This window comes from Candidatus Electrothrix sp., assembly GCF_052785085.1.
Window position 1 is genome coordinate 1 of the sequence record NZ_JALAAI010000004.1, and the last position, 57,671, is coordinate 57,671.

At 46.5% G+C, this 57,671-nt stretch carries 62 protein-coding genes, 5 tRNA genes and 1 pseudogene (1 of these 68 running past the window's edge); 7 read left to right on the plus strand and 61 right to left on the minus strand.

Going from position 1 to position 57,671, the window contains the following annotated elements:
- Positions 1–123 precede the first annotated feature (123 nt).
- The 3 genes from L2082_RS01090 to L2082_RS01100 all read right to left on the minus strand — a co-directional run bounded on the left by L2082_RS01090 (position 124) and on the right by L2082_RS01100 (position 3,717).
- Positions 124–285 (minus strand): hypothetical protein, encoded by a 162-nt coding sequence (locus tag L2082_RS01090; protein ID WP_446011363.1) that lies wholly within the window; start codon positions 283–285, stop codon positions 124–126.
- A 206-nt stretch (positions 286–491) separates the two neighbouring features.
- Positions 492–3,245 (minus strand): TrlF family AAA-like ATPase, encoded by a 2,754-nt coding sequence (locus L2082_RS01095; RefSeq protein WP_446011375.1) that lies wholly within the window; start codon positions 3,243–3,245, stop codon positions 492–494.
- 85 nt (positions 3,246–3,330) lie between these two features.
- A complete protein-coding gene (locus L2082_RS01100) occupies positions 3,331–3,717 on the minus strand; it encodes a MoaF-related domain-containing protein (protein ID WP_446008787.1) in 387 nt (128 codons plus the stop codon).
- 238 nt (positions 3,718–3,955) lie between these two features.
- Between L2082_RS01100 and L2082_RS01105 the strand changes: the two genes are divergently transcribed.
- The 3 genes from L2082_RS01105 to L2082_RS01115 all read left to right on the plus strand — a co-directional run bounded on the left by L2082_RS01105 (position 3,956) and on the right by L2082_RS01115 (position 7,319).
- A complete protein-coding gene (locus L2082_RS01105; protein WP_446011364.1) occupies positions 3,956–6,682 on the plus strand; it encodes an intermembrane phospholipid transport protein YdbH family protein in 2,727 nt (908 codons plus the stop codon).
- Positions 6,683–6,752: 70 nt separating this feature from the next.
- Entirely contained in the window at positions 6,753–6,947 is a 195-nt protein-coding gene (locus L2082_RS01110) for a YnbE family lipoprotein (RefSeq protein WP_446008785.1), read from the plus strand.
- A gap of 45 nt (positions 6,948–6,992) precedes the next feature.
- The gene (locus L2082_RS01115; RefSeq protein WP_446008784.1) at positions 6,993–7,319 is read left to right on the plus strand and encodes a YdbL family protein; all 327 of its coding nucleotides are present in this window, start codon (positions 6,993–6,995) and stop codon (positions 7,317–7,319) included.
- 73 nt (positions 7,320–7,392) lie between these two features.
- Here the strand turns inward: L2082_RS01115 and L2082_RS01120 are convergent, their stop codons facing one another.
- From L2082_RS01120 to aprB, 58 genes and pseudogenes are all read right to left on the minus strand, one after another.
- Positions 7,393–9,612: an NACHT domain-containing protein gene (locus tag L2082_RS01120; protein WP_446008783.1), complete on the minus strand. Its 2,220-nt coding sequence runs from the start codon at positions 9,610–9,612 to the stop codon at positions 7,393–7,395.
- Between the two features lie 89 nt (positions 9,613–9,701).
- Positions 9,702–10,203, minus strand: a pseudogene (locus tag L2082_RS01125) (REP-associated tyrosine transposase).
- Between the two features lie 117 nt (positions 10,204–10,320).
- On the minus strand, positions 10,321–10,986 hold the full coding sequence (locus L2082_RS01130; protein ID WP_446008782.1) for a hypothetical protein: 666 nt from the start codon (positions 10,984–10,986) through the stop codon (positions 10,321–10,323).
- Between the two features lie 458 nt (positions 10,987–11,444).
- Positions 11,445–12,206 (minus strand): YkgJ family cysteine cluster protein, encoded by a 762-nt coding sequence (locus tag L2082_RS01135; protein WP_446008781.1) that lies wholly within the window; start codon positions 12,204–12,206, stop codon positions 11,445–11,447.
- Positions 12,207–12,418: 212 nt separating this feature from the next.
- Positions 12,419–12,790: a 50S ribosomal protein L17 gene (gene rplQ, locus L2082_RS01140; protein ID WP_446008780.1), complete on the minus strand. Its 372-nt coding sequence runs from the start codon at positions 12,788–12,790 to the stop codon at positions 12,419–12,421.
- A 58-nt stretch (positions 12,791–12,848) separates the two neighbouring features.
- Positions 12,849–13,895 carry a DNA-directed RNA polymerase subunit alpha gene (locus L2082_RS01145; RefSeq protein WP_446008779.1) on the minus strand — a complete coding sequence of 349 codons (1,047 nt, stop codon included), beginning with the start codon at positions 13,893–13,895 and terminating at the stop codon, positions 12,849–12,851.
- Positions 13,896–13,913: 18 nt separating this feature from the next.
- Positions 13,914–14,543: a 30S ribosomal protein S4 gene (rpsD, locus tag L2082_RS01150; RefSeq protein ID WP_446008778.1), complete on the minus strand. Its 630-nt coding sequence runs from the start codon at positions 14,541–14,543 to the stop codon at positions 13,914–13,916.
- 106 nt (positions 14,544–14,649) lie between these two features.
- Positions 14,650–15,048 carry a 30S ribosomal protein S11 gene (gene rpsK / locus L2082_RS01155; RefSeq protein WP_446008777.1) on the minus strand — a complete coding sequence of 133 codons (399 nt, stop codon included), beginning with the start codon at positions 15,046–15,048 and terminating at the stop codon, positions 14,650–14,652.
- A 68-nt stretch (positions 15,049–15,116) separates the two neighbouring features.
- The gene (gene rpsM, locus L2082_RS01160; RefSeq protein WP_446008776.1) at positions 15,117–15,485 is read right to left on the minus strand and encodes a 30S ribosomal protein S13; all 369 of its coding nucleotides are present in this window, start codon (positions 15,483–15,485) and stop codon (positions 15,117–15,119) included.
- Between the two features lie 33 nt (positions 15,486–15,518).
- On the minus strand, positions 15,519–15,632 hold the full coding sequence (gene rpmJ, locus L2082_RS01165) for a 50S ribosomal protein L36 (RefSeq protein ID WP_446008775.1): 114 nt from the start codon (positions 15,630–15,632) through the stop codon (positions 15,519–15,521).
- A gap of 28 nt (positions 15,633–15,660) precedes the next feature.
- Positions 15,661–15,900 (minus strand): translation initiation factor IF-1, encoded by a 240-nt coding sequence (infA, locus tag L2082_RS01170; RefSeq protein ID WP_446008774.1) that lies wholly within the window; start codon positions 15,898–15,900, stop codon positions 15,661–15,663.
- A gap of 156 nt (positions 15,901–16,056) precedes the next feature.
- The gene (gene map, locus L2082_RS01175) at positions 16,057–16,839 is read right to left on the minus strand and encodes a type I methionyl aminopeptidase (RefSeq protein WP_446008773.1); all 783 of its coding nucleotides are present in this window, start codon (positions 16,837–16,839) and stop codon (positions 16,057–16,059) included.
- A gap of 7 nt (positions 16,840–16,846) precedes the next feature.
- Entirely contained in the window at positions 16,847–18,151 is a 1,305-nt protein-coding gene (gene secY, locus L2082_RS01180; RefSeq protein WP_446008772.1) for a preprotein translocase subunit SecY, read from the minus strand.
- Between the two features lie 3 nt (positions 18,152–18,154).
- The gene (gene rplO / locus L2082_RS01185) at positions 18,155–18,595 is read right to left on the minus strand and encodes a 50S ribosomal protein L15 (RefSeq protein ID WP_446008771.1); all 441 of its coding nucleotides are present in this window, start codon (positions 18,593–18,595) and stop codon (positions 18,155–18,157) included.
- 3 nt (positions 18,596–18,598) lie between these two features.
- A complete protein-coding gene (gene rpmD, locus L2082_RS01190; RefSeq protein WP_446008770.1) occupies positions 18,599–18,778 on the minus strand; it encodes a 50S ribosomal protein L30 in 180 nt (59 codons plus the stop codon).
- 79 nt (positions 18,779–18,857) lie between these two features.
- Complete coding sequence (gene rpsE / locus L2082_RS01195; RefSeq protein ID WP_446011365.1) at positions 18,858–19,370, minus strand: 30S ribosomal protein S5; 513 nt, start codon at positions 19,368–19,370, stop codon at positions 18,858–18,860.
- 67 nt (positions 19,371–19,437) lie between these two features.
- Positions 19,438–19,803: a 50S ribosomal protein L18 gene (gene rplR / locus L2082_RS01200; RefSeq protein ID WP_446009854.1), complete on the minus strand. Its 366-nt coding sequence runs from the start codon at positions 19,801–19,803 to the stop codon at positions 19,438–19,440.
- 25 nt (positions 19,804–19,828) lie between these two features.
- Entirely contained in the window at positions 19,829–20,368 is a 540-nt protein-coding gene (gene rplF / locus L2082_RS01205) for a 50S ribosomal protein L6 (protein ID WP_446009855.1), read from the minus strand.
- 26 nt (positions 20,369–20,394) lie between these two features.
- Positions 20,395–20,793, minus strand: coding sequence for a 30S ribosomal protein S8 (gene rpsH / locus L2082_RS01210; RefSeq protein ID WP_446009856.1), 399 nt, complete (start codon positions 20,791–20,793; stop codon positions 20,395–20,397).
- Positions 20,794–20,843: 50 nt separating this feature from the next.
- The gene (locus L2082_RS01215; protein ID WP_446009857.1) at positions 20,844–21,029 is read right to left on the minus strand and encodes a type Z 30S ribosomal protein S14; all 186 of its coding nucleotides are present in this window, start codon (positions 21,027–21,029) and stop codon (positions 20,844–20,846) included.
- A 26-nt stretch (positions 21,030–21,055) separates the two neighbouring features.
- Positions 21,056–21,616 (minus strand): 50S ribosomal protein L5, encoded by a 561-nt coding sequence (rplE, locus tag L2082_RS01220; RefSeq protein WP_446009858.1) that lies wholly within the window; start codon positions 21,614–21,616, stop codon positions 21,056–21,058.
- Between the two features lie 36 nt (positions 21,617–21,652).
- Positions 21,653–22,018, minus strand: a complete 366-nt coding sequence (gene rplX / locus L2082_RS01225) for a 50S ribosomal protein L24 (protein WP_446011366.1) — start codon at positions 22,016–22,018, stop codon at positions 21,653–21,655.
- Between the two features lie 14 nt (positions 22,019–22,032).
- Positions 22,033–22,401 carry a 50S ribosomal protein L14 gene (gene rplN, locus L2082_RS01230; protein WP_446009860.1) on the minus strand — a complete coding sequence of 123 codons (369 nt, stop codon included), beginning with the start codon at positions 22,399–22,401 and terminating at the stop codon, positions 22,033–22,035.
- Between the two features lie 58 nt (positions 22,402–22,459).
- The gene (gene rpsQ, locus L2082_RS01235) at positions 22,460–22,720 is read right to left on the minus strand and encodes a 30S ribosomal protein S17 (RefSeq protein WP_446009861.1); all 261 of its coding nucleotides are present in this window, start codon (positions 22,718–22,720) and stop codon (positions 22,460–22,462) included.
- A 36-nt stretch (positions 22,721–22,756) separates the two neighbouring features.
- Entirely contained in the window at positions 22,757–22,948 is a 192-nt protein-coding gene (gene rpmC, locus L2082_RS01240; RefSeq protein WP_446009862.1) for a 50S ribosomal protein L29, read from the minus strand.
- On the minus strand, positions 22,945–23,361 hold the full coding sequence (gene rplP, locus L2082_RS01245; RefSeq protein WP_446009863.1) for a 50S ribosomal protein L16: 417 nt from the start codon (positions 23,359–23,361) through the stop codon (positions 22,945–22,947). Before rplP ends, rpmC begins: the two co-directional genes overlap by 4 nt.
- Positions 23,362–23,397: 36 nt before the next feature.
- The gene (gene rpsC / locus L2082_RS01250) at positions 23,398–24,045 is read right to left on the minus strand and encodes a 30S ribosomal protein S3 (protein WP_446009864.1); all 648 of its coding nucleotides are present in this window, start codon (positions 24,043–24,045) and stop codon (positions 23,398–23,400) included.
- 56 nt (positions 24,046–24,101) lie between these two features.
- The gene (gene rplV, locus L2082_RS01255; protein ID WP_446009865.1) at positions 24,102–24,434 is read right to left on the minus strand and encodes a 50S ribosomal protein L22; all 333 of its coding nucleotides are present in this window, start codon (positions 24,432–24,434) and stop codon (positions 24,102–24,104) included.
- Between the two features lie 140 nt (positions 24,435–24,574).
- Positions 24,575–24,850 (minus strand): 30S ribosomal protein S19, encoded by a 276-nt coding sequence (gene rpsS / locus L2082_RS01260; RefSeq protein ID WP_446009866.1) that lies wholly within the window; start codon positions 24,848–24,850, stop codon positions 24,575–24,577.
- A gap of 17 nt (positions 24,851–24,867) precedes the next feature.
- Positions 24,868–25,704 (minus strand): 50S ribosomal protein L2, encoded by an 837-nt coding sequence (rplB, locus tag L2082_RS01265; protein WP_446009867.1) that lies wholly within the window; start codon positions 25,702–25,704, stop codon positions 24,868–24,870.
- A gap of 64 nt (positions 25,705–25,768) precedes the next feature.
- Positions 25,769–26,059, minus strand: a complete 291-nt coding sequence (rplW, locus tag L2082_RS01270; protein WP_446009868.1) for a 50S ribosomal protein L23 — start codon at positions 26,057–26,059, stop codon at positions 25,769–25,771.
- On the minus strand, positions 26,056–26,679 hold the full coding sequence (gene rplD / locus L2082_RS01275; RefSeq protein ID WP_446009869.1) for a 50S ribosomal protein L4: 624 nt from the start codon (positions 26,677–26,679) through the stop codon (positions 26,056–26,058). Before rplD ends, rplW begins: the two co-directional genes overlap by 4 nt.
- 29 nt (positions 26,680–26,708) lie before the next feature.
- Positions 26,709–27,341: a 50S ribosomal protein L3 gene (rplC, locus tag L2082_RS01280; protein WP_446009870.1), complete on the minus strand. Its 633-nt coding sequence runs from the start codon at positions 27,339–27,341 to the stop codon at positions 26,709–26,711.
- Between the two features lie 76 nt (positions 27,342–27,417).
- Positions 27,418–27,729, minus strand: coding sequence for a 30S ribosomal protein S10 (gene rpsJ / locus L2082_RS01285; RefSeq protein ID WP_331360101.1), 312 nt, complete (start codon positions 27,727–27,729; stop codon positions 27,418–27,420).
- 12 nt (positions 27,730–27,741) lie between these two features.
- On the minus strand, positions 27,742–28,932 hold the full coding sequence (gene tuf, locus L2082_RS01290; protein WP_446008856.1) for an elongation factor Tu: 1,191 nt from the start codon (positions 28,930–28,932) through the stop codon (positions 27,742–27,744).
- A gap of 23 nt (positions 28,933–28,955) precedes the next feature.
- Positions 28,956–31,034, minus strand: a complete 2,079-nt coding sequence (fusA, locus tag L2082_RS01295; protein ID WP_446008857.1) for an elongation factor G — start codon at positions 31,032–31,034, stop codon at positions 28,956–28,958.
- Between the two features lie 57 nt (positions 31,035–31,091).
- On the minus strand, positions 31,092–31,565 hold the full coding sequence (rpsG, locus tag L2082_RS01300) for a 30S ribosomal protein S7 (protein ID WP_446011367.1): 474 nt from the start codon (positions 31,563–31,565) through the stop codon (positions 31,092–31,094).
- Positions 31,566–31,598: 33 nt separating this feature from the next.
- Complete coding sequence (gene rpsL / locus L2082_RS01305; protein ID WP_446008859.1) at positions 31,599–31,970, minus strand: 30S ribosomal protein S12; 372 nt, start codon at positions 31,968–31,970, stop codon at positions 31,599–31,601.
- Positions 31,971–32,078: 108 nt separating this feature from the next.
- Entirely contained in the window at positions 32,079–36,134 is a 4,056-nt protein-coding gene (rpoC, locus tag L2082_RS01310) for a DNA-directed RNA polymerase subunit beta' (RefSeq protein WP_446011368.1), read from the minus strand.
- Between the two features lie 157 nt (positions 36,135–36,291).
- The gene (rpoB, locus tag L2082_RS01315) at positions 36,292–40,380 is read right to left on the minus strand and encodes a DNA-directed RNA polymerase subunit beta (protein ID WP_446008849.1); all 4,089 of its coding nucleotides are present in this window, start codon (positions 40,378–40,380) and stop codon (positions 36,292–36,294) included.
- Positions 40,381–40,590: 210 nt separating this feature from the next.
- A complete protein-coding gene (gene rplL / locus L2082_RS01320; protein WP_446008850.1) occupies positions 40,591–40,974 on the minus strand; it encodes a 50S ribosomal protein L7/L12 in 384 nt (127 codons plus the stop codon).
- A gap of 27 nt (positions 40,975–41,001) precedes the next feature.
- Entirely contained in the window at positions 41,002–41,520 is a 519-nt protein-coding gene (gene rplJ, locus L2082_RS01325; RefSeq protein ID WP_446008851.1) for a 50S ribosomal protein L10, read from the minus strand.
- A 306-nt stretch (positions 41,521–41,826) separates the two neighbouring features.
- On the minus strand, positions 41,827–42,534 hold the full coding sequence (rplA, locus tag L2082_RS01330; RefSeq protein ID WP_446008852.1) for a 50S ribosomal protein L1: 708 nt from the start codon (positions 42,532–42,534) through the stop codon (positions 41,827–41,829).
- Positions 42,535–42,723: 189 nt separating this feature from the next.
- Complete coding sequence (rplK, locus tag L2082_RS01335; RefSeq protein WP_446008853.1) at positions 42,724–43,149, minus strand: 50S ribosomal protein L11; 426 nt, start codon at positions 43,147–43,149, stop codon at positions 42,724–42,726.
- A 32-nt stretch (positions 43,150–43,181) separates the two neighbouring features.
- Positions 43,182–43,745: a transcription termination/antitermination protein NusG gene (nusG, locus tag L2082_RS01340; protein WP_446008854.1), complete on the minus strand. Its 564-nt coding sequence runs from the start codon at positions 43,743–43,745 to the stop codon at positions 43,182–43,184.
- Between the two features lie 7 nt (positions 43,746–43,752).
- Positions 43,753–44,022 carry a preprotein translocase subunit SecE gene (gene secE / locus L2082_RS01345; protein WP_446008855.1) on the minus strand — a complete coding sequence of 90 codons (270 nt, stop codon included), beginning with the start codon at positions 44,020–44,022 and terminating at the stop codon, positions 43,753–43,755.
- A gap of 29 nt (positions 44,023–44,051) precedes the next feature.
- Positions 44,052–44,128 (minus strand) — tRNA-Trp (locus L2082_RS01350).
- A 55-nt stretch (positions 44,129–44,183) separates the two neighbouring features.
- Positions 44,184–44,333: a 50S ribosomal protein L33 gene (gene rpmG, locus L2082_RS01355; protein WP_339136702.1), complete on the minus strand. Its 150-nt coding sequence runs from the start codon at positions 44,331–44,333 to the stop codon at positions 44,184–44,186.
- Positions 44,334–44,429: 96 nt separating this feature from the next.
- Positions 44,430–45,620: an elongation factor Tu gene (tuf, locus tag L2082_RS01360; protein ID WP_446008856.1), complete on the minus strand. Its 1,191-nt coding sequence runs from the start codon at positions 45,618–45,620 to the stop codon at positions 44,430–44,432.
- Positions 45,621–45,683: 63 nt separating this feature from the next.
- Positions 45,684–45,758, minus strand: a tRNA-Thr gene (locus L2082_RS01365).
- A 28-nt stretch (positions 45,759–45,786) separates the two neighbouring features.
- Positions 45,787–45,862, minus strand: a tRNA-Gly gene (locus tag L2082_RS01370).
- Positions 45,863–45,922: 60 nt separating this feature from the next.
- Positions 45,923–46,007, minus strand: a tRNA-Tyr gene (locus L2082_RS01375).
- Between the two features lie 69 nt (positions 46,008–46,076).
- Positions 46,077–46,152 (minus strand) — tRNA-Thr (locus tag L2082_RS01380).
- Positions 46,153–46,294: 142 nt separating this feature from the next.
- On the minus strand, positions 46,295–47,536 hold the full coding sequence (qmoC, locus tag L2082_RS01385; protein ID WP_446011369.1) for a quinone-interacting membrane-bound oxidoreductase complex subunit QmoC: 1,242 nt from the start codon (positions 47,534–47,536) through the stop codon (positions 46,295–46,297).
- Between the two features lie 131 nt (positions 47,537–47,667).
- Positions 47,668–49,923, minus strand: a complete 2,256-nt coding sequence (locus L2082_RS01390; RefSeq protein ID WP_446011370.1) for an FAD-dependent oxidoreductase — start codon at positions 49,921–49,923, stop codon at positions 47,668–47,670.
- Between the two features lie 10 nt (positions 49,924–49,933).
- On the minus strand, positions 49,934–51,187 hold the full coding sequence (locus L2082_RS01395; protein WP_446008818.1) for an FAD-dependent oxidoreductase: 1,254 nt from the start codon (positions 51,185–51,187) through the stop codon (positions 49,934–49,936).
- Positions 51,188–51,458: 271 nt separating this feature from the next.
- Positions 51,459–53,474, minus strand: a complete 2,016-nt coding sequence (gene aprA, locus L2082_RS01400) for an adenylyl-sulfate reductase subunit alpha (protein WP_446008819.1) — start codon at positions 53,472–53,474, stop codon at positions 51,459–51,461.
- Between the two features lie 72 nt (positions 53,475–53,546).
- On the minus strand, positions 53,547–53,972 hold the full coding sequence (aprB, locus tag L2082_RS01405) for an adenylyl-sulfate reductase subunit beta (RefSeq protein WP_446008820.1): 426 nt from the start codon (positions 53,970–53,972) through the stop codon (positions 53,547–53,549).
- A 682-nt stretch (positions 53,973–54,654) separates the two neighbouring features.
- On the opposite strand from aprB, the gene L2082_RS01410 reads away from it, so the two are divergent.
- From L2082_RS01410 to L2082_RS01425, 4 genes are all read left to right on the plus strand, one after another.
- Positions 54,655–55,686 carry an FAD:protein FMN transferase gene (locus L2082_RS01410; protein WP_446008821.1) on the plus strand — a complete coding sequence of 344 codons (1,032 nt, stop codon included), beginning with the start codon at positions 54,655–54,657 and terminating at the stop codon, positions 55,684–55,686.
- Between the two features lies 1 nt (position 55,687).
- A complete protein-coding gene (locus L2082_RS01415) occupies positions 55,688–57,052 on the plus strand; it encodes a Na(+)-translocating NADH-quinone reductase subunit A (RefSeq protein ID WP_446008822.1) in 1,365 nt (454 codons plus the stop codon).
- Positions 57,053–57,065: 13 nt separating this feature from the next.
- Positions 57,066–57,410 (plus strand): hypothetical protein, encoded by a 345-nt coding sequence (locus L2082_RS01420; protein ID WP_446011371.1) that lies wholly within the window; start codon positions 57,066–57,068, stop codon positions 57,408–57,410.
- A 157-nt stretch (positions 57,411–57,567) separates the two neighbouring features.
- Positions 57,568–57,671: the start of a nucleotidyltransferase domain-containing protein gene (locus tag L2082_RS01425; RefSeq protein WP_446008824.1), read on the plus strand. The gene runs 202 nt beyond the window's last position; 104 of the gene's 306 nt are visible here — the first part of the coding sequence; the start codon lies at positions 57,568–57,570; the stop codon falls past the right edge of the window.

Consider the following 57,671-nt stretch of genomic DNA (forward strand, 5'->3'; position numbering starts at 1 on the left):
TGTAGGAAGCGCAACGCCTGTCCGTGGAAATATCTCGCTGAGGTTATCACGGCTCGGCGCCAGGGGCTGGATGTGCCTCCTCTGCCTCTTGCTGCGTAAAAAAAATGAGAGGGGTCTGAACGGTTACGACGCAGCAGTTTTGACGGCTTGTCTGATTTTTTCAAAATGTTTGTTCAATACCTTTTTCTTCTTTCTACGAGCGGTTTCACCTGCCTGTTTTATTAACTCTGTGAGCCGGTCTTCACCTTGCTCGAAATCATTATTTTGCTCGAATTCATCATTCATGACATTGTTCCTTTATTATTTATTCTTCCGACACAAAACCTACGGGATACGGATAACCGAAGCTGCCAAGCATCAGCAGCGCGTGGTCTTATTGGCTCATCCAATTGATATTGTACCTTTTTCCGGTTTGAAATGGAGTGATTCAAATTGATATCGTGTTGATTCTGATTGACTTTGGGATGATGTAACCTGAATAAATTTGTTCGTTATACGATCCCAGCATTGATTCTTCTATATCTTTGATCAAATGCCTCTCTCCCGCCTTCCATCACTCGGCATATTTCATCTCTTATGGAAGGCTCCTGAAGTCCACCCTGTGTCACAATTCGAGTTTGCCCAGATCTCACATCAAGGGCGATGACATTATCCGCATCACCATTTACAACGATATTAGCGTTATGCGTGACAACCAAAACCTGTCTCTTCTGTTTGACTTCCTTCAGTTGCGTTACGATGAGATCGTATATCAAGTGATTGTCCAAATCATCTTCCGGTTGATCAAGCACGAGAGGCTCATCGCCATACGAGAGGATAAAGGCAAGAAGCGCAGCAGTCTTTTGCCCTGGTGATCCTTGCTCTACAGGTTTAAAGCCTGCACCTTCCTTAAGACTATACCTGATATCCAGGGAGTCATCGGGAAACCAGCACTGGATTCGATCTATTTGCTCGGGAGCCAATCCCTGAATGTGGGAAACAAATCGTCGATCTTTGGATGACTCCACCGCTTCCGTATCGTTCGCATGAATTGCAAGCAGCGAAGATTTCAGCGTAGCAATCTTCTCTTCCATGTTTTTGTCTGGGTTCTGCGTCAGAGTAGCCAGCAGACCTTCATCCCCATCGACCACGCCTATATCACGATCAAAGCCACCATTGCCTCTGTCGATTAGGTTACGGAACTCTTCCTCAACTGTAATCTTGTTTCCAAACGGAATGACATTGATCTGGACATACGAATTGCCGACAAGGGTATTTTCAAGAAAATCCTCGCGAAGTCTGGTTATCTTGGCCCTATGCTCACGGAGCTTTTTCAAACACTCTTCCGCATTCTTTTGATATTGAGCAAGGATTTCCCTCTTTTGGTCGAAACCCTTGAGCTTTTCCTCAAGCCCCTGAGTCTGCTTAACCAAAACACCATATGCCGAAGGATCACCAGCACCTGCGGCGTTAAGTTGTCCGAGGAGCTCGGTGTACTCTCGGTTTGCCATTTTGATATTTTTCGATATTTCCAGGCCGGGTCGTGCTTGAATCCACGCGCTCTTCGTGTCATCAATCCGCTGCGCGATTGAATTCATCTCATTCTGGAGCTTCTCAAATGTCGTAAGGATATCCGCAGTAGCATCAAGCAGCTCTTTCTCATCAGTATTCTCAGGATCGAAATGCTGTAAATCCAATTCAGATGGCAATAGAGATCCTGAAATATCAAGAACTTTTCTGGCAAAACCTTCCCACGTCTTTTCCCAGGAATCGATGGCCTTACTCTGGTTCTGCCTAAACTGATAAGTCTTAAGGACATCAGCATGCCCTGCCTTTTCAAAAACCTCAAGCTTACGTTTGACGTCCTCAAGTTGGCCCTTAATTACTGTTTCTTCCTGAAGACCAGATTGGACTTCTCGCTCTTGTGCGCGAATTGAAAGATACCTGGAAACCAATTCATCCCATTCAAGTTGCCAATCACGATGATTGACCGCATGGGCATCATCAACGACCTGCAATAGCGCCTGGGGATGCTTCGCTAACTCGAAAATTTGTTTCTGACTATAAATTCTAACCGGAAACCGTTGAGCAATGTCTCCCACGGCAACTCTCCATATTTCAGGCGCAGTCTCTTCCTCTATTTCATACTTGTCGTCAGCATTAGACCAGATGACTCGAAAGCGCACCCCGTCTTTTCTAAAACCTACCTTGATAACTGTGGGATCTTTTAATAAGCCTTCATCTTGACGGTTGTTCGAGGTTTGACTATATTTGGCGAATTCTTTTTCAAGGCTCTTGGGTATTTCTTCCTTTCGTTTAAGCGCAATTCGTAGGAACTCCAACGAAGTCGATTTTCCAGTACCTCTTCCACCAATGATTGTGTTTAGCCAAGGGTTGAGTTGACAGAAAAAGGATTGCCCTTTGCCCAAATACTTAGCGTCATCAACCACGATATTTTCTATAGCGAGTTGCCCATGTGTATTAGGGTCGCTTGTGCAACTATCCGAACGCTTTAGTGAAGGAGAGCCATCAAGAAGTGCCAATCGTAATCCATCATATGATGGTTCAGACATTTTCACCCAGGTAAAATGGCTTCCCGGATAGCATTCACCAATTACTCCCGACGGATGATGGGAATCAGTTCCAACGACCTCGGACCAATTTAATTTTTTGTCGGTGTAAAGCTGTGGCTTTGCCTGAGCAAGATCCGACACCTCCATAGCAAATACATTTTTGTTATTGAGAACCTGCTCAAGCGTATTGCCAGTAAAAGATGTGAATAGGCCGTTGTTCTGATCGACATGAGCAGGAATCGCCAGCCCGCCAAATTTTGCTATTTCATCAATCACCTCAACTGCCGAGCGTTCAGAACAGCTATCGCTTTTTCCCTTGGTGGAACGATAACTCACAGCTCCAAGCAGAGAATTAATGTCCGAGGTATCCTTGTTGGTGTCCAAAATGGCCAGAATGTGGATATTTCCCTGAACAGTAGTCTCTACTCCAGGGAATAGGTAGAGCGGTCGATAATCTGGATGGCCTTCAGATACTAAATCTTGGAGTGCTTGCTTAAGTGGATCAATCCAGGCACCTGAATTGTGATCCGTCACTGCGACGCAATCAATGCCTTGCCGCATGTAGTTAAGCAGCCAATCCTTATGGGATATCTGTTTATGCTGTGTCTCATCAGGTCCTTTCCCATAATCGTCAGATGCCGGTGTATGATTATGAAAGTCAAACTTCCACCATTTTGAACCAATCCAGGTCATTTCTTCCATTTTCGCTTCGTTGCATCATATTGTTAACAGGTATAACTTCGTTTTCCCTGCGCAAGATACCCAACTCATCCACACATCACTTCTTCAAAGAAACCTTCCCCATATTGACAGACATCCCGTCCGCATTGGCATGGGTCGTCAACTTCCCGGTATTCAAATCCATAACATTATAAAACTGATACCCGCTTTCTTCCTTCCAGGAGATAAAGAGAACATTATCAGCAATCTTACTGGACAGATACGGATTATCTCCAGTACTCGGCCCTTCAAAGCTTCCCTTAACCAGCTTCCAATGCAGTGACTTGTCCGATGTTATTGTTATATCATACGCATACTCACCATAATCAAAGAGATATGTTTTCCCGACAATATCCGGCGTAATATTTTCTCCTTTGCTCTCTTCCGCGATCAGATCAGTTGTCAGCAACAAAAGCGACATAACCATTACTGCTGCAATTTTCATAATACCTTTCATTGTATCCCTCATGTGTTTATAGTTACTCATGTACAAGCCAATCTATATTCCTTTCTTATCAAACAAATACAACAAATAGCATGAAACAGGAAACGAGTAAACAAAAAGTTCATCTTAACCCGCAGCTGCCCTACCCAGGCAGGCATCAAGCCTAGTGATTCTCATGCTTTTCTGTTGACTTTCTCTGCCGTGTTTTTACATTGGGGTAATACGGCATTTTTGTCCAATGCACCAGCAAACTGCTCTTTATTCTCATTATGGTCCGAAAACTATGCGCATTCTCAAAGGTTTCATCAAACTTACGCTCCTGACGCTCCTCCTTACCACCTGCGCTCTGCTGGTTATCCGCTACTTCTTTGCTGACCAGCTCATCACAGCAGCCCTCCAGCGGGCCGGAGCCACAAAGACCTCTGTTCATCTTGCGGCTCTCGGAACCGATCAAGTCCGCTTTGATTTTCTCAACGCAACCTTTCCCCTGAAAAAGGGCACCACGCTCCATATCCAGGCAAAGCAAATCAGCCTCCAATATGACCTGCAACGACTCTTACACAATAAAAAATGTGATCTGCTGACCATAGAGGAAGTAGCACTGAGCCAGCAAGGGGAAAGCAAGAGCACACCCTCCCCTTCCCTCCAGCTTCCCGAAAAAATTACCTTGCTAGAGGACAGCATACGAGCCCGTTTGCCCATAGAACGAATTCGCCTGGAAAAGGTTGTTCTCCAGGATAATTTCCCGGCTCAAGTCAAAGACCGAAACATCCGCCTGACCGCCTCTTTCAACAAAACGGCATTGCAGGCCCAGGCCATTCTTCAGGTCGATCAACAAACACAGCTCTTTCTGGAGTTCCATAGCCCGGATGCCCAGCATGCCACAGCCGAGCTGGTCGGGAAGCAAGGCGAAGAAGAAATACTGCGGATCAAACTCAATCTCCAGCCGGATAGATTAACTGGCGACGTTAACCTATTGCTCCAGCCTGTCAATGAACTCTTTCTTCGTCCCCTGACAGCAGAGAAGAATATCCCTGTACCAGAAGGAAGCTTGGACGGCACCTTCTCCCTGCCGCTCCCTCTTAAATCTGATGCAGCACTCCAGGCCGCCCTCACCCTAAGCGACAGTAATAAGCATCAGATCCACCTGGAAGCAAGCGGAACGCCGGATACCCGGCAAGCCACCCTGCTACTCTTCGGAAAAAAAGGCAAACAAGAATTCCTCAAGACCGACCTCACCATGCAGGAGCAACGCATCAAGGGCACCTACTCCTTGCACTGTGACCAGCTCCGCAGCTTCCTTGCCCCCTATCTTCCGCAACCTCTTCCTGCTATCAATGGCAAACTTTCCGGCACAGTAGACGTTCCTCTGCCAGGGAATCAGGAAAAAGGATTCAAAGCCATGATCGCTGCTTCCTCACTTGCCCTGCCCTCCCTCACTGCCTCTTCCGCTCAGATCTCCGTCGCAGGGAAACTCAACGGCAATGACCTGCACCTTGATCGGGATTCGACTTTTCACGGCAAAAAGCTGCGCTTCGGCAAAACCACCATTAAAGAATGCAGCCTTGATCTGGCCGGAGATTTCTCGCGCAAGGGCAACCAGTTCCTGCTTGACTTTGCAGAACAGCAGAAGATACATATCAAATCACTCAAGGCCGGTTCCACTAAGGTTCAGGAGATTCTCCTCCAATCACCAAAACGACTCCGATTTGATTATAATAAAACAACCTGGTCCTTTGCCAAAAACACCCTGCAGGCCGCACCGCTTGCAATCAGGGTTGGATCTGTCGATATCAATACTGGTCCGCTGCAATGTTCTTTCTCTGCCCTCCGCAGCACCAATTCCGGGCTTGAGATCATCACCACACTCAGTAGCCCGACCCTGATTATCACTACCCCAAAAGCCGAGGTTCCTCTAAAAAATATTACTGGGAATTTTCAGCTCCAACAGCATGTCATCAGCAGCAAGCTGCAAGGCGATCCTGAGCGTATCCCTGGCAAAATACAGGCAGAGGTAGAACATAACCTTGGCCGATCAGCTGGTTTCTTTACTCTGCGCACGGATAAAGCACTTGACCTGAATCAGGAAGAGATCACCTTGGCGGGCCTGCTCAATAAATGGCAGTTTCCCTTTGACCTGGACAAAGGCTCTATGCATCTGGAAACCAGAGGAGACTGGCAGAAGGGCAAAAAATTTCATCTCACCCTGCTCACAGAAATTGAGCGAGGCAGTGGGTATTTCCAGAAATTTCTTTTTGAGGGCCTGGATACTCAACAGAAACTTGTTCTCTTGCCTGTACTGCGTTCACAAAGCCAGGGGACAGTCTCTCTCCATAAACTCATTGGCGGTATTGATATTCATAATATCAGGGCAAAAACAAGCCTTGTTCCAGCAAAAACCGGTAAACAACCGATAGTTCAGCTCAACGATCTCCAGGCGGAACTCCTCCAGGGCACAATGAGTAGCCCGGAAATACGCTATGATCTCAATAAAAAGGAAAGTAATTTTACCGTAAATGTCAATAGCCTGGACCTAGCTAATCTAGTCGAGCTCATGAAGGCCAAAGATATGCAGGCCACCGGCAAAATCAGCGGCAAGATCCCTGTAAAAATTGAGGGCAAGAAAATTTCTGTGAATAAAGGAGAGTTGTATAACGACCCTCCGGGAGGAGAAATCAGCTATACCTCTGCACAGGCCGAAGCAACCGGTCTTTCTGAACATGCGCTCAAGGCGATCAGAGATTTTCGCTATACTGCATTAAAGAGCACTGCTGAATATTCGCCCTCTGGCAAGCTGCTTCTTGCCGTCAGTCTTCAGGGAATCAGCCCGGAATTGGACAAACGCCGTCCGGTCCATTTTAATATTACTATCGAACAAAACCTGAATACTTTGCTTCAGGGATTACGGTACAGCAAAGGACTGGGTGAAAAGATCGATAAACGGGTGCAGCAGCGATACAGGTGAGGTACAATAGAGATGCAAAATGCATTCTTATCGCAGACTCACTTAATCCCATGCCCCGGTGGAGGACATCATGACCAACCTGCTGGTTCCTTGTTTGCTCGGAATCCTTTCCTTGTTTCTTTTTGCCTGCACACCCAAGGTGGAGGTAGCTGCACCTTCCGAACCCATTACCATCAACCTTAACGTGAAGATACAGCACGAAATCCTGGTCAAGGTGGATAAAGAACTGGATAATCTCTTTGACGAGGAGAAGGGGCTGTTCTGAGCTGCCTCTGTCATTACTCATATATCTTTGCACAGGAGAAACATTATGAAGAACACAACCACACTTTTTCTTTGCTGCCTTTTCACCTTGCTGCTCTGTCAGCCGATCTTTGCTTTAGAGCTGTCAGATGCCAAATCACAAGGGCTTGTCGGCGAGACCCCTACTGGATATCTGGACGTTGTCAAAGCCAGCCCAGAAGCAACTGAGCTGATCAAGGAGATCAATGCAAAACGCAAAACCCATTATCAGGAGATAGCGAAAAAGAACAAGACGCCTCTCAGCACGGTAGAAAAATTAGCTGGTCAGAAGGCTATGGAAAAAACGCCAGCTGGACAGTATGTCAAGGTGGAGGGGAAGTGGGAGAAGAAGTGAGGGAGGTGGGCCGCTTGGGTGAAGCGAGGTAATTTCGCAAGGGCAGACAACACGTTGTCTGCTTTCGTTTTACTCAAGCGGAGCTACTTGGCTGAGGTCTCGTTCGGGCAAGATATTCCAAAAGTTGTTTATGAATGAAGTGGTAACTACCCCCGACCTGTTGGAGAATTTTGCGGTGGTGCAGAGCTTCCAGCCAGCGGCCAAGGCGCAAAGGAAGCTGCTTTTCCTGCCAAAGGCTGAGCCGCAATACACAATGCCGCAGTACAGTGTTTGTCCCAAGGGTTATATAATAAAACAATATGATAACGGTAAAAACACTGTAAAATGTCGTCATATTAATAAGTTTCCCGGAAACAACTCCTAATTGCTCCGCCTGCAAGAACAAATAGACAAAAACAGACATGACCGTAATACTGATAAACGGCAGGAGCACAACACCGCTCCAGGCTGCATAAGAAATGGCCTGCCCAGGGGGTAGTGTATCTATCCTGGATCTCTTCATACTTTTCAGCCCTCCAGCCAGCGTGAAAACCAGCCCGAAAATCAAACTGATAGCCAGCTCGAAAACCAATCCAATCACAACCTGTCCTTTCCAATTATAAATAGTTATTTCAGATGCATAATCCCCAGGCATATTCATCAGCCAAAATATCCCGAAAACCACCCCGAAAGCCAGTTGGACATAAAACCCGACATACACCCCTTCAACCAACCCTTCAACCAGTTCATAACTAAATTTTTTCCAGTCCTGCACGCTGGAGGGAAAAAATAGGGGGGATATATCGTCAATCCCTTCTGACTGGTCTACCATCAGCATGGTCGATAACAACAAGAGTAGTCCGATAGCCAGACCTTCCGCCAACCCGAATGCCAATCCAAAAGCCAACCCACCACCCAATCCGACAGCTAGGCCGAAAGTCAGCCCAGTGATAATCAAGCTTGTCCATTTATGACGAATTATTCCGGGTAGCCCGAAAAACAGCACAGCAGTCAGCCAGTAAGCCAGTCCACCTGCTAGTCCAAAAACCAGCCCGAAAAGCATACCTCCAGCCCACCCAACAGCTACCCCATAGCTTATGCAGAATCGCAAATATTCGTGCAACATAGTTGGCTGCAATTCCTCAATCCGCAACTCTATTTTCTTCGCTGCGTTCATGTGTCTTGCCAAACAACCCAGCCAGTGTAGCGTCTGCTCTTTCGTATATTTTTTCCCGTAACTATCAGCTGAGGCCACTCTATCAGGCAAACTCTCCTTTAAATAATAATTCAGGTAAAGCTGCCATAAACGGTCTTCCGCATCCCTCCCGCTCTGCAACTCAGCATCTTGGCTCAACTTCTTCTCCTGTTCCAGTGTCAATATAATCCCGAGAAAAAGAGGACGACGAGCGAGTTCAAACAAACAGCCCTCATCTCCTTCTTTTCGTAACTGCTGCAAGAGATCCCACAAACTATATAGTTGCAAACGCTTGAGATACCCCTCCAGCTTCTTTGCTGAGATATCCTGAAGAATGATAGCATGATTCAATGCTACCTTTTCTTGTAAGTGCCGATACTCTTTAACTCTGCAACAGAGTACCAAAGAACGCCCCGGCTGAAAGGCGTTGAAGACTCGAACAAACTCTTCCTGTCGAGTTTGCGACAGCTCATCCAATCCGTCAAAGAGTGGGAAGATAACCCTATCTTGCACAAGCTGATGGGCCAACTCCTTTGTTACATATTTATTTATCTGGCCAGCCATCCAAGGAACAAGCTCCTGACCGTCCCATTCGGAGCATTCAAAAATCACCGGCAACGGTTTATTTTTATCCTCTTCGGCCAGCTGCAACAGATGGTCAAACAGTTCTAAAAGGGAAAAGGTCTTGCCACTTCCCGGCTTCCCCAGAATGGCGAGCCGCTGACGGGTATCCGGCTGATTGAAAATTTCAATAACGCTTTGACCTGTCAACTGAGGAGCATCACCCTCCTGCTCATACAGAATATCCCGCAGGGAATGGGGATGCGAGACTTCCTGTGGCGATAGCATCTTGTCCAGATTCAGAGGATCGCGTTCATCCAGCAGGGAGGCAAGGCGAGTGGTCAGATCTTCACGGAAGCGCCTGAGTAAATCACGGCGGAGGTTGGGTGGGCAGGCGGAGATGTCTTCGTGCGGCGATGGGGAGTTTCTCTTCCTTAACAAACAAGCCACTGTTATCGAAATGATAGCTGAACTTGAAGTAATTCCAATGCCGCTGAAGATCCATTCCCATGCTTTATTGTCGATAAGCCATTGCAACGCATTAGCAAACCATTCCATAAGTTCCTCTCTGTTTCATGCAATAGTAGGTCTGATTGAGTGCAACGAAATCAGACAATTCCAACAATGTTGAATGCATTCAACTCCGCTTATTCACTTCCAAGCCTGTCATCCAACAACACCGGTTCCGACCTGCCCCAATTCGGGCCATACAATCCATCAAGGATGTAACGATGAATACTCGAAAAAGGCCAGTCAACAGGTGATTGAACCAAGCCATGCTTAACCGGGTTATAATGAATATACTCAACATGATTCATCAGATCCCTTTCATCTCGAATAAGATGCTCCCAAAACTTCTTTTGCCATGGTGAATATCCCGCATCAAAATTCCGGGTGAAGTAGCTCTTAATCAAGCGCCACCTCGTTGAAAAATCGCGATCTCCATCTGGTAATGTCCAAATAAAATGAAGATGGTCCGGCAGGATGACATGAGCATCTATGCCGAAGGGATGATTCTGCATCACATATTGAAATCCGGCCCGCAATATTTCGATATTTTCATCAGCAGTCAGTATCTTGTTGGCGCTCATGGGTAACGACTGTGAAAAAATAGGTTCCTCCTTGTACTCTTGCACGTCGGTATTGCATGGCTCACCGTCACAAGTAGAGTTTTCCTTTTTCCCGAGAAAGACATGTCCGCTTTCGCTGCACTCAAGCAGACCTACCTGGAACTATTATACCTCCCCTTCCCGTCCCCGAATCTCCTCAAGCTCCCCCAACCGACAACCCAGTAGCCTTAGCAATAACCTCAACAGCTACCCCCTGCTGCAACAGGGCAAAGGCAATAGTTCGCTTTCCCTCCTCAACCGCAACCTCCTGCAACTCCTCCTGGTGATACTCTTCAATCATCCGAGCCCGCTCTTCCGGGGAAATATGGTCACTCTGAATAGTCGCGAACAGCTTCTGAATTTCAGCACGATGATACATGGATTCATCAACCTCTTCATCCAATGTATCATTGATTGCCTCTAACCACTCCCGATACGGCTGCGGGGTGTCCTTGGACACATATTTAGGACAAAGATAAATAATTTTATGAGGAATTTCCCCCAAAGGCCGACCAACAAGGTCGTGAGGGTCAAAATCTGTTACAGATATAGGCGTACGGTGCCGATCACCTGATGTGAGCACCACTACGGTAAACACCTTCAAATCCGGGCGATAATTCGCAGAGCTGGAAATCTGTTCAAGAAGGGCCACGCAATGATAATAGAGAAACCGATCATAATGATCTGTGGTACGGGCATGTTGAATATCAACGATGACACGATGGCTTATATCTTCCGCAAAGAGATCAAAGCGGGGTTTGACATATCCTATGGGCGGATCAAATTCTTTCTCGGTTTCGACATGCTCAATCGTGATAGCCAAGCCCAGCATATCCTGCAGCTATTCCCGACCCAAAACACCTTAACATCTTGTAATGGTTAAAAACGGTAAAAAATAGATTGCGAAAGCTTTTTGCAAAATACTGATCTCGTAAGAAAAGATCGAAAACGGCTAATTTCTTAAAATCAGTATGACAGAAATGTCTTTCGTAAACTTTTTCCAGTCTTGTTTTCATTATTTCAGCTTGTTAAGTTCATTCAAACCGGGAATCGCTGCATATCCTGAACAAATGCCATAAAGATTTCCGGGTCACAGAAGGCCTTCTTAAACACCACGCCATACTTCAATGAGGCAACTTTTTTCATGTCTTTTCACCTTCAGTAAATTCTGTCCGCTTTCATTCTCCCCATATTCATTCAAGCCAAGTAAACAAGTAGCACGGAACCCAAGGTGGGTAAACAAAAAAAGGGGCGAACCCAGAGATTCGCCCACAGCACCTATCATGTTTTCAAAACTTGCCGCAACCAATCAAAACCAAACTTCAACAGCTCCGCATCATCCCGTTCGATCCGTCTTCGCAGCTCACGGTTGACCTTGAGGTGCTTGGTCAGCTGATTCTCATTACAATAGGCACGAAAGGCATCAATATTATAACAGACCATAAAGGCTAATTGCTGGCGTGGTCCTGCATGCCCCTCACCCATCCAAGGATCGCTGGCAAAAAAGGCATCTACCTCAGCCCAGAGATCATTTATCAGGTTAAAGGAGTCCAGACGCTGCTCACGTTTCCATTGGCGCACCGTGTAGCTGTTCTCCTCTTCATGCCCCTTGCAATAAGAATGATGGACAACCGAATAATGGCTTTTCAGTGGTGCGTTTGGCCCGGCTTTTTCAACCCCGCGCTCCAGCGGATAAGTGCGACAGGCTGAAGGACGATCAACATACACAGAGCAACCTGCATCGTTTAGAAAGGGACAAGGAGCATCATTGCTCTCCACCATATTCAGCATAACAGCCGGAAAGTAAGGATGAGACCCAAGCCCTAAGCGTGTGTACCGCTCAAGGAACTCCCCGGAGCTACAGCCGAGCTTCTCTTTCAAACACAGAATATCATAGGGGTAGAGACGCAGCTCCAGTTTATGGCAGCAATTGAGATAACAACTCACTCCTGGATGACAACGAAACTGGAAGGATGCCTTATCGCCTTGTAATGGAATGGTGTGGTTTTCAGGCTCTGTTTCTGTGCTTTTTTCACTGGTCATACGGTTCTCCATAAACACTCTCCCTCCCCCTTGAGAAAAGGAGAACAAAACATGAAAGTTAACCGGATAACTCCAAGGAGGCCTCGGTACTTTCATAAAAAAAAGCCGGTATGATGAAAATCATACCGGCTCTTAAACCTTCTCTGCTTCTGTTCGTTTCAGTACAGAACGGTACTCTCTACCGTCTTTAATGAGAATTATTCCGCAGCTTCTTAAACTGTTGATTCCTCATAGCCAACCAACTCAATGATTGCCATGGGAGCAGCATCACCAGGACGAACGCCTGTACGAATGATGCGTGTATACCCTCCCTGACGGTCTGCATACTCCTCACTGAGTTCATCAAAAAGTTTAGCAACAATATCCTTTGAGCGGATAAAAGCCATTGCCTGTCGCCGGGCATGCAAATCACCACGCTTACCCAAGGTAATCATCTTTTCAGCAACACGACGGGCCTCTTTGGCCTTAGGTAGAGTTGTGGAAATTCGCTCATGCTCAAGCAACGAGGTCACGATATTCCGCATCATTGCTGAACGATGTGACGCAGTCCTATTCAATTTTCTACCGGCTTTTTTATGTCTCATTATTCTATCCTCAAAATCGGCAAATCACGTTGTCTGATCACGGCGAAAGAGTTTATTTCTACCCTTCACTATCAGCGTCCTCTCGTTCACAGGGCGGAACCCAGCCCTCATGGGACATATTCAGGGTAAGCTCATGCTGTTGGAGGAGTGCTTTTATCTCATTGAGTGATTTTCGACCAAAGTTTTTCGTTTTCAGCATTTCAGCGTCAGTTTTTTGTACCAATTGACCGATATACTGTATATTGGCGTTCTTCAGACAGTTTGCAGAACGGACTGACAGCTCTAGATCTTCAACATTTTTATCAAGAAAATCGGGAAAATCCTGTCCATCACCATCGCCATCAATGTTCTCTGGAGCTACTGCTTCCTGCTCATTGAAGTTAACAAAGATGGTCATCTGCTCCTTGAGAATCTTGGCTGCATAGGCAAGCGCATTCTCTGGCAGAACAGATCCATCGGTTTCGATTTCCAATGTCAGACGATCATAATCTGTCCGTTGCCCAACACGGGCCTGACTGACTACATACTGGATACGGCGAACCGGTGAAAAAGCAGCATCAATAGGAATCACCCCAATGGGACGATTATCTTTTTTATTCCACTCAGCAGGCACATAGCCCTTGCCCCACTGGACCTCAAGTTCAGCCCGAAAGGTGGTATTCTCTCCAGTTACCGTACAAATCGGCTGTTCCGGATTCATCACCACAACCTTTTCACCGCCATCAATATCACCAGCTGTTACCACACCGGTTTCATTTTTTTCTATGATGACAGTTCGGGTTTCCGGCGAGTTGAGTTTCAGCTGAACCTGCTTCAGATTCAGTATAATATCAGCGACGTCTTCGTGTACTCCGTCAATTGTGGTAAACTCATGATCAGCTCCCTCAATCCGAACCGAGGTAATAGCAGCACCTCTGATAGAGGAGAGAAGTATCCTGCGCAGAGCATTTCCGATCGTTGCTGCAAAACCGCGTTCTAAAGGCTGGCAGATGAACTTGCCATACCTGTCTGTATGGCTGTCCCTGGTAACCTCCATACGTTCTGGAGTAACAAGGTCATGCCAGTTCCTGTAAAAGGGATTATCATCCCGAATTTCCTGTTCCATGAAATACCTGACCTTGTATTACTTGGAGTACAGCTCGACTATTAGCTGTTCATTAATCGGCATGGTTATTTCGTCCCGATTAGGCATAGCCTTCACTGTCCCCTGAAAATTGCCTTTGTCCAGTTCCAGCCAACTGGGTACACCACGGCGCGCAACGCCTTCAAGGTTCTCTACAACAAATGTGTTCTTACGACTTTTCTCCTTCAGTGTGATAACATCACCCGGTTTCACCTGATAGGATGGGATATTTACTTTTTTACCGTTAACCTGAAAGTGGTTATGACGAACAAACTGGCGCGCCTGATCCCTGGAACCAGCAAAGCCCAGACGATAGATCACATTATCCAGCCGACGCTCTAACATGGAGAGTAAATTCAGACCGGTAACACCTTTGGCCTTATCAGCCAGGTAAAAGTAGCGGCGGAATTGCTTTTCAAACATTCCATACATGTGCTTCACTTTCTGCTTCTCACGCAGCTGCAGGGCATAGTCAGAAACCTTACGAAAACGATTCTGTCCGTGCTGTCCCGGTGCATAGGCACGTCGCTCAAACGAGCATTTATCCGAGTAGCATCGTTCGCCCTTCAAAAACAATTTAAGATTTTCCCGTCTGCACGATCGGCAGGAAGCTCCTGTATATCTGGCCACTTATTCCTCCATCAATTATCGGTATCGGTTTTACGCTGCGGTCAGTCTCAATTCGATTTTCAAGACTGGCAACGACCGTACAAAAACAGCTCAACCAGCTGACGACTTAAACCCTTCTTCGTTTAGGGGGTTTACAGCCGTTATGCGGTATCGGTGTTACATCAACGATCTTTGAAACTTCCAGATCAGACCCTGTCAGAGCACGAAGGGCAGCCTCACGACCTGGCCCAGGTCCTTTCACACGGATTTCAACCCTGCGCAGGCCATTTTCTTTTGCCTTGGCCACCGCATCACTCAACGCATTCTGAGCAGCAAAAGGGGTGGATTTACGAGACCCCTTAAAACCAATAACACCAGCACTGGACCATGACACAACATTGCCCAACTTATCAGAAATTGTAATCACGGTGTTATTAAAGGTAGAATAAATAAAAATAATTCCTTCAGGAACATTTTTCTTTTCCCGACGCTTTGTTCGCACTGCGCCTTTTTTCGCTTTCGCCATATCTGCTCCGTATAGCTCCGTCTCTGAATAGCACTTTCACCGACAGTAAAAGCGTATTGACTTTCTTCTTATTTCTTACGCACTGCTGCGCCACGCTTCGGGCCTTTACGGGTCCGTGCATTATTCTTTGTCCGCTGCCCACGGCAAGGGAGGCTCATACGATGACGTCGTCCCCGGTAGGTACCGAGATCAATAAGACGTTTAATATCCATAGCCACTTCACGCCGGCGATCACCCTCAACGACATAATCTGTCTCAATGATCTTCCTGATACGCGTTACATCATCACCGCTCAGATCATCAGAATTCATCTGATACGGTAAATCAGCCTTATCCAAAATAGCGCGTGCGGTTGAAAGGCCTATACCATAAATATAGGTAAGTGCCCTGTCCATATGCTTATTGCGCGGTAAATCTACACCTGACAATCTTGCCAAAACTCTACTCCTTAAAAAAGTACATTATGCAGGTTATCCCTGACGCTGCTTATGCTTTGAATTCTTGCATTTTACCCGAACTAAACCCTTACGCTTAAGGACCTTGCAATCGCTGCACATTTTTTTAACAGATGATCGTACTTTCATTTCTCTGTTCCTTGCTGACTTGTTTGGTTCAACGCTTTCCTTTACCGCTGCCTTTAGAACGGAAAGTAACACGCCCTCTTGTCAGGTCATAGGGCGACAATTCAACAGTCACTTTATCACCCGGCAAAATTTTAATGTAATGCATGCGCATCTTCCCCGAAATATGCGCCAGAACCTTATGCCCGTTATCAAGTTCAACCCGAAACATCGCATTGGGTAAGGGCTCAATTATAGTTCCTTCAACTTCAATGGCTTCTTCTTTGGCCATGGTTCCCATCCAGTTTTATTTCAAAAAATAAAAAAAGGTTATTATATATAAAAAAGTTTTTTTTACAACCAATTTTCACTCGAATTGCATAAAAAAAGAACCCACATAGGGGTTCAATGAAATAACCGCATCTTCTCAGAAGCCTTGATAGAACCTCTACAATTCTTCTTTTCTTCTGCTCAAAACAAGCGGTCCTTCCAATGTCGCTGCAACTGAGTGTTCAAAATGAGCTGAAGGTTTTCGGTCAGCTGTAATCACTGTCCAGCCGTCTTTGAAAACCTTCACTTTAGCTGTCCCGATATTTATCATCGGTTCAATAGCCAAGACCATTCCTTCTATAATTCGAGGTGATGGTTGATCCTGGGTGTAGTTAGGAACTTCAGGGGCTTCATGTAAATTTGCCCCTATCCCATGACCAACAAATTGACGAACTACAGAATAGCCATTTTTTTCTGCATGCTTTTGAATTGCAGCAGAGATATCAGCTATTCTATTGCCAATACGTACCTGTTTAATGCCTCGTTCCAAAGCCTCACGGGTAACCCGCAGAAGCCGTTCTTTAGGAGCAGTGAGTTTACCCACAGGGATGGTGATTGCTGAATCACCATAAAAACCATTATAGATCACACCAAAATCAACTGAAACTATATCACCATCACGAACCTTCACTTTTTTGGAAGGGATGCCGTGAACAATCTGCTCGTTGATAGAAACGCATAAGCTGGCAGGAAAACCTCGATATCCGAGAAAGGCGGGTTTTCCGCCGTGGTCCCGACAATATTCATGCGCCCAACGATCCATCTGACGGGTTGTCAGTCCTGGGTGCATTTCTTTTTGCAACATTTCCAGGACGCCAGCAACTATACTATTTGCCTGACGCATGACCTCAATCTCTGCTGAGGTTTTTACAATAATACTTTTCTCGCTATCAGCTGCCACTCAAGTCTCAACGCCTGCCTTTAACATTACCGGCCTTCATGAACCCCTCGTAATTACGCATAACTAAGTGTGATTCAATTTTCGAGATAGTGTCAATGGCCACACCAACAACAATCAGGAGAGCAGTTCCACCAAAATAAAAGGGCACATTAAAATTACTCACCAAAATGGTTGGCAGCACACAGACAATGGCTAAATAAAGAGCACCAACAACTGTTATCCGGGTGAGAACCTTATCAATAAACTCAGCTGATTTCTTACCTGGCCTGATACCGGGAACAAAGCCACCGTTCTTTTTCAAATTCTCTGCAACCTCATCAGGATTAAAGGTCACTGCTGTATAAAAAAAGCAGAAAAAGATGATCATTGCCACGTAGAGAATATAGTAATATACAGTTCCTGGAGAAAGTGACGCTGATGCCTTCTGGATCCACTCTATCTGGATAAAGGTTCCGATGGTTGCCGGAAACATCATGATAGAAGAAGCAAAGATAGGCGGTATAACACCAGAGATATTAATTTTCAACGGCAAATGAGATGCCTGACCACCATAGACCTTTCTTCCCACAACCCGCTTTGCATACTGAATGGGAATTCTTCGCTGAGCTGTCTCAAAGTAGACTATCACAGCAATTACTCCAAACATCATAGCAAGCATAACCGGCACTATGATAATCGGAATATCCCCGGAACTGACCATCTGGATGGATTTGCCAATGGCCGCTGGCATTCGGGCAATAATACCAGCATAGATAATCAGCGAAATGCCGTTACCAATGCCGCGCTCAGTCATCTGTTCACCGAGCCACATGATAAATGAGGTACCAGCTGTCAGGGTAAGTACCGTCATCAGTTTAAATTGGAGACCACCGGCAATCACAATGGGTACGCCGGAAGGTCCAGTCATAGCCTCCAAACCAGATGCTATAAAAAAGCCCTGAATCAGAGCCAGTCCTACTGTGCCGTAACGTGTATACTGGGTGATCTTGCGCCGACCTGCCTCTCCCTCTTTTTTCAGCTCTTCTAACTGAGGGATAACCACAGTCAGAAGCTGAATAATAATTGAGGCCGAAATATAGGGCATAATCCCCAGAGCAAAAACAGAGAAATTCTCAAGAGCACCACCGGAAAACATGTTAAACATGCCAAACAGGGTGCCTGAGTACTGCTCAAAGAAAGCTGTAAGAGCGTCTCCATTGATACCAGGGGTTGGTATCTGAACGCCCATACGATATACCAACAGCATTAAAAGAGTGAAAACCACTCTTTTTCGCAACTCCGGTATATTTGCTGCACTGGCAAGACCGCTCATATCTTATTCCTTTACTGTGCCGCCTGCCGCAATAATCTTTTCCTGGGCACTTCGGCTGACTTTATCAACTTCGACCTGTACTTTTTTAGAGATCTCACCATTGGCAAGAACTTTGACAAAGCTGTCACGCTGGGTAATCAGACCGGCATCAAGTAATGCCTGACGATCAACAGTGGCACCATCATCAAAGCTCTCCAGGTCAGATAAAGAAATAATCTTATAGCTGGTCTTAAAGGTATTTGTGAAGCCACGTTTCGGCAAACGCCTGTGCAAAGGCATCTGACCGCCTTCAAAACCTGGTTTAGCAGTGTACCCCGAGCGAGAGCGAGCACCTTTATGACCACGCCCGGCAGTTTTTCCGAGACCACTTCCCGGTCCACGACCGACTCTCTTCTTTGCTTTACGGGCTCCCTTATTGGGAGAAAGATTATTCAAGGTCAGCATGTTCTACTCCTCAACCTTTATCAGGTGTTGAACTTTTTGAATCATTCCCCTGAGTTCAGGAGTGTTCTTCCTGGTGATAGTCTTATGCATTTTTGTCAGTCCCAAGCCAACTAAAGTTGCGCGAATTTTCCGGGTACTCCCAATGCCGCTCTTTACCTGGGTTATTGTCACTGTATCACTCATAATTACATCCAACGTTTGTCACAACTCTTTATTGACTCATTATTGATGTAACGGCTGGGTCACATCAGCCAAATCATCTCTAGCTCGTAAGCTCATCAACGCTTAGACCACGCAATGCTGCTACCTCATCGGCTGAACGCAATCTTCGCAATCCGTTCAGAGTTGCCTTCACCAAATTGTGAGGATTATTAGAGCCCAAACATTTTGTCAGAATATTCTGCACACCAGCAGCCTCAAGTACGGCTCGCACAGCACCACCTGCAATAAGTCCGGTACCGTCAGAAGCCGGTTTCAGCATAACCTTACCAGAATTGCTTTTTCCATCTATGTAATGCGGAATGGACACATCAGTCAATGCGACTCTCTGCATATCCTTTCGTGCCTTATCAACACCTTTTCGAATAGCCTCTGGCACCTGATTTGCCTTTCCCAGTCCGTAACCGACCTTTCCCTGTCCATCACCGACAACAACTATTGCACTGAAGCTAAACCGACGTCCACCTTTGACAACCTTAGCAACGCGGTTAATATAGACTATCTTCTCAATAAATTCGTCCTGATTGCCTTCTTTGGCACGCTTATAATCAGCCAAGTAGCACCCCCAATGGAATTTCCATTACCTGAAATATTTAAAAAAATATGTGAATACACCCGGCAGGTTAGAGTACTAAACCGCCCTTGCGTGCCCCTTCTGAAAGGGCTTTTACCCGACCATGATATAAGTTACCACCACGATCAAAAACAACCTTCTTTATTCCAGCCTCTAGAGCCTGTTGCGCAATAATCTCTCCGACCTTGGCTGCTTTTTCTTTTTTGCCTTTTATGTCGGATCCGTCAAAGGACTTATCATCCGATGACATTGATACCAAGGTTTTCTGTGTGGTATCATCAATTATTTGCACATAAATATGTCTATTGCTCCGAAAAACGCACATTCTCGGGCGCTCTTGAGTACCGGTAACCTTCTTACGAATTCTTCGAATACGTTTTGAGCGAGCTGATAACTTATCACTTTGCTTTGCCATGATGGTTATTTCACCTGATCCTTAACTATTTTGCTCCGGCCTTACCGACTTTGCGCACAATGTGCTCATCAATATAGCGTATACCTTTTCCTTTATAGGGCTCAGGTTTGCGTATATCTCTGATCTTGGCAGCTGTCTGACCAACCAATTCTTTATCAATACCGGTAAGCGTAATCTGATTATTTTTATCAACATCAGCAGCGATGCCTTCTGGCAAAGGAAATTCAACCGGATTCGAATAGCCAACACTTAACGTCAGTGTTTTGCCAGCTACATTTACACGGTATCCTACTCCTTCAACAACCAGTTTCTTCTCAAATCCCTGCTCAACACCCAGTACCATATTCCGTACCAAGGTACGGGTCATACCCCAAAATGAACGGACTCGCTTGCTGTTTCCTTTGGGTTTGAAAAAAATCTGACCATCTTTCTGCTCTATCTCAATTTCGGGTCGACAATCCCGCTCAAGAGCACCTTTTGCACCTGAAACCTTGACATGGGTTCCTTCAATTTCAACCTTCACTCCACTGGGAAGCGTGATAGGCTCTTTTCCAATTCGTGACATACTTGTTCCTCCTGAACAAAGAGCAGTTACCAGACTTCACAGAGAAGCTCACCACCCACGTTCAGCTTCCTTGCTTCACGATCAGAGATCACTCCGTGAGATGTCGATAAAATTGCGATGCCCAAACCAGTTATAACCTGAGGAATTGCATCACTCTTTTTATATTGACGAAGACCTGGTCTGGATGCCCTGCGAATACCGGTTATTACCTTCTCGTTATTCGGACCGTATTTTAGATCTATCGTCAAGGTACCCTGCACACCCTGCTCATCAACATGATAATCAACAATATATCCTTCTTTTTTCAGGACATCAGCTACTCTGACCTTCAGCTTAGACAAGGGGATATCAACCGATGTAAAGTTGGCTTGAATACCATTTCTAATACGTGTTAGAAAATCCGCCAACGGATCACTCATAGACATCTACGTACACCTCTGTTAAATAGTCGTTTGTGAAAATTTCATTGCCCGGATTACCAACTTGATTTTGTGACACCGGTAACCTTTCCTTCGGACGCAAGCTTACGAAAGCACAGTCTGCAACAACCAAACTTTCTCAGGTACGCCCGTGGACGCCCGCACAATTGACATCGATTATATGAGCGCACCTTAAATTTCGGTTTACGGCCCGCTTTGGCAATCAGTGATTTTTTTGCCATTGAATGCTCCCTGCTGTGTATAACCCTTATTGGTCAGTGCTGCTTTTTTGTTCTTTAAACGGCATACCCAGCGTCTTCAGCAAGGTACGTCCCTCTTCATCAGTCTTGGCATTGGTAACAAAAGAAATGTTCAAGCCTCTGATCTTGTCAATCTTATCGTAATCGACCTCTGGGAAGATGATATGCTCTTTAATACCCATAGAGTAATTACCATTGCCATCAAATCCCTTGGGAGATATTCCGCAAAAATCCCGAACCCGTGGAAGAGCAATATTGATAAGCTTTGACAAAAAATCGTACATTTTCTCCCGGCGCAGGGTAACACGAGCCCCAATGGGCATTCCTTCACGTAATTTGAAGGTAGCAATGGATTTTCTGGCTCTCGTGACTACCGCCTTTTGCCCGGCAATCAATGTTAATTCATGAGCAGCTTTCTCAACAATCTTTGGGTTCTGGACAGCTTCACCCAATCCCATATTGAGAACTATTTTCTCAACCTTGGGTACTTCTAACGCATTTGAATAGCCGAACTTTTCCTGGAGCTGTGGTTTACACTCACTCTCGTACCGTTCTTTCATTGTCCCCATATCATTTTCTCCGTTCCGTAATCAGCAGCAGATTACTTACTTCGTGGATTTTTCCAGGGTAGCACCACAGCTCTTACACATCCGAACCTTCACTCCATCCTCAAGAATCTTCTTACCGATTCGCACTGTTTTTGCGCATTCAGGGCAGACAAGCATAAGATTTGAAATGTGAATGGAAGCCTCACGGTTAATGATCTCGCCTGGTTGCTGTTCACCAGCAGGCTTTTGATGTTTTGTGATCATATTGATGCGTTCAACAACCGCTTGATGAGCTGCTCTGTCAATTTTTAGTATTTTACCAACCCGACCTTTATCTTTACCAGTAATTACCTCTACCTGGTCATTTATCAGTAAACTTGTCTGTCCCTGCCGCATCTTCCTACCTCGTGTCGTAATGTGCATCAGTAAGCGTCTCTCTACAGTACTTCCGGTGCAAGCGATATAATCTTCATAAATCCAAGTGACCGTAATTCACGGGCAATCGGGCCGAAAATACGTGTTCCTATCGGATCACCGCTTCCTGAAAGCAAAACTGCCGCATTATCATCAAAGCGAACAGTGGTATCCTCTGGACGGCTGATCGCCTTGGATGTCCGCACGACAACTGCATCAAGTACATCACCCTTCTTGACCTTAGCATGCGGTATAGCTTCCTTTACTGTTACTACTATGACATCGCCGATACTCGCATAGCGACGCTTACTCCCGCCCAGCACTCTGATACAGAGTACCTTCTTGGCTCCAGAGTTGTCTGCGACATTCAGCAGTGTTTCTGTCTGAATCATGGTATCACCTGATTAAATCGTTCCTGTCAAAGAGAAGATCCCTTAAAGCTGTCATCCCTTAAACAGCGCGTTGGACAACTTGTTTAACAAACCAGCGCTTATTCTTTGAAAGCGGACGGCATTCTTCTATAAGTACAGTATCTCCAACTTGACATTCATTCACTGCATCATGGGCCATATATTTCACATGACGACGAATATATTTCCCGTACAGTTTATGACGGATCTTTCGCTCAACAAGAACGACGATCGTTTTATCCATGCTGTTACTTTTTACATAACCTAACTGTGTCTTTTTAGGCCTGTGCTCTTCAGTCATCTTATGATCCAATGCTGTAATTATTCTGACAGGCCCTTACGCCTGTGCCTGTTCAGTCAAGATGGTCTGTACCCGTGCAATATCTTTACGAATCTGACGCAATCGAGCTGGATTCTCCAAAGATCTGATCTTATGTTGAAACTGGAGCTTGAAGAGATCTTCACGGAGATCAAGCTCTTTCTTGTTCAGCTCCGCGCCAGTCATCTGACGTAATTCACTTGCCTTCATACGCTGTCTCTCCTTATAATAACCTTGGTGGGAAACGGCAGCTTATAGCCAGCCAGCATCAGAGCTTCTTTTGCAACATTCTCAGGAACACCTTTCAGCTCGTAAAGGATTTTTCCAGGCTGAATAACAGATACCCAATACTCAGGAGAACCTTTACCTTTACCCATACGGGTTTCAGCAGGTTTCTTGGTAATTGATTTTGCCGGAAAAACCCGAATCCACATCTTACCACCACGCTTAACTTTACGGTTAATCGCAATACGCGCGGATTCAATCTGCTGAGCAGTCATGCGACCGCAACCTACAGCCTTTAACGCATAATCGCCAAATGCTATCTGAGATCCGCGCTGTGCTTCTCCCCGCATTCTGCCCTTATGCTGTTTTCTATGTTTTACCTTGCGTGGACTTAACATTTTTATAACACCTGTTCGATATTATCTCTGCACTGATTAGTCCTGAGATATTTCACTCTCTGCTAATACTTCGCCTTTAAAGATCCACACTTTTACACCGATTATTCCATACGTTGTACTGGCTTCAGCAGTACCGTAATCAATATCCGCACGAAGTGTGTGCAAGGGCACACGCCCTTCTTTAAACCACTCTGTTCTGGACATTTCAGCTCCGCCAAGACGACCAGCGCAAGAAATTTTGATTCCTTTTACTCCAAAACGAAGGGCTGAGCTTATAGACTTCTTCATAGCCCTTCGAAAGGCAATACGGCGCTCCAACTGGGTAGCAATGCTTTCAGCAACAAGCTGTGCATCAGCTTCAGGGCGGCGTACTTCCTGAATGTCAACCATGCACTCCCGGCCAAACTTCTGCTCAAGGTCGCACTTTAGATTTTCAATCTCAGCCCCTTTCTTACCAATAACTATACCCGGACGTGCTGTATGCAACTTCACCCGTACCTTTTCACCGGTACGCTCAATAACAATACGTGCAATTCCAGCATGGTACAATTTTTTCTTCAGATACTTCCGTATCTGTTGATCCTGATACAGGTTGGCGGCATATTCTTTATCAGCGTACCAGATCGAATCCCATGTTCTGGTAATGTTGAGCCGCAGTCCTATGGGATTGACTTTCTGTCCCAAGGTATCCCTCCGTTTCCCTATACAGTTAATCTCAAAGACTCAAGAGCGGCCCTAAATTAGGCCTCATCAACAACCACCGTAATGTGGCTGGTCCGTTTCAATATTCTGGTGGCCCTTCCCATAGCACGGGGTCGAAACCTTTTCAGCATCGGTCCCCCATTGATCTGAATCTCTTTTATATAGAGGGTATCCACATCAATGGTTTCAGCCTGCTCAGCATTCGCAACTGCGGATCCCAGCACCTTACTGATAATTCTTGCTGCCTTTTTCGGCATAAACCGCAGGGTGGTGAGCGCAGTATCAACATCTTTGCCCCGCACAACATCAGCAACAAGCCTCGCCTTTTGCGGAGATATTCGTATATATTTAGCGACGGCTTTCGTTTCCATCGTCTGACTCCTGATCGTAATCGTCAAATGAAAGCAACGGGTAACTCCTCAGAGTTGCCCGACTCAACTTTCATGTTTATTTACCCCTCCCCTCAAGAGGAGGATAGGTGTTATTCGGAGCAGATAATTACAAGCTGCTTCTATCGCTTGCCTTTTCTGTCTGCTGCATGACCGTAATAGGTTCTGGTAGGAGAAAACTCGCCGAGCTTATGGCCGACCATATTCTCCGAAACATACACCGGAATAAATTTCTTGCCATTATGAACAGCAAAGGTAAGCCCCACCATATCTGGAATGATGTCTGAGCGTCTGGACCATGTTTTAATGACTTTACGAGACCCGGACTCCTGGGTCTGTTCCACCTTTTTCAACAGGTGCTCATCAATAAAAGGACCTTTTTTAATTGAACGTGGCATTGTAAAATTCTCCTGATTTACTTGCGCTTGGTTACGTTGCGCTTGGTCACGATATCGCGATCAGAACCTTTACGCTTCCGAGTCTTAAAGCCCTTGGTCGGCATCCCCCAAGGGGTACATGGATGTCGTCCACCAGAACTCTTTCCTTCACCACCTCCCATAGGATGATCAATGGGATTCATTGCCACGCCGCGAACTGAAGGCCGCCGTCCTTTCCACCGGGAACGTCCAGCTTTACCGAGTTTCTGGCTTCCGTGCTCTGAGTTTCCTACAGCACCGATGCAGGCTCGACATTGCTTGTTAAATTTACGAACTTCACCTGAAGGCAGTTTCACAAGAACATAATCACCTTCTTTTGCCATGAGCTGTGCTGCGGCCCCGGCAGAGCGAACCATCTGCGCACCTTTGCCGATTTTCATCTCGACATTATGAATAATGGTACCCAAAGGGATGCTACTCATTGGCATGTAGTTACCCGGCTTGATGTCCGCTTCACTGCCTGCCATCAAAAGATCACCAACCTGAATTCCGGCTGGAGCCAATATATACGACTTTTCACCGTCCGTATAGGTTAAAAGTGCAATATTTGCAGATCTATTCGGATCGTATTCAATTGTTGTAACCTTGGCCGCTATATCAGTCTTATTGCGTTTCCAATCAATGATGCGGTACCGGCGCTTACAGCCGCCGCCTCTATGCCTTGAGGTGATCCTTCCATAGTTATTTCTACCACCGGATTTTTTCAAAGGCGCAAGAAGGCTTTTTTCCGGTCCTTTATCAGAGAGATCGGACTGCAGAATCGATACATGATGTCTTTTGCCCGGTGATGTCGGTTTATGGGTCTTAATTGCCATTTTTCCTTCCGTTATCTAAAGCTTTACAGTCTTACTCGTCCAAAATAAAAAGGATTCGGTCTACCTACAGCTCAGCAAGAAAATCAATTTCACCTTCAGACAAAGTGATGTAAGCCTTTTTCCAGTCACTGGTTCTTCCGACAGATTTCAGCCCAACCCTTTTTTTCTTACCGCGCACCATAGAGGTTCTGACAGCAGCTACTTTCACATCAAATAATTGCTCAATTGCCTGACCAATCTCTATTTTATTTGCTCTTGGATCAACTTTGACAACAATTGTTCCGTCATCTTCCTGCAGACGACTGGATTTTTCGGTCAAACAAGGGCTCTTCACTATACTATGGAGTTCTTTCATACCATCAGCCTCGTTTCAAGCTGTTCCAGACTTGACTGGATTACCATCAATTTCGGATATTTTAAAATATCATACACATTCAGTCCGGCAACAGGTAAGGTCTTATACCCCACTGCATTGCGTACAGAAAGCTGAAGATTTTGACTCTCGTCATCAGTCACAATAAGACATTGGTCAAAATCAAAGTTTTTCATGACATTGACGAATTTCTTCGTTTTGGGTGCATCCATTGCAAACTTATCAAGGATAACCACATTACCTTCACCCATACGGGCAGAAAGAGCCATCCTGAGAGCTAATCGACGAACCTTTTTCGGCAATGAGTATTTGTAATCTCTCGGCTTAGGACCAAAGGTGGTTCCACCTCCACGCCATATCGGAGAATTATTACTTCCTGCCCTGGCCCTGCCTGTACCTTTCTGTCGCCACGGCTTGGCACCACCACCGCGAACTTCTCCTCTGGTCTTTGTCGAGGCGGTTCCCCGGCGTCTATTGGCACGCTGCATACAGACTACCTCATGGAGTATTCCTGTATCGACCTCGACACCGAACAAATTATCGTTTACTTCAATTTCCGCGACCTTTTCAGCCGAGGTATTCACTACATCACAAACTGACATGAGTATCTCCTTGCAGACACCTTAAGCACTTAGGCCTTGGTATAAATGCTGACCAAACCGTTTTTAGCGCCGGGGACCGCACCTTGAACCAGCAGGATGTTCTCATCTTCACGAACATCAACTACTGTCAGGTTTTTTACTGTTTTTTTATCAGTCCCCATGTGTCCCGGCAGCTTCTTTCCCTTGAGCACGCGTCCAGGATATGCACTACAACCAATTGAACCAGGAGCCCTAGAAAAACCAGAACCATGAGAGGCTTTACCACCTCCGAAGCCGTATCGTTTCATAACACCCTGATAGCCACGCCCTTTTGTCTTCCCGGTAATATTGATACGATCTCCTATCTTTACAACCTCAGCCAAAGTGATCTCCTGACCGATCTCATAGGTGTCCGGCTCAGTTACGCGAAATTCCCGGATGTGATAGTACCCGGCTCCACCTGATCGCTTAAAATGTCCGGCTTCGGGTTTGTTCAATCTGGACTCTTTTTTCTCCAAAAAACCGACTTGGATGGCATTATAGCCTTCCTTACCCACAGTTTTTTTCTGCAATACCTTACAGGGGCCAGCTTCTATCACGGTAACAGAAATTGACCGTCCCATTTCATTATAGACTCGGGTCATTCCAACTTTCCGCCCCAGTATTCCATTTGTATTCGGCATTTGTTTACCTGTATGCTAACTCTATTCAAAGCGATTCACGCTGATCTGATCTTTGGCACGTTGTAACAAAGAGTGGCTACGGCAGCTTGATCTCCACATCAACACCGGCTGACAGCTGAAGCTTCATTAATGAATCTATTGTCTGCTGGGTCGGCTCAAGAATATCAAGCAACCGCCGGTGAGTTCGCATCTCAAACTGCTCACGTGACTTCTTGTCCACATGTGGTGATCGTAATACTGTATACTTATTGATACTTGTAGGTAACGGAATCGGACCGGCAACTGTTGCACCGGTTCTTCTGGCTGTTTCTACTATTTCACGAGTTGACTGATCAAGTAACTTATAATCATACCCTTTCAGCCTGATGCGAATTTTATCTGTGGGGATCATGTTTTCCTCTTACTCAATAATTTCGCTGATCACGCCAGCACCTACTGTACGACCGCCTTCACGGATAGCGAAACGAAGTCCTTCCTGCATAGCTATAGGCGTTATCAATTCTCCCGTGATATGAATATTATCGCCAGGCATAACCATCTCCACACCTTCTTCAAGCGTACAAACGCCTGTTACGTCAGTGGTACGGAAATAAAACTGGGGCCGATAACCGTTAAAAAACGGGGTATGACGCCCACCCTCTTCCTTGGTCAGAATATAGCACTCTGCTTTAAACTTCTTATGCGGGGTGATAGAACCTGGCTTTGCCAATACCTGTCCACGAATGATCTCTTCACGCTTGGTTCCGCGCAGCAAAGCTCCGATGTTATCGCCAGCCTGTCCCTCATCAAGAAGCTTACGAAACATCTCAACCCCGGTAATGGTGGTCTTCTGTGTTTCGCGAATACCGACGATTTCTATCTCATCACCCACCTTAACTATACCACTCTCCACACGACCGGTTGCAACAGTACCACGACCGGAGATAGAGAACACATCCTCAACCGGCATCAGAAAGGGCTTATCAACATCACGCTCAGGCTGCGGAATCCAGGTATCAACAGCTTCAATCAGATCCCAGATACACTTGGCCTTTCCTTCATCTTCAGGGTGCTCCAGAGCCTCCAGCGCAGAACCTTGAATAATCGGGGTATCGTCACCAGAAAACTCATAGTTATCAAGCAACTCACGAAGCTCCATCTCAACCAACTCAATCAACTCTTCATCATCAACCTGATCGCATTTATTCAGAAAAACTACAATAGCCGGAACACCTACCTGACGCGCCAGCAGGATATGCTCACGAGTCTGCGGCATAGGACCATCAGTAGCAGCTACAACAAGAATTGCGCCGTCCATCTGAGCAGCACCGGTAATCATGTTCTTGATATAATCGGCATGACCAGGACAATCTACATGGGCATAATGACGCCCTGTGCTCTCATATTCAACATGAGCGGTTGCAATGGTTATTCCACGCTCTTTTTCTTCCGGTGCCTTATCAATAGCACTAAAATCTGTAAAATCAGCCTGCCCTTTGGTTGCCAGCACTCGTGTGATAGCCGCTGTCAGGGTAGTCTTACCATGATCAACATGACCAATGGTTCCAACATTGACATGCGGCTTCGTCCGCTCAAACTTCTCTTTAGCCATCTGCCTTACCTCTTGCTCTTAAATCAAACGCCTCGAATCTTATGTATAATGGCCTCGGCCTGTTTTGCCGGAACCTCTGAAAATGCCTTAAACTGCATACTGAAGGTTGCTCTTCCCTGTGTTGCTGAGCGTAGACTTGTTGAATAACCGAACATCTTACAAAGCGGCACACTTGCTTTCACTACCTGTACGTTTCTTTCCGCTGCAACCCCATCAACCTGAGCACCTTTTTTGTTTAAATCATTAATTACATCGCCCAGATTCTCATCCGGGGTCACTACTTCAACAGCCATAACAGGCTCAAGAAGAACTGGCTCTGCCTTTGCTACTGCTTCTCTGCATGCCAAGGTAGCCGCAACCCCAAAGGCCATCTCTGTAGAGTTCTCCTCATCATAGGAACCATCAACAAGCTGTACCTCCACATCAGTAAGAGGGTAGCCAATCAATGGGCCGGAATCAAAGGAATCACGAACGCCTTTTTCAACGGCTGCAAGAAACTCTTTTGGAATCTGTCTCTCATCAACGCAACTGATGAACTGCAAACCGGATCCCCGTTCTGATGGTTTTAACGCAAGAATAACATCTCCGTACTGTTCTTTTGCTCCGCCTTGGGTCTCAAAACGACCTTCCCCTGAAGCCTCGCAAGTAATTGTCTCTTTATAGGCAACCTGTGGGGTTCCCACATTGGCGGAAACCTTAAACTCTTTGATCAAGCGATCAACAATTATTTCTAAATGAAGTTCACCCATTCCAGAAATAATCTGCTGACCCGTATCTTCATTCAGGGTTATGCGAAAGCTGGGATCTTCACAGGCTATCTTCTCAAGACTTTCAGCTAGCTTGGCTTCATCAGCCTTACTACGTGCTTCAATAGCAACGCCAATAACCGGCTCAGGAAATTCCATGGTATCCAAAACGATATAGTCGCCAGCCGAACAAAGGGTATCACCTGTCATCGTGAATTTCAACCCAACAACAGCACCAATATCACCGGCACCAATCACTTGAACCTCTTCACGCTTATTGGCATGAAGCTTAATTAATTTTGCGATCTTTTCTTGTTTCCGCTTCAACGGATTAAAGACCTTATCACCGACCTTCAGCTCACCAGAATAGACTCTGATGAAAGCTAGATTGCCAATAAAAGGGTCTGATTGCAGCTTAAAAACCAAGCCACAAAATTTTTCACTCCGCTCCAGTTTGCGGACAAGCGGCGCACCGTTCTTGTCCTCCCCCTCAACCTGGGGGACATCTACGGGTGAGGGCAGGTACCAGACAACTGCATCAAGCAATGGCTGTATGCCTTTATTCTTGAAGGCAGAGCCACATAGCACTGGAACCAATTGCAAGGCGATCACTGCATCTCGCAACGCCTTGCGAATCTCACCGGGAGAGATCTCTTGCTCATCCAGATATTTTTCCATGATCCCCTCATCGAAGTCGGCCAACTTCTCGAGGAGCCTCATACGGGCGGCCGAAGATGTGCTTCTTATATCATCAGGAATCTCTTCTTCATGAACTGTTCCACCTTTGTCATCTTCATTATACCGATAAAGCTTCTGCTCTATAAGGTCGATAGTCCCAGAAAAAGTCTCTTCACTACCGTATGGCAGGGCAAGAACAACAGGATCAGCTGCTAGAGACTCTTCTATCTCTGCAACCACCTTGTCAAAATCTGCGCCAACACGGTCCATTTTATTTATAAAAGCGATGCGTGGTATACTATAACGATCTGCTTGCCGCCAAACCGTTTCCGATTGGGGTTCAACACCACCAACCGCACAAAACACAGCCACTACACCGTCCAGCACTCGCAGGCACCGCTCAACTTCTACGGTAAAATCGACATGACCTGGAGTATCTACAATATTAACCCGACAGCCAGCCCACTTGCAGGTTGTAGCAGCGGACGTAATAGTTATTCCGCGCTCCTGTTCCTGCTCCATCCAGTCCATAACAGCTGTGCCATTATGAACTTCGCCTATTTTATGAGAGCGACCCGAATAATAAAGGATCCGCTCTGTTGTTGTTGTCTTTCCCGCGTCTATATGGGCCATTACCCCAATATTACGCACACGGGATAACGCGCCACTATCAGCCACTGGTCACCCTACATGTTTTTTCTTAGCTTACCTACTCAGCCAAAAGAGAAACAGACGCTACCAGCGATAATGAGCAAAGGCTTTATTTGCCTCAGCCATTTTATGGGTATCATCACGCTTCTTTACGGATGCGCCTCTCTTATTATAGGCATCAACCAATTCAGCAGCGAGCTTATCAGCCATAGAACGACCGGAACGACTTTTCGCAAAACCGATAACCCAACGTATAGCCAAGGCATTACGACGGTCAGGACGAACCTCAACAGGAACCTGATAGGTTGCACCACCAACCCGACGACTCTTCACCTCAACTCTGGGACGAACATTTTCCATAGCTGCCTCGAAAACAGCCAAAGGTTCTTCCTCGGAAAGCTTCTCCTCTACAATAGCCATCGCATCATAAAACATACGGCGGGCTAAAGTCTTTTTCCCATTCAGCATCAGGCCATTTGTAAACCTGGACACCAAAACAGAATTATATTTCGGATCAGCTTCAACAGCACGCTTGCTTTGCAACTTCTTTCTCGGCATAGCCTTACACCCCGATCAGTATCACTATTTAAGTTATTTAGGACGCTTTGCGCCATACTTAGACCGGCCCTGTTTACGATCACTCACACCCAACGCATCCAACGTACCGCGCACAATGTGATAACGAACACCAGGCAAATCCTTCACACGGCCACCACGAACCAAAACAACGGAGTGCTCCTGCAAATTATGCCCTATCCCAGGTATGTACGAGGTAACTTCAATCCCGTTTGTCAACCTTACCCTTGCAACCTTACGCAAAGCCGAATTTGGTTTCTTAGGGGTCGTTGTATAAACACGGACACAGACACCACGCCTCTGCGGACAGTTCTGCAACGCAGGCGTATCAGAACGCTTGACCTGCTTCTTCCTTCTTTTTCTAACGAGCTGATTAATAGTAGGCATCTTTCCTTTACCTTTTCAATAATTTGTACACTACCTATCTGCACAAAAAGCAATAGGCAGATTATATATCATCTTTAACCAGGAGAGTCAAGACTAAAAAACACATATCTAATTAATTTTATATCTCGACAAACCTGTTCCTGCAGAAACCAGACGGCCCATAATGACATTTTCCTTTAACCCGTCTAAGGTATCCACCCTGCCAGCCATAGCAGCATTGGTCAGAACCTTGGTTGTCTCCTGAAAGGAGGCAGCTGAAATAAAGGAGTCTGTAGATAATGATGCCTTGGTGACACCCAGTAACTGAGGCTCGGCTGAAGCGGGCTGAAGCCCTTCTTCCATTATCCTTCTGTTTTCATCATAGAACATCCATTTTTCTGTCAACTGATCAAGCATAAATTTTGTATCGCCTGGGTCAGTAATCCGCACCCTCTTCAACATCTGGCGCACAATGGTCTCAATATGCTTATCATTGATCTTGACCCCCTGGAGACGATATACCTCCTGGATCTCATCAACAAGGAACTGAGCCAGCTCTTCCTCGCCTTTAATTTTGAGAATATCGTTAGGAAGAATTGATCCATCCATCAAAGCATCACCAGCCTTGACATAATCACCTGCATGTACGGTAACATGCTTGGCTTTTGGAATCAGATATTCTCTTGGCTCACCGGTTTCAGGGGTCACAACAACCCGGCGCTTACCTTTAAGCTCCTTACCAAAGCTGATTCGACCATCAATTTCCGTGACAATGGCCTGCTCTTTGGGTTTTCGTACTTCAAAAAGTTCAGCTACCCTGGGCAAACCACCGGTAATATCTTTGGTCTTAGTGGTTTCACGCGGAATTTTCGCTACCACAGTACCGGCTGGAACCTCATCTCCCTCATCAACGGCGATAATTGAGCCAACTGGCAGCGGATAGCGAGCATCATGCTCCACACCCGGCAGTTTAACAGTACGTCCCCTTCCGTCTTTGAGCGAAATTCTCGGGCTGGAATGCTTGGCAGTAGTAGCGTGAATAATAACCCTGGAAACCTTACCAGTTACCTGATCAACGCGCTCTTGCATGGTATCCCCCTCAATCACATCGCCGTACTTGATGCGACCAGCAGCCTCAGCAACAATGGGAATAGCAAAGGCATCCCAATCCGCAATCACCGTGCCAGGCTCAACTCTGGCACCGTCTGGTACCTTTATTTCCGCACCGTAAGGAACAGAAAACCGCTCTCGATTCACATCCTGCTCATCAACAACAGTGATCTCGGCATTGCGGTTCATAACCACTTCAAAACCTGCTGCATTAGTTACTGAATGCAATTCTTTGTAACGAACAATACCTGCACGTTGACTGCGAATTTCAGCCTGCTCAACAGACCGGCTTGCTGTACCACCAATGTGGAAGGTACGCATGGTCAACTGGGTACCTGGCTCGCCAATGGACTGGGCAGCAATGATACCAACAGCCTCACCAATATTCACCATATGACCGCGCCCCAGGTCTCGGCCATAGCACATAGCACAGACTCCGCGCCGTGATTCACAGGTCAGAACAGACCGAATCCGAACCCTGTCAATACCTGCAGCTTCAATGGCTTCAACTTTTTCCTCGGTGATTTCCTCATCCATCTCAACAATTATATCACCGGTTTGCGGATCAGCAATATCATCACTGGCAACACGGCCAAGGATTCGCTCACCAATACGAACAATAACTTCACCACCATCAAGAAGCGGCTCAGCAACGGTATAGCGCATGGTGCCGCAGTCCTTTTCCACAATAGTTGAGTCCTGGGCAACATCAACCAGGCGTCGGGTCAGATAACCGGAGTTCGCAGTTTTCAGCGCAGTATCCGCAAGACCCTTTCGAGCACCGTGAGTAGAAATAAAGTACTCCAGCACAGAGAGGCCTTCCCGAAAATTTGCCTTAATCGGGGTCTCAATAATGGCACCAGAAGGTTTGGCCATCAAACCACGCATACCAGCCAGCTGCCTGATCTGATCTTTGGAACCACGGGCACCAGAGTCAGCCATAATATAAACAGAGTTAAAACTCTTTAAGTCACGTAACTTACCTTCACTATCCCTAACGTAATCTACAGACATCTCTTCCATCATTTCCTGGGTGATTTTGTCTGTGGCCTTTGACCAGATATCAACAATCTTATTATATTTTTCTCCGTCTGTAATTAAACCGCCTGAATACTGTTCATCAACCTCGGCTGCTTTTCTCCCAGACTCTTCAACAAACTCTTCTTTGTTCACCGGAATCTTCATATCATTAATACAGATGGAGATTCCAGCTCTGGTCGCCTGTTCATAGCCCATATCCTTCAGGCGGTCAGCCAGAATAACAGTATCCTTGGTGCCAGCATGGCGATACGTATAATCGACAAGAAATCCCAATTCTTTTTTAGAGAGCTCTTTGTTGACCACAGCAAAGGGAATACTGTCAGGAAGCAGTTCACCAACGATTATTCTTCCAATGGTTGTTTCAACCAGCTCGCCTTTCAAACGGACCTTTACTCTGGCCTGGAGGTGGGCAGCATTATGATCATAGGCCATACGGGCCTCGTCAGGAGAGCTGAAAACTGCTCCCTCACCAGCAACGCCGTACCGTTCTCTGGTCATATAATACAGACCAAGAACTATATCCTGACTGGGAATAATAACCGGGCTGCCACTGGCTGGAGACAGAATATTATTGGTGGACATCATCAAAACCCTGGCCTCAACCTGGGCTTCCACAGACAGGGGCAGATGAACCGCCATCTGATCACCATCAAAGTCGGCATTAAAGGCAGAGCAGACCAAGGGATGAAGCTGAATAGCCTTTCCTTCAATCAGAACCACCTCAAAGGCCTGCATACCCAATCTATGCAGTGTCGGAGCACGATTCAGGATAACTGGATACTCACGTACGATATCATCAAGGACATCCCACACCTCTTTAGCACCTTTTTCCACCATTTTACGGGCACTCTTGATGGTGGTCACATAGCCCAAAGATTCAAGCTTATTATAGATAAAGGGCTTAAAAAGCTCCTGGGCCATTTTCTTGGGCAGTCCGCATTGATGGAGGCGGAGATGAGGGCCAACAACGATAACGGAACGACCAGAGTAGTCAACACGTTTACCCAACAGATTCTGACGAAAACGCCCCTGCTTTCCTTTGAGCATGTCAGACAGGGACTTCAGAGGCCGTTTATTGGGTCCGGTAATGGTGCGACCACGGCGTCCGTTATCAAAAAGAACATCCACAGCCTCCTGAAGCATGCGCTTTTCATTACGGAGAATGATATCCGGCGCATCCAGCTCAAGAAGACGTTTTAAGCGGTTATTCCGGTTAATGACCCGTCGGTACAGATCATTAAGATCAGAAGTGGCAAAACGTCCGCCTTCAAGAGGGACTAAGGGACGGAGGTCAGGGGGCAGGACTGGAACAACTTCCAGAATCATCCATTCAGGACGATTACCAGAATCACGAAAGGCCTCAACAACGTTCAAGCGCTTGCCAAGCTTAGTCCGCTTGGTGACTGATCCGGTCTCTTTCATCTCTTGACGGAGTTGAAGAGAGAGTTCAACCAGATCCAGTCCCTTGAGCATATCCTGAATAGCTTCAGCACCGATACCGACCTCAAATTCACCGGGAAACTGTTCCAGCGCTTCCTGATACTGTTCCTCATTAAGCAGGCTACCCGCTGGGATACTCTCCACATGAGAACGGACAACTGCATAAGATTCAAAGTACAGGATCCGTTCCAACTCCTTGAGAGTCATATCCAGTATTGACCCAATCTTGGTAGGCAATGACTTGAGAAACCAGATATGTGCAACCGGAGCAGCTAATTGGATATGACCCAGACGCTCACGACGTACCTTGGACTGAATAACCTCAACACCACATTTTTCACAGACCACACCACGGTGTTTCATGCGTTTATACTTCCCGCAATTACACTCGTAATCCTTCACAGGCCCAAATATCTTGGCGCAGAATAATCCGTCCCTTTCCGGCTTAAAGGTACGGTAGTTAATGGTCTCGGGTTTTTTTACCTCACCGTGGGACCATTCAAGTATCTTTGTCGGTGACGCAAGGGAAATTTTAACCTTGTCAAAAACAAGCGGCCCTTTCGGCTTGTTAAAAAAGCTGAACAGTTCTTCCACGAAGATTACCCTCCCCTGTTAATGCTGTAGCAGTTTCTATATCCCTGCTACTAAAATCATGTTCTATAAATGCTCGGCTGCACAGTTTTGATGGTTCGTACCTATGCGCCTGTATTTGCCTGACTTGTCTGTACGATCATTAATACGATCTTTAATGTTATTGATCGGTTGACGATAACAACTCAACATCCAGACAAAGCCCTTTTAATTCCTTCACTAAAACATGGAAGGATTCAGGCAATCCGGCATCAAGGAAATTATTCCCCTTAACAATCTTCTCATACATTGAGGTTCTTCCTTCAACATCATCGGATTTGACGGTCAGGAATTCCTTCAAGGTATAGGCTGCTCCATAGGACTCCATGGCCCAGACTTCCATCTCTCCCAGTCGCTGTCCACCAAATTGAGCCTTACCGCCCAAGGGCTGCTGGGTTACCAGCGAATACGGCCCTGTGGATCGGGCATGGATCTTATTATCAACCAAATGGTGCAGCTTGAGCATGTACATAGTACCGACTGTCACCTTATTATCAAATTTATCCCCAGTAAGACCGTCATACAAGGTGGACTGACCAACCTCGTCCACACCAGCCTGAATAAGCATGTTGCGGATCTCAGCTTCAGTAGCTCCATCAAAGACCGGAGTAGCCACATGAATACCGTGACCATACTTACGCATCTTGTCGATCAGCTCATCATCACTCAGGCCATTGGTAATTTCTTTATATTCCTCTTCAGAATACACTGCCTGGAGACGTTCTTTGAGCGGCTCAATCTCCGCAGCCGTAGCCAGCTTCTGGACCTGCTCGCCCAAACGCTTGGCAGCAAACCCCAGATGACATTCAAGCACCTGACCTACATTCATTCGCGAGGGAACACCCAACGGATTCAAAACCACATCAACAGTCGTTCCATCCTGAAAGAAAGGCATATCCTCTTCAGGGAGTAATCTGGAAACAACACCTTTGTTACCATGCCGTCCAGCCATCTTATCGCCCACAGCCAGCTTACGCTTGGTTGCCACATAGATTTTCACCATCTTGACCACACCTGGAGGAAGGTCATCGCCTTTTTCCATTCGGGCAACAATTCCTTCATAGCGTTCGCGGACAGCCTGGGCCTGACGAGAGTAGTTAATAAATACATCCTCAAGTTCGTCCTCGTATTTGGCCCTCTCTGAGAAATCTAGACTGCGCAACTGCTCAAACTCCACCACATCCAAGCTTTCTTCAGTCAGCTTTTTGCCAAGGGGAAGAATGACATTTCCTTCGCTGTCAAGAATATCCTTTTTAGCAGTCCGGTTGACCATCAAATCGCAGAGCTTTCTCCGAACCCCATTTTTCAGACTGCCGAGTTCATCTTCCATATCCCGGTTCAGGCGATTGACCTCCTGCTCCTCAATCATCAAGGTGCGTTCGTCTTTATCCACCCCTTTACGGGAAAAGACCTTGGCATCAATAACCACGCCCTCCACTCCGGGTGGTACTCGTAGCGAAGTATCTTTCACATCCCCTGCTTTTTCACCAAAAATCGCCCGAAGAAGCTTTTCTTCTGGAGAGAGCATTGTTTCGCCCTTGGGCGTTACTTTCCCAACCAGCATATCGCCTGCGTGGATACCAGCACCAATACGAATAATGCCTGACTCATCAAGATTGCGCAGGGCATCATCACCAATATTCGGGATATCGCGAGTGATCTCCTCTTTCCCCAATTTGGTGTCACGGGCCACCACATCAAAAATTTCTATATGGACAGAGGTAAAGGTATCCTCTTTGAGCAGCCGCTCATTAATCAGAATAGAATCCTCAAAGTTATAGCCACGCCACGGCATAAAGGCAATGGTTACATTTTTTCCCAGAGCAAGCTCGCCCATCTCGGTTGAAGGGCCATCAGCCAACACATCACCTTTTTTCACCCGCATACCTGGCAGAATCAACGGTTTCTGATTAAAGCAGGTATTTTGGTTGGTTTTCTTATACTTTGAAAGATGATAAACCCCGATTCCGGTATCAAAACCATCAGTTCCTGGTTCATCGTAACGAATCATGACCCGATTGGCATCAACCTCTTCAACAACCCCGTCACCGCCAGCCAGCAAACAAGCACCTGAATCCTGTGCCAGATTTTTCTCTACCCCAGTTCCCACAAGGGGAGAAGCAGGCTTCAAAAGTGGCACAGCCTGACGCTGCATGTTGGACCCCATCAGGGCCCTGTTCGCATCATCATTTTCCAAAAAAGGAATCAAGGAGGCTGCAACCGAAACCAGCTGATTGGGGGCAACATCCATAGCTGTAACGTCATCAACAGAAACTGTAACAACCTCGCCGTCCATACGGGCAATCAAGGTGTCATCAATAATATTTCCATCTTCATTAAGAATGATATTGGCCGGAGCAACAACATTTCCCTGCTCCTGAAGAGCTGTAAAATCCTTGATCTCGTCCAAAACCTTACGGTCCCGAACAATACGATACGGGGCTTCTATAAAACCATAGGTATTTACTTTGGCATAGGTTGCCAATGAGACAATAAGTCCAATATTCGGACCTTCCGGAGTCTCAACCGGACAAATACGTCCGTAATGGGTAGGGTGAACGTCACGGACTTCAAAACCAGCCCGCTCCCGGGTCAGACCACCAGGTCCCAAGGCAGAAAGACGTCGTTTATGGGTTACCTCGGAAAGAGGGTTGGTTTGATCCATAAACTGGGAAAGCTGAGAAGTGGCAAAAAATTCTTTGACTGCCGAAGTCACTGGCTTGGGATTCACCAGGTCATGAGGCATCAGGGTTTCAACTTCCTGAAGGTTCATCCTCTCCTTGATTGCCCGCTCCATGCGAACCAGACCCATTCTGTACTGATTCTCGCAAAGCTCACCCACAGTGCGCACCCGGCGATTGCCCAGATGATCAATATCATCACCTTCCCGCAGTTCGTCCTTGAGACGAACCAAATGCTTCACACTGAGGATAATATCCTCTTTGGTCAGGGTGCGATGCTCAATGGGAATATCAAGACCCAGTTTGGAATTAATCTTATAACGTCCAACAACAGAAAGGTCATAAGTGGCTGGATCATAAAAAAGCTTATTAAAAAACTCCTGAGCAATCTCGACAGTGGGGGGACTGGAAGGGCGAAGACGCCTGTAGATTTCAATCAGGGCCTGGTCACCATCCTGTACCTTATCAACAGCTAAGGTCTTTCTAAACGACTCAGAAATATTAACATTATCTATAAAAAGAACTTCAATACTGCTGATCTTACTCTCCTGAAACTTTTCTATCAATTCCTCGGTCAACAGATCATTACATTTTGCTATAACCTCTCCCGACTCAGGATGAACAATATCAGCAACTAATACCCTTTCCAGAACCTCTTCTGGAGCAATTGCAATGGTCTCCACTCCGGCCTTCACAATCCTTTTTGCCAGGGCCTTGGAAACTTTTCTTCCTTGCTTGCCCAGGATCTCTCCGTCTGTCGGATTAACCAAATCCGTGGTCAGACGCTGACCAATAAAGGTCTCTGGCTGAAAAAGAATACTAAAGCTGTTATCGTTGATCTGGATGGTATCAACAGGATAAAACTCCCTAAGCAATTCCTCATCAGAGTACCCCAGTGCCTTGAGCAAGGTCGTTACCGGAAGTTTACGCCTTCTGTCAATACGGACATGGAGAATATCTTTTATGTCAAACTCAAAATCAAGCCAAGACCCCCGCACCGGAATAATCCGGGCAGAGTACAAGCGCTTATTTGAAATATGGGACTTTCCATTATCATGGGTATAAAAAAGTCCTGGCGAACGCTGCAACTGGTTAACAATAACACGCTCTGTTCCGTTTATTATAAAGACACCGTCATCAGTCATCAAAGGGAGCGCACCAAGGAATACTTCCTGCTCCTTAATGTCACGAACAGTCTGGACACCAGTTTCTTCGTCAATCTCAAAGGTGATCAACCGGACAGTAATTTTAACAGGAACCTCATAGGTCATTCCACGCTCAATACATTCAGAAACCGTATATTTCTGCTCTCCAAATGAATAGCTGACAAACTCCAGGGTGCAGAGGCCGTTAAAATCGCTTATTGGAAAAATGTTTTTAAAAATACCTTGCAGTCCGATTTCTTCTCGTTGAGACGGATCAACATTCATCTGGAGAAAACGGTCATAGGAATGCCGCTGCATAGCAATAAGATGCGGTGGTTCTACAAGCTTGCGTGTTTTGGCAAATCCCTTGCGTACTCTATTCATTGATCCCCTCTTTAATACAATCTGCGAAGTTGAGTTTTAACAGCGAGTTGGAATGCACCCAAGTGTTCTCCTTATTCTTTATTGGATACAATTTTTATCGCTGGCCGGTCCACAAACGCAGTAACGCCACGAGGGACCTCCCCCCATAGCGTTACTAAAAACATCCTGACTGACAAATACTCTCAGCCATAAACAGCTGAAGCTGTCTGTTTATTTGACTTCCACAGTACCACCTACAGCTGCAATCTTTTCTTTGATCTCTTCAGCTTCTTCCTTGCTCACACCTTCTTTGATCGGAGCAGGTACGCCCTCTACCAAGGCTTTTGCCTCTTTCAGTCCAAGAGCAGTGATTCCACGAACCTCTTTGATGACTTTAATTTTCTGGTCACCTGCAGCAGTCAGGACAGCGTCAAACTCGGTCTTTTCAGCTGCTCCTTCACCTGCATCATCACCAGCACCAGGCATTGCTGCCATAGCAACAGGAGCTGCTGCGGAAACTCCAAACTTCTCTTCCAGTGCTGAAACCAGTTCAGCAACCTCAAGAAGTGACATTTTTTCTACTAACTCTACTACCTGATCAATAGCTTCAGACATCTTTCATTCCTCCGGATATTAAATAACTTAATTCTCTTTCTGATCTTTTATCGCCTGCAGGGCGTAGACCAAATTACTCGGTGCAGCATTCAGGGTACGGACAAGTTTTGTCGGTACTGCGTTGAGCACACTACATAACTGACCAAGCAACTGATCTTTAGTGGGCAGTTTTGACAGAGCAACCACGTCGTCAGAGCTTAATGTTTTTCCTTCAAACATTGCTGAACGGACAACCAAGGATTCATTTTCCTTTGTAAAATCAGCTAAGGCTTTAGCTGATCCCACAGGATCGTCAAAACTGAATGCTACCGCCGTTGTACCGGCGAAGTCCTGCTTTAACCCTTCAAAATCTGTATCCTGTACAGCCAGTTTAAGAAGGGTGTTTTTGGCAACCTGAATCTGCCCACCCTGCTCACGCAAGGTAACACGAAGTTGCTCAAGTTCTTTTACTTTTAATCCGCGGTAATCAGCTACTACTGCGAACTTGGCTCTGGCAAAGGTATCCTTCAGTTCATCTACCTTTTTCGCCTTATTTTCGCGATTCAACTGTTACACCTCCTGGAAATTAGGCACGGGATTGTCACAGAACAACAGAAATGAAATTATGTTATTAATTCGTTTCAAACTGAAATAAAGATCTTCAGATTGAATGGAACTCACTGGTCTCGGCTGGCAACCTAATGATTATTAAACAGAACGTACCTGCTGTCTCTGACCTTCCCAAGCTATAAAACTATTCTACTCTCAACTCGTATAACGAAATATTTTTTCGCTACATACACATCTTAACCCATTTTTCAGTCCACCTTAGCTTGTAGCCGATGATCCTAAAAAAGATGGGTAAAAAAACTATCAGGCTTTGATTAAGGAGCGAACCTGCAAAGGATCAACCTTAACACTGGGCCCCATGGTGCTTGACAGGCTTATTGATCGAAGATAGACCCCCTTACTGGTTGAGGGCTTCAGCTGAATGAGCTTATCAACAAAATGGGCAATATTTGCTACCAAATTTTCAGTACCAAATGAACGTTTACCGACCAAGGCGTGAATAACACCTGCCTTATCAGACTTAAAATCTACTTTACCTTTTTTGGTCTCCTGAACAACACGCTCAACATCAAAGGTCACTGAGCCAAGTTTTGCATTAGGCATAAGGTTTCTTGGCCCTAGAACACGACCAATCTTACCAACCTCACCCATCATATCAGGAGTAGCTATTGTTTTGTCAAACTCCAGCCAACCTTCTTTAATTTTTTCCACCAACTCGTCAGAGCCAGCATAATCAGCACCTGCGGCCAGTGCTTCCGCCTCTTTCTCACCCTTGGCAAAAACCAGGACACGTACTTCCTTTCCTGTGCCATGGGGCAAAATAACTGAGGAGCGAACCATCTGATCAGCATGACGCGGGTCAATACCCAAACGTACAGCTACATCAACAGACTCATCAAATTTAGCACAGTTCTTTGCCAGCAAAAGGCTTACTGCTTCTTCCAAAGAATACAGCGTTTCTCTATCAATCCCTTCAGCTGCTTTTCGGTACTGCTTACCATGTTTCGGCATAATCAACCTCTATTTGTCTCCCACACTCTTTTGAGAAACTCTGCCCTCTCAAGTAAGCAAGCGTGGTACAAACGAAAAATAAAACTGTTTTATAAAATATATTGTCAAAAAGTGCAGACTGTTTTTTTGCGTCAGCCAAGTACCTTCTTCTTTCTTCATCTCCAATGAGAGGAAAAAATTACAAACGCATCAGTCAAGCACTGTAATCCCACAACTCCGTGCTGTTCCCTCTACAATCTTCATTGCCTGCTCAATATCATATGCGTTCAAATCCGGCATTTTAATCTCGGCAATTTCTTTGATTTTATCTCTGCCTAACTCAGCAACACGATCTTTTTTCGGATTACTTGAGCCTTTCTGCAAGCCAGCTGCCTTAAAGAGAAGCACAGATGCAGGCGGAGTCTTTGTAATAAAAGTGAATGAACGATCGTTAAACACTGTAATAACAACTGGAATAATCATATCACCTTCTGATTGGGTCTTTGCGTTAAAGGTCTTACAGAAATCCATGATATTCACACCATGCTGCCCTAATGCCGGCCCAACAGGAGGTGACGGATTGGCCTTTCCAGCCGGTATTTGCAGCTTTATGTATGATTGAATTTTTTTTGCCATTATTCACTCCTCCATGAACCCACCTGGAGTTTTTAATTATTGCTTACCTGCATATACTCAAGCTCAACCGGAGTTGAACGCCCAAAAATCGAAACCAAGACCCGGACTCTGCCTTTATCAGGAAAGACCTCATCAACTGTCCCTTCAAAATTCGCAAAAGGCCCTTCAGTAACACGAACAACATCTCCCACCTCAAAAACAACCTTTGGAATAGGCTTTTCTGCGCCTTCTTCAATGCGCATGATAATTTTATTCGCTTCCTGATCTGTCAACGCAGGTATTTGCTTATAGACCTCACCAGCAGCTGCGCTCTGTCCACTATTCACACCAACAAAGCCGGTAACACGCTGGGTTTCCATAACCGTGTGCCAGGAATGTTCATTCATTTCCATCTGCACCAGTATATAGCCAGGAAAAAATTTGCGCTCCGAAGTTTTTCGCTCCCCTTTAACCATCTCCACCACCTGTTCAGTGGGAACCAGGATATCTCCAAAGCATTCTTCCTGAGCAGCCTGCCTGATATTATCCTCAAGCGTAGCTTTGACCTTTACCTCAAAACCGGTATGGGTATGCACTATATACCATTTCTTTGCCATAATACGCCTATTGGAGAACCAGCCCTACCAACTTCCCAAGAATCAAATCCACAGCACCCAAATACACGGAAAGCAGTACTGTCAATAAAATGACAAACCCTGACAAACCCAAAGTTACCTTCCGGTCAGGCCAGACAATTTTTTTAAATTCTACAACAACCTCATGATAAAAAAGACGAATGTTTCCCGGAGCCAGCACAAAAGATGACGCATTATTACCTGCATCTTTCCCCTTTGAACCACCCTGTACATTATTTTTCTTTTTTTTACTTGTCATTTCCTTCCAGCACCCAGCAGAAAAAAAAATGGCAGGCCAGGAGGGACTCGAACCCCCAGCCCTCGGATTTGGAGTCCGATGCTCTACCAATTAGAGCTACTGGCCTGCGCAACACTCGCCTCGAATTCTATCTGCGTAACCTACCTTACTTTACTGTAAAACTACTTTGTTTCTTTATGCGGAGTATGTGTCCTGCAAAAAGGGCAGTATTTCTTCAGCTCAAGTTTGTGAGGTATTGTTCTTTTATTTTTTGTTGTCGTGTAATTTCTCTGCTTACACTCCATACAGGCAAGCGTAATTATATCCCGCATACCAACCCCCCTGATATATAGACTCCGGCGACCACAAGGTCAAACCGGAGTCACATTCTTCAAGCAGATTCTGTTCAGAAAAATCTGTTCAGAATATTACTCAATAATTTCGCTGATCACGCCAGCTCCAACAGTACGCCCACCCTCACGAATAGCGAAGCGAAGTCCTTCCTGCATAGCTATAGGTGTTATCAATTCTCCCGTGATATGAATATTATCGCCAGGCATAACCATCTCCACACCTTCTTCAAGCGTACAAACGCCTGTTACGTCAGTGGTACGGAAATAAAACTGGGGCCGATAACCGTTAAAAAACGGGGTATGACGCCCACCCTCTTCCTTGGTCAGAATATAGCACTCTGCTTTAAACTTCTTATGCGGGGTGATAGAACCTGGCTTTGCCAATACCTGTCCACGAATGATCTCTTCACGCTTGGTTCCGCGCAGCAAAGCTCCGATGTTATCGCCAGCCTGTCCCTCATCAAGAAGCTTACGAAACATCTCAACCCCGGTAATGGTGGTCTTCTGTGTTTCGCGAATACCGACGATTTCTATCTCATCACCCACCTTAACTATACCACTCTCCACACGACCGGTTGCAACAGTACCACGACCGGAGATAGAGAACACATCCTCAACCGGCATCAGAAAGGGCTTATCAACATCACGCTCAGGCTGCGGAATCCAGGTATCAACAGCTTCAATCAGATCCCAGATACACTTGGCCTTTCCTTCATCTTCAGGGTGCTCCAGAGCCTCCAGCGCAGAACCTTGAATAATCGGGGTATCGTCACCAGAAAACTCATAGTTATCAAGCAACTCACGAAGCTCCATCTCAACCAACTCAATCAACTCTTCATCATCAACCTGATCGCATTTATTCAGAAAAACTACAATAGCCGGAACACCTACCTGACGCGCCAGCAGGATATGCTCACGAGTCTGCGGCATAGGACCATCAGTAGCAGCTACAACAAGAATTGCGCCGTCCATCTGAGCAGCACCGGTAATCATGTTCTTGATATAATCGGCATGACCAGGACAATCTACATGGGCATAATGACGCCCTGTGCTCTCATATTCAACATGAGCGGTTGCAATGGTTATTCCACGCTCTTTTTCTTCCGGTGCCTTATCAATAGCACTAAAATCTGTAAAATCAGCCTGCCCTTTGGTTGCCAGCACTCGTGTGATAGCCGCTGTCAGGGTAGTCTTACCATGATCAACATGACCAATGGTTCCAACATTGACATGCGGCTTCGTCCGCTCAAACTTCTCTTTTGCCATTATTATGTCTCCCCAGACAAATTTTCCTTCACTCTACCGACTATCACTTCTTATCGGCAATCCTGGAGCCCACGACCGGACTTGAACCGGTGACTTCCTCCTTACCAAGGAGGTACTCTACCACTGAGTTACGTGGGCACTTCAAAGTACACTTCAAAAAAACACATGGAGCGGGAAACGAGACTCGAACTCGCAACCCTCAGCTTGGAAGGCTGATGCTCTACCAATTGAGCTATTCCCGCACATGCACAAAAAAGAACAGGCAGCGCATTACATGCGCATGCCTGTTACGTAGTCTTAACTGGTGGAGGGGGGAGGATTTGAACCTCCGAAGGCGCTGCCGACAGATTTACAGTCTGTTCCCTTTGACCACTCGGGAACCCCTCCAAACTCGAAAAACACAGGACAACTGTTGAACCTCAACAACTCAACAACTCTCCACTGCTTTTCGATCTCTGGAGCTGGCGATGGGACTTGAACCCGCAACCCCCTGATTACAAATCAGGTGCTCTACCAATTGAGCTACGCCAGCACTACATTTTGTGCAGCGCATCATACAGCAGGATAAATTCTCTTGCAAGCTTTTTTTCTCCTTAAATAAAAAAACCAGACTTTTAAAGTCTGGTTTAATAAAAACAATGGTAATAGCTCGTATTTGCTCCGCAACTTACCCTTTATTTTACAGGATTTTTCACATAAGCAGAATCTCTGTACCGTTCAAAGGTCATGGCACAGGTTCTGTAGATCAAATGCGCGAACTTGGTATACGGCATATAGAGGAAAAGCATCATAACAGAAACCAAGTGCAGGTAATATACCAAATACCCCAACAAGTGCAGGTAATATACCAAATACCCCAACTTCACCACACCGATTAGACGAAGAACCTCAGCACCTAAACCGGTCACACCAACTCCGGCAATCATCCAGATCAGAAACCAATCATAAAAGGTATTCCCACCCTGATTATCCTCAACCATCTGGTTCCGGTTTTTCCAGAGAATTACAATACCAACAATCATGGCAACAGCTGCAACATTAGCAACTATTTTGACAGGGTTCCACATGGCCATAGGACCATGCAGAGAAGGTATAAAACGCCCTAAAACATCCTGAGATATCAAAGAGTAGATAGTAACGAAAAACAGAGCGATAAAAGCCCACATCAATGGCTGGTGACCACGGATGCGCTCCTCATTAGTCTCACATTTTTTAAAGCGCTCATGCTGAACTATCTCAACAAGAGAAGGCCAGAGAAACTCTTTAACAAACTGAGGAACAGAAGGACGGTACAGGGCTTCACCAACCCCTGTGTTATCACTCATTTTCTTCCATAGAGCAGTCACCCCCTTAAAGGAGGCAAAAGCAGCTAAAGCAGCTGTAGGAATCATGATAGAGTTGATAAACGTGACATTCCAGGTCAGGAGCTTGAAACCAAAAATAGTCATATATCCTTCTCCAAAGAAATTCGTATACCCGGCATGGAGAAAATCTTCATGGGAAAGGACATTTGCACCGGAAATCAGCCAGACCAGGAAGACAACCAAGGCCGGTATAGCAACAAGCAAGGGTAAATTCTTTCCAGATGAAGCCAAGTTAGCCAGTGGCGCAGGCCAACCGTAAAATTTATAGGCATAGGCCCGGATTGCCCCCATGACATCGCCAGGCTTGGCACCGCGTGGGCAATGGGTTGTACAATCACCACAATGGTGACAGAGCAAGGTGTTCGGGTCACCGATCAATTTATCCTTAAGCCCCCATTGCGAGTAAATCATCTGCTGACGGGGAAAAGGATTTTCATCGGTTGAAAGAGGACAGACCACTGAGCAGGTGGCACATTGGAAGCATTTTTTCAGGGTATCTCCCCCGGCCTCCTTCATGTCCTTAATAAATTCAATATCTGGTTGTACGTTCATAGACATTTTCTCCTCCTGTCCTGAAAGCTTTTTCAATATGTCGAAATAATGATTTTTTTACACCTGATCCGTATTCGCCCGAATACATCCAAACACATTCTGGCGAACACGAATTCGACACAACAGAGAGGCTAGAAGCCCTTGAACGGATTCGGCCCCATCTCAACAATCGACTCTACAAACTCATCAAGGATTCCTGGAATCTTATCGTAGTCAGAGATAGCGATCTGTTCCACAGCACAGCGTTCCGGTTCAAGCCCCAAGCTACCCAGGGTTTCACCGATGTTCTCCATACGCTTGCTGGCAATCTCAGAACCTTTGACAAAATGGCATTGGTAATCATCACCGTAACGACAGCCGAGCAGCAGGACTCCGTCCATACCAGAAGACATGGCATCTTTAATCCAGACCATGTTCACTGAACCCAGGCAACGAACCGGAATAAAACGAACCAAGGTGTTCATCTTATTATGGCGCATACCAGACATATCAATGGCTGGATAGGCGTCATTCTCGCAGACAAAGACAGCGATTCGGAGCTTATCCTCGTCATCATCCGGCACTTCAATAGTCTTGACCATAGAACCGATCATATCAATGTTATAATCAGCAAAACCAATAATGCGCTCAGGGCAGGCTCCCATACAGGTACCACAACGTCGACAACGGGTCGGGTTGGGCAACGGCGTTCCCTTGGCATCATCATCCAGAGCACCAAAAGGACATTCCTCAGTACAGCGTTTACACTGAGTACAACGTTGGAAAAAGAAATCAGGATAGGTCAAATCACCGGAACGTGGATGAACCGCTACACCACGGTCAGCAGACTCAATACACTGGATGGCCTTGAGTGCTGCACCAGTGGCATCATCAATGGTCTCTTCCATGGTTTCTGCTTTACGAACACCACCACAGGCGTAAACACCGGTCCGGCGGGTTTCATAGGGGAAGCAGATAAAATGAGAATCTGCATAACCATCAAAAAGATCCAGATCCAGAAAACCAGGCCCCTGACGATAGGCCAAATTAATGGTGGATTCATCTACAGTAGTGGGCACCATACCAGCGGCCAGTACCACCATATCCACTTCAAGCTCCAGATTCTCGCCCAGCAGGGTGTTCTCGGCAGTAACCTTCAGACTGCCACCAGCTTCCTCTACTTGCGTGACCGTGGCCTTGGTCATGAACACGCCATCACGCTGCTGCATTCCCTTGTAGAAGAGCTCGGTATTGCCCGGTGTGCGCATATGCTGATACAGGATATATGCTTGGGCATTGTCGCCGTTATCATCACATACATACTGGGCCTGCTTGAGAGCAACCATAGAAGTAACAGAGTTACAATAGGGAAAATCACGGTCATTATCCGTGCTGCCCGGACTCTGTATAAAAGCAACCTTGGCAGGCACCTTTCCTTCCTTGGCCAGTTTTTCAAACTCGGCATTGGTGACCACATTATTCAGGGTACCATGACCAAGATGTTCATACTCAGAAACATCAGCAGGACGCCAACCTGTAGCCAGCACAACAGCACCGACCAATTCCGCATCAGGATTGGTCTCTGTGTAGACTTTGAGGCCTTTATTAGGGTCTTCCATCTCCCCTTTTTCAATCAGATCCCGTTCATCAACCCCAACCTTTTCCGGCGCATCCCATTCGCTTTCAGTGCCAGCAGGTTTCAGAGTCACCCGGAATTCACCAGGAGCACCGCTGATACGAGCAACTTCAGTTTCTGTTTTAATCGTAATTTTATCGTTGCTGGTGACCGTAGCGATCATCTGCTCAATATTGGGCTGCTCAAGCTCGGAGTAGGGATAAGCAGTCGGAAACATCTTACGCCACCCCAAGGCCTTGCCACCCAACTTATCGGTCTTTTCAATGATGGTTACGTCATAACCAGCCTTGGCAGCCTCAGTAGCAGCAGTCAAGCCAGCAATACCACCGCCCATCACCAGAATACTCTTGGTGATTTGCTCCATCTTATAAGGTTCAGGCACGGTCCCTTTCTGGGCACGAACCACAGCCATGCGGACATAGTCCTCACCTGCTTCCTGAAGGTATTCAGCTGCTTCCTCATCGTCCTTGTCTTCAGGTTGCGCTGTCCAGGCCACATGCTCGCGCAGATTACCGCGAACCGTGATGGTTCCGTCACCATAATCAAAGGTATCCTGCATCACCCGAGGTGAACAGGCGCAGACCACAACCGTGTTGACACCTTTTTCTTCTATATCTTTCTTGATCAGGGCCTGACCTTCTTCACCGCAGAGGCAGGCATGCTCCTGCATCTCCATGCCGTTTTCTGAAGCAGCCTCTTTCAGACCATCAACATCAAGAACGTCACCGATACTGCACCCTGTGCAAAGATACGCACCATATACTTTATCCATTGCTTTCCTCCTACTGTGCGTTCTGGATTGCTTTGAGAGCTGCGGCAGTAGCAGACTGTGTACTGGTGTACACATCAGATGCTGACTTGGCGCAACCAGCAGCGATCATGCCCTTGTCCGGCTCGGAAACAACAAAACCATTGTTATCCATATTCAGCCCAAGAGACTTGCCTTGCTCTCCAAGAGCAGGCTGCATGCCTGTAGCCAGGACACACATATCAACCTTTTGCTGCACCTTACCGCCGCCCACTGCATCCTCTGCCACAACGGTTACACCGCCGTCATCCTCGGCTATGATATCAGCCACTTTCCCTTTGATAAACTCAGCATTTTCATAGGTTCTGAGCTGCTCACGGAAATGCTCATATTTTCCTGGAGTACGCAGATCAATATAGAACACATAAATCTTGGCATCAGGGTAACGTTCGCACACATAGGTCATCTGCTTGAACGTCGCCATGCAACAGATATAAGAACAGTACTCCAGATGATTCTCATCACGGGAACCAGCACACTGAACAAAGGCGATAGACTCAATCTCTTTATCATCACCAGGGCGTACAATCTTTCCACCAGTTGGCCCATTGGGTGCAGCCATCCGCTCCATCATCATGTTAGAGATAATAGCAGGAGAGGACTCAGGCTTCAGGTTTTCCAGCTTTGTCCGATCATACGGATTCCAGCCAGTTGCCCAGACTATAGAGCTAACATTCAGGGTAAAGGTCTCTGTTGCCATCTCAGTATCAATAGCATTATATTTACAGGCACCTCGAATGGCTTCCAGAGAATCAGGAGAACAGGAATCAATATCCAGCACATAACGACGTGGGAAGGCCATTTCATGGGGCAGATAAATAGCCTTGGTCTTGTTCATGCCAAAGTTGAAGGCATTGTCGATCTCGTCGGTGCAGACCTCAGCACAATCACCGCAGGCAGTGCAGTTGGAGTTAACATAACGGGGTGCGGTCTCCAGCTCCACCTCGTAGTTACCCGGCCCGCCAGACACGGATTTAACCGTGGTCATGGTGTAGGGACGAATTTTTCGATTGTTCTTTACCCGCTTGAAATTAATTTCTAAGCCGCAGGTGGGGGGACAAAGTTTTGGGAAATACTGATTCAGCTGGGCCACACGACCGCCGAAGTACGGATTTTTCTCGATAATATAGACATCATTACCTACCTCCGCAGCTTCCAGCGCAGCGGTCAAACCGCTGATGCCGCCGCCAACGACCAGTACCGCACCAGTTTTCGTAGCATCACTCATGCCAAACCTCCATAAAAACTGCTGGTATTGATAAATTGGTTATTTCTTGGTTCAACAAAAAAGCATGATAAAACAACATACTGCTTTGTTCAAACAAAAACAACCTTCTTTGCTGTCTGCAAAACATAAAAAACTCCAGACCTCGTAAACGGGGCCTGGAGATTCTTACTGACGGTGACGATTAAACGCATACAACACTGTACAGCGTCTAACCGGGCAGAAAAAAAAACTCCCTGCCCGTCATATTACCGCCCCTGTATCTAAGATATCCTTAAATCCACGGATCGGTTTCCACGACGTTGATGCACTCGACCTTCTCACACTTCCACTCCTGGGTCTTCGGATCAAAGGTGGAGTTTACAAATGCCTTCCAGTTCTCTTCATCAACGCTCGGATAGTCTGAACGGTAGTAGAAGCCCGGGTAACGGGACTCTTTACGGAACTCAATGTGACGGATATGGGTTTCAACACACCAGATGCGGTGGTAGTTCTCCCAGGCACGCATCAGCTCGTGCAGGTCACCAGCAGCCATCTTTTCTGCATCTTCACGCAGCATGCGGAGGAGGTCCAAACAGATGTTGAGGAGCTTACCAGAGGTCATATAGTAGGTTGCAACACCACCGCCGTACTCGTCAGTGGCCTTCATCAGACGCATCATCAGGCCGTGCGGCTTGCAGTAGTTGGGGTTAACATCGGCAGCGGTGCTGGCACCAACATGCTCGTGATAACGCTTAACCGGAGCATAGATCTCGTCGGCCAACTCTTGTGCAGTCTGAGCCAGCTCAGGCTGGAAATCTGCGTTGTCGCGACAGTACTTGACCATCTGCTTACCACAAATACGACCCTCGGCATGTGAACCAGAGGAGAACTTATGACCAGAAGCACCAACACCATCACCGGCTGTGAACAGACCGTTAACAGTGGTCATACGGTTGTAGCCCCACTTATACTGGTGAGAACGGGGACCATCAACGGTCGGAACCCAGTCTTCATCCGGCCCAGAGGTCCAGATACCGCAGCAACCGGAATGTGATCCGAGCATGTACGGTTCAGTCGGCATGATCTCAGAACCTACTTTCTCAGGCTCAATGTTCATACCTGCCCAAAGACCAGCCTGGCCGATGGACATATCTAGAAAGTCTTCCCAAGCCTCAGACTCAAGATGTTTCCAGATTTTCTTTACTTCTTTCTCTGTCTTACCAGCTTCGCGAGCCTCATCCAGGAAGGAGTTCAGAGCAACATCGGTAGCCATGTAAACCGGTCCACGTCCTGCTTTAAACTCGTTAACCATCAGATGGTTACGAAGACAGGTCGGAGTAACAGCAGACTCACCGTACGGCATAAACTGCTTGAGCTCTTCTTTGGCAGCATCGCCCATTGCGTAGAACTCGCCATTACCGTTGGATACTTTTGCCTTGAACAGAAGGAACCACGCACCAACAGGACCGTAACCGTCTTTAAATCGAGCCGGGGTGAAACGGTTTTCCATCATGGTCAGAGTAGCACCAACCTGCGCACACATGGTGTAGGTGGAACCTGCATTCCATACTGGGTACCATGCACGTCCTTTACCTTCACCGGTAGAACGGGGACGAAAGATGTTTACCGCACCACCACAAGCTACCATAGCTGTTTTACATTTGAAAACGTAAACTTTGTTTTCACGGTTGGAGAAGCCAACTGCACCAGCAATGTGGTTTTCTTTGTTTTTGTCCAACAGCATCTTAACGATAAAAATACGCTCCATGATGTTTTCTTCGCCCAAAGCTTTCTTTGCTGCTTCAGCAACGATACACTTGTAGGACTCACCATTGATCATAATCTGCCATTTACCGGTACGTACAGGCTGTCCCCCTTCACGCAGAGTCGGAGCAGGCTTGGCTCCGTCCAGGTTTGATCCGTCTTCAGCTTTCTTCCAAATGGGCAGTCCCCACTCTTCGAACAACTTAACAGACTCATCAACGTGACGTCCGAGATCATAGATAAGATCTTCACGAACAACGCCCATCAGGTCGTTACGAACCATTTTCACGTAGTTCTCAATCTCGTTCTCGCCGATATAGGTGTTGATAGCAGACAGCCCCTGAGCGACAGCCCCTGAGCGCTCCATAGCAGCCTTATCAACCAACTGAATTTTCAGATCAGCAGGCGCCCATTTTTTGATCTCAAAAGCTGCACCACAAGCTCCCATACCACCACCAACAATCAATACGTCGGTTTCATGCTCTACAATCTCAGGGTTGGTAATAGCAGCCAGCTCACCTTTCGGCTTATTTGGTAATGCCATATTAAAATCTCCTTATATATCAAATAATAGAAATAACTTTCTTAATCTCAACACTGCCTCAGTATCTCAGTGTTAAGCGACCATGGTCGGGGTCTTCAGCTCAGTTTCAAGAGCCAGGCACTCGTCATCCAAGTTATCTCCCTTGGTATCGGCGTACTCATTAGCAGAACCTTCAGCAGTTGTCCGAATCGGGAACTTGAAGCGCTTGATGTTGCCATTGCGGAATTTGATGGTCCACATAATGGAATCAGAAGAACGCATAGGATGAACCTGACCACCCATTGGTATAAAATCATCGTAACCACGAACAGCGATAGCACCCTGGGGACAGATCTTAACGCAGGAATAACACTCCCAGCATGCATCCGGCTCCTGATTGTATGCCTTCATTTCTTCAGTGTTCAGCACCATCAGATCGTTGGGGCAGATGTACATACAAGCGGTCTTATCGCCACCCTTGCAACCATCACATTTCTCTGGATTTACATAACTTGGCATTTAACTACCTCCTCATAGGATTTTCTTTATGGCAACGACCATCCGCCACCACAGTAAGATCTATCACAAAAGATCAAATTCAAAAAAAGACAGCTCACAATCAAGGTCTCGACTGCGTACACCGTGCTTTTTCACGGGCACTATCTTTGTATTTCGTCCTAAAAATTTCAAACTTCTGCTCATGGAGTAATCAACAGATTATCTCATGAGTGAGTCACTTAATAATTTGTTGCTTGCCGAATGTCAAGAAAAAATCGTACCCCTTACCCAGCAAGTCCTTGTTATTCTTTTTATCAAAAAAATTCATGAATTCTATCAAAATTCTATCAATATAACTACATCAAGAAATTATCCCTCAAAGAGATTAATACGTCAGATAAATTTTGCACCGACTTTTAGGCAAATGCCCTGCTGACATTCAAGGGTCAATCAGACCCTGATTTTCCTGACTCAACCAAACACTAAAAAATCAGCCTTGACAGGACGAAACAAAAGGAGTACGTCTTTAGCTACTTAGTACTTCATTTACTTATGGAGTATTTTTCGTTCGTTGCACCTTGTTGTACTTGAACTCGTATTGTACCCTTATTGCGTTTCCTTCTTCGACAGTATATATAAGCACAGTTACTGGGGAACAAAAAACTCCCTTCCTCCACATCCAGGGACACCATTGATTGATACCATGAAGAACACGATAAGCCCGCAAAAAGGCATGACCCGTCGATCCTTTTTCCATATTGCTGCCTTTGCCGGTCTGGCAGCGAGCACTCGTTATCTTCCGTTTTTCTCTGCTTCCCCTGACCTCGTTGCTGTCAGGAAGTCGTTTTTCCTTATGGGCACTCAGCTCAACCTCACCCTGTACAGCCAGGATCAGGATCAGGCACAAGCAGCAGTGGCAACCACCATTGCCCGGATGCAGGAACTTGAAGGCAAGCTTTCCCGCCATCAACAGAAGAGTGAAATTGGCATTCTCAACCGAACTGGTTTGCTGACTCAACCAAGTAAAGATTTACAAGCAGTACTTGAGCTGGCGAATAGCGTGAACAAAAAAACAGCAGGTGCTTTTGATATAACGATCCTGCCGCTGTTGAGCCTGTATCAGGACCAGGGAGAGCAGCTGCTCAGCCAGCCGGAGCGTATTCGTAGCCTGATCCGATCAATGGGACATCAAGGCCTCCATTGTAGTTCCCACCAGATCCGACTGGACAACAAAAGTTCCGAGCATGCAGGCATCACCTTGGACGGTATCGGTAAGGGCTACATCGTCGATCAGGGCGTTGCCAGCCTGCAAAATTTTGGTTTTCACCAGGTACTGGTGGAGGCAGGTGGTGACTTACTGGTCAAAGGGAGCAAGCCTCAGGGTATACCTTGGCGGATCGGTATCAGAAAACCCCGCTCTGAAATGCCGGGGAGCCTCCTTACAGTGAATGGCGATAATATGGCTGTGGCAACTTCAGGGGATTACTTCCAACCCTTCAGCCCGGACCTGCGCTATCACCATATCATTAATCCCAAGACCGGTTTTTCCTCACCCGAACTGGCAAGCTGTACCATTACGGCACCCAATGCCGCCTTGGCTGATGCCTTAGCCACCGGCTGTATGGTTCTCGGCAAGGAGGACAGCATGGATATGCTGGCAGGTATGCCCGCCTGTGAAGGGTTGTTCATTGACAAGAATATGAATATCTATAAAACCGGCGGGTTCGCAGGCTAAGATGAATTCCAACACATTCACTCTCAGCAAGGGGCTGGACATCCCCATCAGCGGCGCACCAGAGCAGCACATCGGCAAAGGCAACCCGGTTACAGAAGTCGCCCTGCTCGGCATTGATTATGTCGGCCTTAAACCCACCATGAAGGTACGAGTGGATGATCAGGTTGCCGGGGGCCAGCTGCTCTTTACGGACAAGAAAAATCCAGGTGTCCGCTTTACCGCCCCTGCACCGGGTAAAGTTATTGCTATCCACCGGGGGCCGCGCCGCCGCTTTGAATCCCTGGTCATCAAGCTGGAAGGCGAGGAACGCCTGTCCTTTACCTCGCCCTGCCCTGCTCCTGAACTATTCCCTGATGCTGGCACCATCAAGGATATTCTGATCGAATCCGGGCAATGGACTGCCCTGCGCACCCGGCCCTACGGCAAGGTGCCCTCCCCTGAGGCTGAAGCGTCTTCCCTCTTTATCACAGCCATAGATACCGAGCCGCTGGCCCCGAATCCGGCAGTTATTATCAACGAGTACCGAAGTGACTTTATATTGGGACTGAACGTTCTCCAATTCCTGACGACCAAAACCTTTCTCTGTTGCTCCCAGGACATAAGTCTGCGGAGAGCTGACCTCCCAAATATTGAGGTTGCTCATTTTTCCGGCCCCCACCCTGCCGGACTGGCCTCCACCCATATCCATCTTCTTGATCCGATTCGTTCCGATAAGCAGGTCTGGCATATCGGTTATCAGGATGTGATTGCAATCGGTCATCTCTTTCGTACAGGGAAGCTGTGGGAAGAGCGGGTTATCGCCCTCGCAGGGCCGTCCATGCAGCGCCCCCGTTTAATAAAAACCTTGGCCGGAGCCTCTGTCCCGGAGCTTTGCCAGAATGAACTTGCTGATGCCCGTGCCCGCCTGATTGCAGGCTCAATCCTCAACGGGCATCGGATGGGCGAAAAAAACGTCCACGGTTATCTGGGCCGCTACCAGCAGCAGATCTGCGCCTTGCCGGAAAAAGACGGGAGCGGCCTGTTCAACTGGCTCCGTTTGGGAAGCGACCGTTATTCCAGCCTCCCTATCTTCCTGTCCGCTTTTACGAAAAAGGACGGGGATAAATTTCCTTTGAGCACAGCAAGCTGGGGAGGGAAACGTGCCATCCTGCCTATAGGGACATACGAGCAAGTCATGCCGCTGAACCTGATTGCTACGTCCCTGCTCAAGACCATTGCCACCGGCAATACGGAAAAGGCTGCGGCCTTGGGTTGCCTGGAGCTGATCGAGGAGGATTTGGCCCTGTGTAGTTTTGTTTGTCCAGGGAAGAATAATTTCGGGCCGATGTTGCGTGATGTCTTAACGAAGATTGAAGAGGATGGGTAGACCCACTTCTAAAATGAAAAATATAACAATAGCTGAAGACCAATTATTATATGAAACTGAGGCAATAGCAGCGGAAATCTCAGCCAATGCTATGGTTGCTGTTGATGAAGCTCTTGAGAGTGCTGACATTGACTTGCAAGCAAAAAAAATAATTTGGAATGATGGCAGCAGGTTAACAATAGAGGAAAGTGCTCAAAAGATTGCAAGGCAAACCGGAGAAGATATTGTTGCTATTACGAGTCACATCATAAGTTGGTTAACTATGGGTTTTGTCCCAAAGGGATTAACTCAAAAACAAATGGACTCTTTTGAAAACAAAGTGGATGAATGGGTCAATAGTTATGGCATTGGCTTTTAATCCAGCGGCAGTCGCGCTGGTCTGCTTTCGCTCGGAGATGCCGGGGCGTTGGAAAGTTAAGATTAAGGATGATCCCCTTGCAGCCGCTTACTCGGCATATTACCATAAGAGAGAAACGGGTAAGGCTTGCGTTCATACATTATGAAGAGGCATTTCAATGAGCATTTCCAAAAGTCGTAAAGAGTTCATCAAAGAACAGATCAGAAATACGCTCTGCCACGAAAAAGAAATTCAAAAAATAGTCCTGTTCGGGTCTTTTCT

Coding starts and splice junctions, on each gene's coding strand:
- L2082_RS01090 (WP_446011363.1), bottom strand. CDS start 285: ATGAATGATGAATTCGAGCAAAATAATGATTTCGAGCAAGGTGAAGAC.
- L2082_RS01095 (WP_446011375.1), bottom strand. CDS start 3,245: ATGACCTGGATTGGTTCAAAATGGTGGAAGTTTGACTTTCATAATCAT.
- L2082_RS01100 (WP_446008787.1), bottom strand. CDS start 3,717: ATGAAAATTGCAGCAGTAATGGTTATGTCGCTTTTGTTGCTGACAACT.
- L2082_RS01105 (WP_446011364.1), top strand. CDS start 3,956: ATGCACCAGCAAACTGCTCTTTATTCTCATTATGGTCCGAAAACTATG.
- L2082_RS01110 (WP_446008785.1), top strand. CDS start 6,753: ATGACCAACCTGCTGGTTCCTTGTTTGCTCGGAATCCTTTCCTTGTTT.
- L2082_RS01115 (WP_446008784.1), top strand. CDS start 6,993: ATGAAGAACACAACCACACTTTTTCTTTGCTGCCTTTTCACCTTGCTG.
- L2082_RS01120 (WP_446008783.1), bottom strand. CDS start 9,612: ATGGAATGGTTTGCTAATGCGTTGCAATGGCTTATCGACAATAAAGCA.
- L2082_RS01135 (WP_446008781.1), bottom strand. CDS start 12,206: ATGACCAGTGAAAAAAGCACAGAAACAGAGCCTGAAAACCACACCATT.
- rplQ (WP_446008780.1), bottom strand. CDS start 12,790: ATGAGACATAAAAAAGCCGGTAGAAAATTGAATAGGACTGCGTCACAT.
- L2082_RS01145 (WP_446008779.1), bottom strand. CDS start 13,895: ATGGAACAGGAAATTCGGGATGATAATCCCTTTTACAGGAACTGGCAT.
- rpsK (WP_446008777.1), bottom strand. CDS start 15,048: ATGGCGAAAGCGAAAAAAGGCGCAGTGCGAACAAAGCGTCGGGAAAAG.
- rpmJ (WP_446008775.1), bottom strand. CDS start 15,632: ATGAAAGTACGATCATCTGTTAAAAAAATGTGCAGCGATTGCAAGGTC.
- infA (WP_446008774.1), bottom strand. CDS start 15,900: ATGGCCAAAGAAGAAGCCATTGAAGTTGAAGGAACTATAATTGAGCCC.
- secY (WP_446008772.1), bottom strand. CDS start 18,151: ATGAGCGGTCTTGCCAGTGCAGCAAATATACCGGAGTTGCGAAAAAGA.
- rplO (WP_446008771.1), bottom strand. CDS start 18,595: ATGCTGACCTTGAATAATCTTTCTCCCAATAAGGGAGCCCGTAAAGCA.
- rpmD (WP_446008770.1), bottom strand. CDS start 18,778: ATGAGTGATACAGTGACAATAACCCAGGTAAAGAGCGGCATTGGGAGT.
- rplR (WP_446009854.1), bottom strand. CDS start 19,803: ATGGCAAAGCAAAGTGATAAGTTATCAGCTCGCTCAAAACGTATTCGA.
- rplF (WP_446009855.1), bottom strand. CDS start 20,368: ATGTCACGAATTGGAAAAGAGCCTATCACGCTTCCCAGTGGAGTGAAG.
- rpsH (WP_446009856.1), bottom strand. CDS start 20,793: ATGTCTATGAGTGATCCGTTGGCGGATTTTCTAACACGTATTAGAAAT.
- L2082_RS01215 (WP_446009857.1), bottom strand. CDS start 21,029: ATGGCAAAAAAATCACTGATTGCCAAAGCGGGCCGTAAACCGAAATTT.
- rplE (WP_446009858.1), bottom strand. CDS start 21,616: ATGGGGACAATGAAAGAACGGTACGAGAGTGAGTGTAAACCACAGCTC.
- rplX (WP_446011366.1), bottom strand. CDS start 22,018: ATGCACATTACGACACGAGGTAGGAAGATGCGGCAGGGACAGACAAGT.
- rplN (WP_446009860.1), bottom strand. CDS start 22,401: ATGATTCAGACAGAAACACTGCTGAATGTCGCAGACAACTCTGGAGCC.
- rpsQ (WP_446009861.1), bottom strand. CDS start 22,720: ATGACTGAAGAGCACAGGCCTAAAAAGACACAGTTAGGTTATGTAAAA.
- rpmC (WP_446009862.1), bottom strand. CDS start 22,948: ATGAAGGCAAGTGAATTACGTCAGATGACTGGCGCGGAGCTGAACAAG.
- rplP (WP_446009863.1), bottom strand. CDS start 23,361: ATGTTAAGTCCACGCAAGGTAAAACATAGAAAACAGCATAAGGGCAGA.
- rplV (WP_446009865.1), bottom strand. CDS start 24,434: ATGGAAACGAAAGCCGTCGCTAAATATATACGAATATCTCCGCAAAAG.
- rpsS (WP_446009866.1), bottom strand. CDS start 24,850: ATGCCACGTTCAATTAAAAAAGGTCCTTTTATTGATGAGCACCTGTTG.
- rplB (WP_446009867.1), bottom strand. CDS start 25,704: ATGGCAATTAAGACCCATAAACCGACATCACCGGGCAAAAGACATCAT.
- rplW (WP_446009868.1), bottom strand. CDS start 26,059: ATGAAAGAACTCCATAGTATAGTGAAGAGCCCTTGTTTGACCGAAAAA.
- rplD (WP_446009869.1), bottom strand. CDS start 26,679: ATGTCAGTTTGTGATGTAGTGAATACCTCGGCTGAAAAGGTCGCGGAA.
- rplC (WP_446009870.1), bottom strand. CDS start 27,341: ATGCCGAATACAAATGGAATACTGGGGCGGAAAGTTGGAATGACCCGA.
- tuf (WP_446008856.1), bottom strand. CDS start 28,932: ATGGCTAAAGAGAAGTTTGAGCGGACGAAGCCGCATGTCAATGTTGGA.
- rpsG (WP_446011367.1), bottom strand. CDS start 31,565: ATGCCGAGAAAGAAGTTGCAAAGCAAGCGTGCTGTTGAAGCTGATCCG.
- rpsL (WP_446008859.1), bottom strand. CDS start 31,970: ATGCCTACTATTAATCAGCTCGTTAGAAAAAGAAGGAAGAAGCAGGTC.
- rpoB (WP_446008849.1), bottom strand. CDS start 40,380: ATGAATAGAGTACGCAAGGGATTTGCCAAAACACGCAAGCTTGTAGAA.
- rplL (WP_446008850.1), bottom strand. CDS start 40,974: ATGTCTGAAGCTATTGATCAGGTAGTAGAGTTAGTAGAAAAAATGTCA.
- rplA (WP_446008852.1), bottom strand. CDS start 42,534: ATGCCGAAACATGGTAAGCAGTACCGAAAAGCAGCTGAAGGGATTGAT.
- rplK (WP_446008853.1), bottom strand. CDS start 43,149: ATGGCAAAAAAAATTCAATCATACATAAAGCTGCAAATACCGGCTGGA.
- nusG (WP_446008854.1), bottom strand. CDS start 43,745: ATGGCAAAGAAATGGTATATAGTGCATACCCATACCGGTTTTGAGGTA.
- secE (WP_446008855.1), bottom strand. CDS start 44,022: ATGACAAGTAAAAAAAAGAAAAATAATGTACAGGGTGGTTCAAAGGGG.
- rpmG (WP_339136702.1), bottom strand. CDS start 44,333: ATGCGGGATATAATTACGCTTGCCTGTATGGAGTGTAAGCAGAGAAAT.
- tuf (WP_446008856.1), bottom strand. CDS start 45,620: ATGGCAAAAGAGAAGTTTGAGCGGACGAAGCCGCATGTCAATGTTGGA.
- qmoC (WP_446011369.1), bottom strand. CDS start 47,536: ATGAACGTACAACCAGATATTGAATTTATTAAGGACATGAAGGAGGCC.
- L2082_RS01390 (WP_446011370.1), bottom strand. CDS start 49,923: ATGGATAAAGTATATGGTGCGTATCTTTGCACAGGGTGCAGTATCGGT.
- L2082_RS01395 (WP_446008818.1), bottom strand. CDS start 51,187: ATGAGTGATGCTACGAAAACTGGTGCGGTACTGGTCGTTGGCGGCGGC.
- aprA (WP_446008819.1), bottom strand. CDS start 53,474: ATGGCATTACCAAATAAGCCGAAAGGTGAGCTGGCTGCTATTACCAAC.
- aprB (WP_446008820.1), bottom strand. CDS start 53,972: ATGCCAAGTTATGTAAATCCAGAGAAATGTGATGGTTGCAAGGGTGGC.
- L2082_RS01410 (WP_446008821.1), top strand. CDS start 54,655: ATGAAGAACACGATAAGCCCGCAAAAAGGCATGACCCGTCGATCCTTT.
- L2082_RS01415 (WP_446008822.1), top strand. CDS start 55,688: ATGAATTCCAACACATTCACTCTCAGCAAGGGGCTGGACATCCCCATC.
- L2082_RS01420 (WP_446011371.1), top strand. CDS start 57,066: ATGAAAAATATAACAATAGCTGAAGACCAATTATTATATGAAACTGAG.